This is a genomic window from Pseudomonas sp. BIGb0176 (assembly GCF_024810175.1).
GTDB classification, from domain to species: Bacteria; Pseudomonadota; Gammaproteobacteria; order Pseudomonadales; family Pseudomonadaceae; genus Aquipseudomonas; species Aquipseudomonas protegens.
In genome coordinates, this window is record NZ_JANUEC010000006.1 from 280,309 (window position 1) to 335,825 (window position 55,517).

Here is a 55,517-nt window from a genome sequence, read left to right on the forward strand (position 1 = left end):
CGCTATCAGTTGGGAGATATCGTCAATTCGCCGCTGGTGCTGGCAACTGCCGGGCAGCGCAGTGCTGTCGATGGGGCTGCCGGGGGCGACTACAGCCGCTACCTGGCACAGAAAGCCACGGCCATGGCGACGCGCTTGTTGGTGAACAGCAATGACGGGTTGTTCAATGTGCTGGACCCGGCCAGCGGTGAGCGCCTCTATGGCTACATGCCCTCCAGCGCGTTGGGCGCCCTGGCGCAGGTCGCCGATCCCGGTTATCGGCGGGGCGAGCGCCATCGCTATCTGGTGGATGGTCCCCTGGCGGTGTTCGATGGGCAGCGGGGCGGTGCCTGGCAAACCCTGGCCCTGGGGGGCGTCGGGGCGGGCGGCAAGAGTTTCTTTGCGGTGCGTCTGTTCGACGCCGTGCACGGCAATACGCCTGGCGCCTTGTGGGAAATCGGCGCTCCTCCCGAGCCGGACCGCAATCATCCTTTCAATGACCTGGGGTATGCCTATGCCCGCCCACAGGTAGCGCGCTTGGCCGATGGTCGCTGGGCGGCCTTCATCGGCAATGGCTACGGCAGCCATTCCGGGGTGGCAGCGCTGTATGTGGTGGACCTGAATGATGGCTCGCTGATTCGCGAGATCGCCATTGACGACCAGCCTGACAATGGCCTGTCGTCCGTCACCCTCAAGGTCAATGCACGCAATGAAGTGCAGGCGGCCTATGCGGGCGACCTCAAGGGGCGACTGTGGAAATTCGAGCTGTCCGGCAACGATAGCGCCAGCTGGCATCTGGCATTTGCCGGGCAGCCCTTGTTCCGCACCGCGGGAGGCGCCAGCCAGCCGATCAGCGCACCGCCGCGCCTGCTCGATCATCCCCGTGGTGGCCAATTGGTGCTGTTCGGTACGGGCAAGCTCAACGAGACCCGGGACAAGCAAAGCCGGGCGCGCCAGGGATTCTATGGCGTGTGGGACGCCGAGGGCGGTCCTGGGGGCATTGGCGAAAGTCAGTTGCAGGTGCAGCACCTTGAGGCCGGGTTCAGCGCGGCGGCCGGCAGTTTCCTGCGCAGCACCCTCAACGAGGTGCGTTATCCGGCGCAGCGCGGCTGGTACCTGCCCCTGGTACAAGGTGGCCTGGCAGCCGGCGAGCGGGTGCTCAACGAGGCTACCCTGGTGGCCGGCAGGGTGGTGTTCAGCACCCTGCAACTGGAGCCCGACGACCCTTGTTCGAGTGCCGGCAGTGGGAAATTGATCGAGCTGGAGGCGTTCAGCGGTAAGATGCTCGACGCTGCGGTGCTCGACACCAATGGCGACGGGGTCGTGGATGACCAGGACCAGCCCTCCAGCGGCGTGCGCTATGTCGGCACCGTGCCCAGCCTTGGCGGAGTTGCCAGCAATGGCGCCCGCAAGATCATCAGTGACTCCAGGGGTGGCATCAGCACCCTGGTGGAAAGGCCCGGCGGTGGCAGCCGGCGCATCCTGTGGCGACAAATCCAGTAAGCGAGATTCTTGACCATGCGCAGATCCAACCAAGGTTTTACCCTGATCGAAATCATGATCGTGATTGCGATCATCGGTCTGGTCCTTACGTTGAGCCTTCCCAGCATCACCGAATACGTGAAAAAACCGCACCGCAGCGAAATCGCGGTACTGCTTACCGAGCAGGCGCAGCAGCTTGAACGGCATTTCTCCAAGGCTGGGGTCTACAGCAACGCCCCGGACCTGAGCGCCGGCAATGAGTACTACAGCATTGCCGCAACCCTGACCGACACCGGCTTCTCCCTGACCGCGACCCCGAAGGACGATGGGCTGATGGCGGCGGATAAATGCGGCAGTTTCAGCATCGACCAGACCGGCGCGACCCGCATCAGCGGCCAGGCCGAAGGGCTGACCGCCAAGGATTGCTGGGGGCGCTGAGCACCTGATTCGGGCCGCGGCGCCCACTGTCTTTCTCATGATTGGATCGGACTATGGCTAAGCAACAGCAAGTGCTGGTGGTGGGCGGCGGGGTGATCGGCCTGCTCACCGCCTTCAATCTGGCGTCCCAGGGCCAGCAGGTACGGCTTCTGGAACGTTCGGACCTGGGGCGTGAATCGTCCTGGGCCGGTGGTGGGATCGTCTCGCCGCTTTACCCCTGGCGCTACAGCCCGGCGGTCACAGCCCTGGCGCACTGGTCGCAGGATTTCTACCCACAACTGGCCCAGCAACTGTTCAATGCCACCGGTGTCGACCCGCAAGTGCATGTCACCGGCCTCTACTGGCTGGACCTGGAGGATGAAGCCCAGGCCCTGGAGTGGGCCAAGCGTGAAGGCCGGCCGCTGAGTGCTGTGGATATCTCGGCGGTGTATGACGCGGTGCCGGTGCTGGGCAATGGTTATCAACAGGCGATCTACATGGCCGATGTGGCCAACGTGCGCAACCCGCGCCTGGTCAAATCCCTGAAGGCGGCGTTACAGGCGTTGCCTAATGTGCAAATCGATGAGCAATGCACCGTCAGTGGTTTTATCCGCGAAGGCCAGCAAGTGGTGGGGGTCGATAGCTCGCTGGGCGAGGTTCGCGCTGATCAGGTGGTGCTCTGCGCGGGGGCCTGGAGTGGCGAACTGCTGGGCAGCCTGGGCCTGGAACTGCCGGTGGAGCCGGTGAAGGGGCAGATGATCCTCTACAAGTGTGCTGCCGACTTTCTGTCCTGCATGGTCCTGGCCAAGGGGCGCTATGCCATCCCGCGGCGCGATGGCCACATTCTGGTGGGCAGCACCCTGGAGCATGAAGGCTTCGACAAGACCCCGACCGTTTCGGCCCTGGAGAGCCTCAAGGCCTCCGCGGTCGAGCTGATTCCCGCCCTCGCCGAGGCCGAGGTGGTCGGGCACTGGGCCGGGCTGCGCCCGGGCTCTCCGGAAGGCATTCCCTACGTGGGGCCGGTTCCGGGCTTTGCTGGCCTGTGGCTCAACTGCGGGCACTACCGCAATGGCCTGGTGTTGGCGCCGGCCTCCTGCCAGCTGTTCTGCGACCTGCTGCTGGGGAACCCGCCGATCATCGACCCGGCGCCTTATGCGCCTGAAGGTCGGATCTAGTCCAGCCCGAGCTTCTTCATGCGGTAACGCATCGAACGAAACGACAGGCTCAGCCGCCGGGCCGCCGCCGTGCGGTTCCAGCGGGTTTCCTCCAGGGCCTGGAGCAGCAGCTGGCGCTCCACCTGTTGCAGGTGCAGCGCCAGGTCTAGCTGGGTGGCCGCCGCCGATGATCGGGCTTCAAGGCTGTCGGCTCTGGGCAACTGCAGGTCGTCTGTTTCTATCCAGCGTCCTTCGCATAGGGTCTGCGCCCGTTCCAGCAGGTTTTCCAGCTCTCGCACGTTGCCCGGAAAGTCATAGCGCTCCAGGGCTTGCAGGGCTTCGGGACGTAGCTGGACGGCAGGCTGTCCGCTGTCCCTGGCCAGGCGCTGCAGGACGTGCCCGGCCAGTGCGGGGATGTCGCCACGGCGCTCGCGCAACGCAGGGACTCGCAACTCGATGACGTTCAGGCGGTAGTAGAGGTCCTGGCGAAAGCGTCCGGTCTCTACCTCGTTTTTCAGGTCCTTGTGGGTGGCACAGAGAATCCGCACGTCGACGGTTTTTTCCTGTTGGCTGCCTACAGGGCGCACGGATTTTTCCTGCAAGGCTCGCAGCAGTTTTACTTGCATGGCCAGGGGCAGGTCGGCGACCTCATCAAGAAACAGGGTGCCGCCGTGGGCGGCTAGAAATAACCCGGGCTGATCGCTGACGGCGCCACTGAAGCTGCCTTTGCAATGGCCGAAGAGTTCACTCTCCATCAATTCGGAAGGAATCGCCCCGCAGTTGACCGGGACGAACGGGTATCGGGCCCTGGGGCCAAGCTGGTGGAGCAGGCGGGCGACCCGTTCCTTGCCACTGCCGGATTCACCGCTGATATAGACCGCCGCCAGGCTGTGGGCCAGCTTGTCGATGTGGCGACGCAGGGCATTCATGGGCGCCGAGTCTCCCAGCAATTGCCGGGCTGGGTCATCCGTTGCGCAGTCCGTGGCCTGCTTCAGGCTGGCACCTACCCAAGCGCGCAGTTGCTTGAGGTCCAGAGGCTTGTGCAGCAACTGGCAGGCTCCGGCCTGCAGGGCGCCCGCGCTGGCCTGTGCACAGGCGCCGTTGCTTAGCAGCGCCACAGGAAGGTTGGGGTGGGACTGGCGGATGTGCCGCAGCAGCTCCAGCCCGCTGCCGTCCGGTAGCTGCAGGTCGGTCAGGCACAGGTCAAAGCGCTCCCGGGCCAGGCGGCCACGGGCTTCCTGCAGGGTGCGCGCACTTTGGGTGTGCAAGCGCATTCGGCCCAGAGTGATCTCCACAAGGGCGCGGGTTTCCGTGGCGTCATCGACCACCAGCACCGATTGCCGTGGGTTCATGGCGGCTGCAGTTTTCATCCGTGAGTGAGGAGCGGGCGACAGTGCTCGCCCGATGGGCGTGAACTCAAGTCTAGGCCCGACGGGGTAGCGGCGCAGGGGATGGGCCACTGGTCATCCTGCCGGGCATCCTGAAGGTGCGCGTCGTCGGGACGTTGTGGTGCCCATGGATGGGGGGCTACAGCGCTCTGCCCGAGAGCGAAACGGCGAGTGGGCGCCAACAGGCTATTTTGTCGCCAATTGTTCGGCCGGGGTTGGCACTTGGGCCTTCCCGTTCCTGGGTAGAGGTTCGAAGCCTGGGAGAGGCGAGGGAGGAAGGGGGCGACGAGCCGGTTCATGCGCTGACCAAGGCCTGGAATAGTCCGTGTCAGACGCCATTTTTCGCCCCCGAGTTCCTTGCCTCGGGTATCCGCAGTGGGCCTGGGGGCTCAGCGGTCCTGGTTTCCCGGCCCTTGTTGCAGGTGTGCCTGGCTGCAGTACCACTGTTGCGACTGGCTCAGGGCCCGGTCCTGGGGCAGGTGCACGCCGCAATGGGCGCAACGCACCATGGGCGTAGTGGCCGGTTCATTGGGGGAGCGAGGGGCGGCGACAGGACGCTTGAACTTGCGCCAGAACCATACCGCGGCGGCAATCAGAGCGATCCAGAACAGTAGACGAACCATGGCAACCAGCTTTTTGAAGGGGGAGGGGGCAGTTTAGCCAAGCGCCCGACGGGCGCACAGGCCCATCAGTGTGCGGGCATAAAAAAGGGAGACTTCAAGTCTCCCTTTCCGGCCTGCGGGGTGATCAGTCGAACACGCCGAAGGTCATGTAGCTGAACCAGGAGCGGTCGCTATTGTTGTTGCCGGCAGCCTCGTGCTCTTCTTCCTCGACCACGTCGCCGTTGCTGTCTTTAGGCTTGAGCTCGGACGGAATGGCGTCCTTGGCATCCTGGTACTGCTTCATCACGTCCTGGTTGGCGCGGGTTTCTCCCGGCGGCAGCGGAGGACGGGACTCGATCAGGCCCAGGGTGGCCTTGCTCAGCCACGAACGGTTGTCGGCTTCAGCCACGCGTGGCACGAACTGACCGTCCACCAGGCTAGGGTGGTTGGGGTAGTTGAGCTTGAGAGTTTCCAGGCTGGTGGCAGCCAGTTCATCCAGGTGCAGGCGCTGGTAGGCCTCGGTCATCACCGCCAGGCCGTCGCCGACCGATGGGGTTTCCTGGAAGTTCTCCACTACGTAGCGGCCACGGTTGGCGGCGGCGACATAGGCCTGGCGGGTCAGGTAATAGTCGGCTACGTGGATCTCGTAGGCAGCCAGCAGGTTGCGCAGGTAGATCATGCGCTGCTTGGCGTCCGGCGCGTAGCGGCTGTTGGGGAAGCGGCTGGTCAGCTGGGCGAACTCGTTGTAGGAGTCGCGGGCGGCACCCGGGTCACGCTTGGTCATGTCCAGCGGCAGGAAGCGCGCCAGCAGGCCGACGTCCTGGTCGAACGAGGTCAGGCCCTTGAGGTAGTAGGCGTAGTCCACGTTCGGGTGCTGGGGGTGCAGGCGAATGAAGCGCTCGGCGGCGGACTTGGCGGCCTCCGGCTCGGCATTCTTGTAGTTGGCGTAGATCAGCTCGAGCTGTGCCTGATCGGCGTAGCGACCAAAGGGATAGCGCGATTCCAGGGCCTTGAGCTTGGCGGTGGCGCTGGTATAGCTGTGGTTGTCCAGGTCGGTCTGCGCCTGCTGGTACAACTCGACTTCGCTCAGGTTTTCGTCAACGACTTCCTTCGATGAGCAAGCAGCGGTCAGTGCGAGGATGGCGATCAGCAGCAGGTGTTTCACTTGCATGGCGGCTTGCGTCCCTATGACGGCCGCTGTCTTGGGCGGGGCCGTCCTGTTATGATGAGCGCCCCGTTGAAAGCCTCGGGGCAAAAGACGCCGTATTTAACCACAAGCGCGCAGCCGAAACCAAAGGCTGTGCCGACGCCCAGTCCGAGCATGTCCGATAAAATTGAACTTCGCGCAGAGGTGCCGTCCGAACTGGGCGGTCAACGCCTCGATCAAGTCGCCGCCCAACTATTCGCTGAGCATTCGCGCTCGCGCCTTTCCGCCTGGATCAAGGACGGCCGCCTGACTGTGGACGGAGCGGTCATCCGCCCGCGGGACATCGTGCACGGCGGCTCCATTCTTGAGCTGACTGCCGAGCAGGAGGCCCAGGGCGAGTGGATCGCCCAGGATATCGAGCTGGACATCGTCTATGAAGATGACGACATCCTGGTGATCAACAAGCCTGCGGGCCTGGTGGTGCACCCGGCTGCCGGCCATGCCGACGGCACCCTGCTCAATGCCCTGCTGCATCACATCCCGGACATTATCAATGTGCCGCGGGCCGGTATCGTCCACCGCCTGGACAAGGACACCACAGGACTGATGGTGGTGGCCAAGACCATCCAGGCGCAGACCCAACTGGTGGCCCAGCTGCAAAGCCGCAGTGTCAGCCGCATCTATGAATGCATCGTGATCGGCGTGGTAACCGCCGGGGGCAAGATCAACGCTCCGATCGGCCGTCATGGCCAGCAGCGCCAGCGCATGGCGGTGATGGAAGGCGGCAAGCAGGCCGTCAGCCACTACCGGGTCCTGGAACGTTTCCGTTCCCACACCCATGTGCGGGTCAAGCTGGAAACCGGTCGTACCCACCAGATCCGGGTGCACATGGCCCACATCAACTTCCCGCTGGTGGGGGATCCAGCCTACGGCGGCCGCTTCCGCATTCCGCCGGCGGCGAGCCAGACCATGGTCGACTCGCTGAAGAACTTCCCGCGCCAGGCCCTGCATGCACGCTTCCTGGAGCTGGATCATCCGACCACCGGTATCCGCATGAGCTGGGAATCGCCGCTGCCGGACGATTTCGTCTGGCTGCTGTCGCTGCTCAAGCAGGACCGTGAGGCGTTCATCGGATGAATGACTGGCTGATTCCCGACTGGCCCGCGCCGGCCGGAGTCAAAGCCTGTACTACCACCCGCGCTGGCGGCGTCAGCCTGACGCCGTTCGACAGCCTCAACCTGGGCGACCATGTCGACGATCAGCCGCAAGCAGTGGCCGAGAATCGCCGTCGCCTGAGCGAACACTTCGGCATCGCCCCGGCCTGGCTGCAACAGGTGCACGGGGTGGCCGTGGCCCACGCCGACCCTTCCATGGTCGCGACCGCGGACGCCAGTTGGTCCGCCACCCCGGGCGTTGCCTGTGCGGTGATGACGGCCGACTGCCTGCCGGCACTGTTCTGCAACCATGCCGGAACCCGAGTCGCCGCGGCCCATGCCGGCTGGCGCGGGTTGGCGGCGGGCGTGCTGGAAGCCACCCTCGACAGCCTGCATACGCCCTGCGCCGAGGTGCTGGTGTGGCTGGGGCCGGCCATTGGCCCGCAGCGCTTTGAAGTGGGGCCCGAGGTGCGTGAAGCCTTCGTCGCCCAGTTGCCGGCAGCCGAGCAGGCCTTTGTGCCGAGCGCCAATGCCGGGCGCTTCATGGCCGATATCTATCAGCTGGCGCGCCTGCGACTGGCTGCCTGTGGTGTGACTGCCGTGTACGGTGGCGGCTATTGCACCGTCAGCGATCCCCGCTTCTTTTCCTACCGGCGCAGCCCGCGCACCGGGCGTTTTGCCTCCCTTATCTGGCTTGAGCGCTAGACTAATCTGACTTGTGTCAAGCTGCTGACGCTTGAATCTCCCAGAATCGACCGCATCTAGTGAAACATCTGGCAGGTTTCTCTATTTAGGTGTGTCCATCGCTCCGGCCTGCTCAAAAGGAAGGTGACTAATGCGTATAGACCGATTAACCAGCAAATTGCAGCTGGCCTTATCCGATTCTCAATCTCTGGCGGTTGGCCTCGATCATCCGGCCATTGAACCGGCGCACCTGATGCAGGCGCTGCTGGAACAGCAGGGCGGCTCGATCAAGCCTCTGCTGATGCAGGTGGGCTTCGACGTCAACAGCCTGCGCAAGGAACTGAGCAAAGAGCTCGACCAGCTGCCGAAAATCCAGAACCCCACTGGCGACGTCAACATGTCCCAGGATCTGGCGCGCCTGCTCAACCAGGCCGACCGCCTGGCGCAGCAGAAAGGCGACCAGTTCATCTCCAGCGAGCTGGTGCTGCTGGCCGCCATGGATGAGAACAGCAAACTCGGCAAATTGTTGCTGGGCCAGGGCGTGAGCAAGAAAGCCCTGGAGAACGCCATCAACAACCTGCGTGGCGGTGAGGCGGTGAATGACGCCAACGTCGAAGAGTCGCGCCAGGCCCTGGACAAGTACACCGTCGACCTGACCAAGCGCGCCGAAGACGGCAAGCTTGATCCGGTAATCGGCCGTGACGACGAAATTCGCCGGACCATCCAGGTGCTGCAACGCCGGACCAAGAACAACCCGGTGTTGATTGGTGAACCAGGCGTGGGTAAGACCGCCATCGCCGAAGGCCTGGCCCAGCGGATCATCAACGGCGAAGTGCCCGATGGCCTCAAAGGCAAGCGCTTGCTGTCCCTGGACATGGGCGCCTTGATCGCCGGTGCCAAATACCGTGGCGAGTTCGAAGAACGCCTGAAGTCTTTGCTTAATGAACTGTCGAAGCAGGAAGGGCAGATCATCCTGTTCATCGATGAGCTGCACACCATGGTCGGCGCTGGTAAAGGCGAAGGCTCGATGGATGCGGGCAATATGCTCAAGCCGGCCCTGGCCCGTGGCGAGCTGCACTGCGTGGGCGCCACCACGCTCAACGAATACCGCCAATATATAGAGAAGGACGCAGCCCTCGAGCGGCGCTTCCAGAAAGTGTTGGTGGATGAGCCGAGCGAGGAAGACACCATTGCTATCCTGCGCGGCCTGAAAGAGCGCTATGAGGTGCACCACAAGGTGGCGATCACCGACGGCGCGATCATTGCCGCGGCCAAGCTCAGCCATCGTTACATCACTGACCGGCAACTGCCGGACAAGGCCATCGACCTGATCGACGAGGCCGCCAGCCGCATCCGCATGGAGATCGACTCCAAGCCGGAAGTGCTGGACCGTCTGGAGCGGCGCCTGATTCAGCTCAAGGTTGAATCCCAGGCCCTGAAGAAAGAAGACGACGAGGCCGCGATCAAGCGCCTGGAAAAACTCCAGGAAGAGATTGTCCGCCTGGAGCGTGAATACGCTGACCTGGAAGAAGTCTGGACCTCGGAGAAAGCCGAAGTACAGGGTTCTGCGCAGATCCAGCAGAAGATCGAGCAGTCGCGCCAGGAACTGGAAGCGGCGCGTCGTAAAGGCGATCTCAATCGCATGGCCGAGCTGCAGTACGGGGTGATTCCGGACCTGGAGCGCAGCCTGCAGATGGTCGATCAGCACGGCCACAGCGAGAACCAGTTGCTGCGCAGCAAGGTTACCGAGGAAGAGATTGCCGAAGTGGTGTCCAAGTGGACCGGCATTCCAGTGTCGAAAATGCTTGAAGGCGAGCGCGACAAGCTGCTGAAGATGGAAAGCCTGCTGCACGAGCGGGTGATTGGCCAGAACGAAGCCGTGGTGGCGGTGGCCAACGCTGTGCGCCGTTCCCGAGCCGGGTTGTCCGACCCGAACCGGCCCAGCGGTTCGTTCATGTTCCTCGGCCCGACCGGCGTGGGTAAGACCGAGTTGTGCAAGGCCCTGGCGGAATTCCTCTTCGATACCGAAGAGGCCATGGTGCGGATCGACATGTCCGAGTTCATGGAGAAACATTCCGTGGCTCGCCTGATCGGTGCGCCACCAGGCTATGTCGGTTATGAAGAGGGCGGTTACCTGACCGAAGCCGTGCGTCGCAAGCCGTACTCGGTGATTCTTCTGGACGAAGTCGAGAAGGCGCACCCGGATGTGTTCAACATCCTGCTGCAGGTCCTGGAAGATGGCCGTCTGACGGACAGCCACGGGCGTACCGTGGATTTTCGCAATACGGTGATCGTCATGACCTCCAACCTGGGGTCGGCGCAGATCCAGGAGCTGGTAGGGGATCGCGAGGCACAACGTGCGGCGGTGATGGACGCGGTGTCCACCCACTTCCGGCCGGAGTTCATCAACCGGGTCGACGAAGTGGTGATCTTCGAGCCTCTGGCACGGGATCAGATCGCCGGCATCACGCAGATCCAGTTGGGTCGCCTGCGCAGTCGCCTGGCGGAGCGCGAGCTGAGCCTGGAACTGAGCGACGAGGCCTTGGACAAGCTGATCGCTGTGGGTTACGACCCGGTGTATGGCGCACGGCCGCTGAAACGGGCCATCCAGCGCTGGATCGAGAACCCGTTGGCGCAGTTGATCCTCTCCGGCGGTTTCCTGCCGGGAGCCACGGTTACCGCCTCGGTGCAGGACGACGAAATCGTCTTCGCCTGATCGCTGATCGGTGGGTTTATAGAGGAGGCCTCGCATTGCGAGGCCTTTTTTTTCACTAGGGCGTTGAACTGTAAGGAAAAGGCTTGTAAAGTGCGCCCCGCAGTCAGTCACCCCCGAGGTTTTTTCTGATCAAGAAGAAACCGGCAATGAAGTCGCAAATCATTGTCTTAAAAGCAATTTAAGGGGTTGACAGGGGTTTTTAAGATTGTAAAATAGCGCGCCTCAGAGACATGAACGTAGCGATGCGAACAAGTCGAAGAGGATGAAGTAAAAAGTTGTAACTTGAAATATGTAGTTCCGTGATAGCTCAGTCGGTAGAGCAAATGACTGTTAATCATTGGGTCCCAGGTTCGAGTCCTGGTCACGGAGCCAATTTCAAACCGGGGTATAGCGCAGTCCGGTAGCGCGCCTGCTTTGGGAGCAGGATGTCAGGAGTTCGAATCCCCTTACCCCGACCATTTTTGGGTCGTTAGCTCAGTTGGTAGAGCAGTTGGCTTTTAACCAATTGGTCGTAGGTTCGAATCCCACACGACCCACCATTTTTGAAACCAGTTAGCGCTGGAATCGAATCTTAAGAACAGAGGCCAAAAGCGCTGTTCGAAGAAGGCGCCTCTAGAAGGTGCCTTTTTTTTACCGGGGTATAGCGCAGTCCGGTAGCGCGCCTGCTTTGGGAGCAGGATGTCAGGAGTTCGAATCCCCTTACCCCGACCATATTCACGAAAAAGGGCACCTCAATGAGGTGCCCTTTTTTGTATGCCTGTGGAAAAGTTCGCAGGCCCGCTGGCGTCGAGCCTGGGCAGGGTACCTACGGCCCTTGATGCCTCGATTGTGCTTGTGCTGAATGTTCTCCGTCACAGTATTTGGCTGATGACTCAAGTCATGGTTGAAGCGGCGAGCCTTCTCTGTGGGGGAGGGCGTTTTCCAGACAGTTGAGTCAACTGCCAATGATGTTGTACCGCGGCCCGTACGGCAGCCCGGTGATATTGCACGCGCCGTGCTCGTCGACGATCAGGATGTCGTGTTCCCGATAACCGCCGGCTCCGGGCAGGCCTTCGGGCAGCCTGATCATCGGTTCGATGGACACCACCATGCCGGGCTCAAGAATGGTCTCCACATCCTCACGAAACTCCAGCCCGGTCTCGCGCCCATAGTAGTGGTTGAGGATGCCGAACGAATGGCCATAGCCGAAGGTACGGTATTGCAGCAGGTCGTGTTCCAGGTAGAGGGCGTTCAGTTGTCGAGCGATATCGCTGCAGCGTGCGCCGGGCTTGACCAGTTGCAGCCCAGCTTCATGCACCTGGACGTTGATCTCCCACAATCGCAGGCAGGCGTCGGGGCAATGGCCGAGGAACAGCGTGCGCTCCAGGGCGGTGTAGTAGCCGGCGATCATCGGGAAGCAGTTGAGGCTCAGCACTTCTCCTGGGCTGACCCGTCTCGAGGTCAGTGGATTGTGGGCGCCATCGGTATTGAGCCCGGACTGAAACCAGGTCCAGGTATCCATCAGTTCGGCCCCCGGAAACGCCTCGGCAATCGCCCGCACCATGGCCTGGGTGGCGTGTCCGGCCACTTCGTATTCCGGTACCTGGTCGTGCAGGGCTTCGATGGCGGCGGCCCCGCCGATGTCTGCAATCCGCGCACCCTGGCGGATCAGCGCTTGCTCTTCGGCGGACTTGAGCATGCGCAGGTTCATGCAGGGCGCGGCGATGTCCAGTAACTGTGCCTGGGGATAGAGCTCGGCAAAGGCCCGGTGATTGGGCAGGGTCAGATGATCGAACTCCAGCCCCAGGCGCGAAGCGCGGGGCAGGGCCTGCTTGACCGCGACGAAGAAATTGCCCCGCTGCCAGTCGGTGTAGATCACCTGGGCATCGCAGGTCGCCCGCCGTCCCGGTTGGCCGCCGTCGATATTGGCGCTGATCAGCACGCTGTGTTCCTGGGTCACCACGAGGGCGTACTGGCGGCCGAAGGAGCAATACAGGAAGCCGGCGTAGTAGTTGATGTTGTGGTACGAGGTGAACAGCGCGGCGTCAATGTCCTGTTGCGCCATGTAGGCCCGCAGGGCGCCCAGGCGTCGAGCGTATTCTTTGGGGGAGAAGGTGGCAGGGGCTTTGTCACCGTTGTGCAACTCAAGCGTCTGGGGCATCTGCATGGCCTGGGTCCTTGTCTGCTATGAGCGATGCATGGCGCCACACGGGGTGGGCCGTGACACTGCATTGCAGCAGATAGGGCGGGGGCAGGCATGTGCGGTACCGACCTTGAGCTGGTTGTCAGCGCTGTTTTGCGGGTCATGGCCATGGGCGCCGATGACGCCGGGGCAAGCGCTGGTTGTACCGCAAACCTGGTATTTCTTATAGGTTTTGCCTGGCCCGTTGTTGCCGGGCGTGGCATTCTGGCCCTTCGCTGTTAAGGATCAACAGTAAGGGAGCGGCAAGGATGCAGAGCAGGCTCGCGGAATTTGATACCCATCTTTTGTCCGGAAACTCGCTGCATGAGCGAATGACGGGAACCATGACACTGGCCTCGGAACTGGGTTTCGATGCCCTGGTTTATGACTACAGCCCGGTGCCTTTCGATCAGGCAGGCGAGCTGATCATCCCCAGTGCCATGGTCTGCAATACCCCCAGGGACTGGCTGGAGCTCTGGTGCGATCAGGGTTACTACCATATCGACCCGGTCCAGCAGGTTGCTCTGGACAGTTCCTCGCCCTTTATCTGGTCCTACAAGCCCGAGGCGGAAACCGTCCTGCGTCAGGCCCTCGGGCAGCAGCACGCTCCGGTATCCAGTTACCTGCACCATCATCAAATGGCCCACGGCATGACCGTGCCCATCCATTTACCCAGGGGCGGTTTCGCCAGCCTCACCGGTTTGCGCTCCGGCAATGCCACGGTGGCATTACAGGACTTGCAACAGGTTCAGGGCCACTTCACCCTGCTTGCTCATGCGTTGCAGGAGCATCTCTATCCACAGCTCAGCAAATGCGTTCGCAGTTATCCGGTTGATCTGACCCGGCGTGAACGCGAGTGCCTGAAATGGGCTGCAGAGGGCATGACTTCCGGCGAGATTGCCGAGCGCCTGCAGCGTTCGCAGGCCACGATCAACCTGCACCTGACCTCGGCGATGCACAAGCTGGGCGCCAGGAATCGGGTTCAGGCGGTGGTTCGCGCGATTCACTATCGCCTGCTGGGTAACTGAGGCGAGTAGCACAGGCTCTGCCGCACTGGAGGCGTTGGAGCGCGGAACGGAAGATTGAACGACACAGGCTGATTGTCATCAGGGAGCGATGCGCAATGAATGCAAGCAAACCACCACTGGAAGGCTATGCCTCCTTTGGCGTCCATCAGACGTGGTATCGGGTCACCGGGGATCTGCACAGCGGACTTACGCCCCTGGTGATTCTGCACGGCGGTCCGGGCTGCACCCATGACACCCTGGACGCCTTCAGGGATGTGGCCGCCAGTGGTCGGGCGATCGTTCAATTCGATCACCTGGGAAGTGGCCTCTCCACTCGTCTGGATGGCAAGCCGCCGTCGTTCTGGAGCCTTGAACTCTACCTGGAGCAGCTGGACAACCTCCTGGACCACCTGCGCATCAGCCAGGACTACGCCCTGCTGGGTCACTCCTGGGGAGCTGCGCTGGCCAGCGAGCACGGGGTGCGCGCGCCGGCCGGCTTGCGTGCGCTGATCCTGGCCAATGCGCCAGCCGACATGCGCACCTGGGAAGCCGAGACCCTGAAACTGCGCACAGCCCTGCCTGAGGAAGCGTTGCAGGTGCTGGCCTGGCATGAGCAGCCGGGCTCCCCTCGTGGCGCCGAATATGTGCAGGCCTGGCAGTTGTACTTTGAACGGCATGTATGTCGGCTGCGCCCGTGGCCTGAAGAGGTGGCGCGGATGTTTGCCCAGGGCCGTGGTACCGATGGCGCGGAGCGGGGGGGAGGTTTTCCGCTGATGGACAACCTGCGGGACTGGAGCATCGTCGAGCGCCTGGAACGCATCGAGGTGCCGACGCTTTTGATCTGTGGCCGCTACGATGAAGCCACGCCCGTTGTGGTCAGACCCTACCTGGAGAAGATTCCCGGCATTCGCCTGGCGTTGTTCGAACACTCCAGCCACATGCCCCACGTCGAGGAGCGGGTCGCCTGCATGGGCACCGTCGTGAGTTTTCTCGATGAATGCCTGTAACCGCACGCCAGCAGCCCCCGCTACGTTACGTAGCGGGGGGCGTGGTTTTTCAGGGGCCTAGTGCAGCTTCAGGCGTGGATCGGTACCGCGGCCGATTCGGCTGCCAAGCATCAGCATCGCGGTGCGGAAGACTCCGTACAGCGCCATCTGGTGCATGCGATACAGCGAGATGTAGAACATCCGCGCCAGCCAGCCTTCGAGCATCACGCTGCCAGTGAGGTTGCCCATCAAGTTGCCCACCGCCGAGAAGCGCGACAGCGAGATCAGTGAGCCGTAGTCGGTGTACTTGTAGGTCGGCAGGTCCTTGCCTTCGATGCTCAGCTTCAGCGACTTGGCCAGCAACGAGGCTTGCTGGTGCGCGGCCTGGGCCCGTGGCGGCACATTACGGTCGCTGCCTGGTTGCGGGCAGGCGGCGCAGTCGCCGAAGGCAAAGATGTTCTCGTCGCGAGTGGTCTGCAGGGTCGGTAGTACCTGCAGTTGGTTGATGCGGTTGGTCTCCAGGCCGTCGATGTCCTTGAGGAAGCCTGGCGCGCGAATGCCCGCGGCCCAGACCTTGAGGCTGGCGGGAATGGTCTGGCCGTCGGCGGTGATCAGGCTGTCGGCGGTCACTTCGCTGACCGAGGCGTTGGTCAGCACCTTGACCCCGAGTTTCTCCAGGGTCTTGTGCACCGGGCCGCTGATGCGTTCGGGCAGGGCAGGCAGCACCCGTGGCCCGGCCTCGATCAGGGTGATGTGCATGTTTTCCGGGAGAATCCGGTCCAGCCCGTAGGCCGCCAGTTCATGGGCCGCGTTGTGCAGTTCTGCCGCCAGTTCCACGCCAGTGGCGCCGGCGCCGACGATGGCCACGCTGATCTGCTCCACGGCATCGGTCTGCCCGGCATGGGCTCGCAAGTAGTGGTTGAGCAGTTGCTGGTGGAAACGCTCGGCCTGCTTGCGGGTGTCGAGGAACAGGCAATGCTGGGCCGCGCCCTGGGTGCCAAAGTCGTTGGTGGTGCTGCCCACGGCGATCACCAGGGTGTCGTAGCCCAGCTCCCGGGCCGGCAACAGCTCCACACCTTCTTCGTCGTAGGTGGCGGCCAGTTGGATTTTCTTGCGCTGCCGATCGAGCCCGCTCATGCGGCCCAGCTGGAACTCGAAGTGGTTCCATTTTGCTTGGGCGACGTAGTTGAGTTCGTCTTCGGAGGAGTTCAGCGAACCGGCAGCCACTTCGTGGAGCAGCGGTTTCCAGATGTGGGTCAGGTTGGCGTCCACCAGCATCACACTGGCGGTGCCGCGCTTGCCCAGAGTCTTACCCAGGCGGGTCGCCAACTCCAGGCCGCCGGCGCCGCCGCCAACGATGACAATACGATGAGTCATGGGGATATCTCGCAAGGCTAAAAGAAATCGGTGCAGTCAACCGAGCGAGCGCGAAGCAGCTCATAGCGTCAGGTAACTGATGAAACGGCTCAACAGGCCCAGGGCGACAGTCACCGTAATCACCACCACGAGGAGCATCCACGGCCGGAAGGGCCGGCGCTCGACTCGATGCTGGGGCAGTTGCAGGTATTCTTCGACATGGCGTTGGTCGTCGGGGTTCAGGCGGCTGCTCATAAAAGACCTCGTCAGATAGACGTCGCAACGTTGAGGAATGTTACAGCGCGGTGTTATCCGGCATGAACGGAGCATAGCCGCTGCCGCGTGAGGGCTCGCTGGCACGGGCCCGGCGTTGGCAGGCAAGTGTGCTTTTTTACCATTGCCGGGCGGATTGCGCCATGGCTACACAGGCCGCATTGACCGGCGTTACAAACTGATGCCGACGTCGAAGAGGATGCTGCGGCCCAGGTTGCTGCGCAGGAACTCCGGCGCATCCGGGTGGGCGAACAGCACGCGGGCGAACGTCGGCCCCACCAGGGACAGCGAGCGCCAGCCCTGGCGCAGGTATTCGGTGGGTGGCGGGAAGTGGCTGTTGAGGTCCAGGACTTCGCGTTTCAGGGCGGCGAAGGCAATGATGTCCAGCTCGCCGAGGTTCATTCCGCGCTCCTGATAGTTGTGGGCCTTCTTGCGCAAGGTCGGTGCCAGGCGCAGCAACAGTTCGTTGGCCGGGATGCGCTTGGGCTTGGCTTCGCGGCGCACCAGCTGGCTCAGGGAGAACGCGCTGCGCCGGCGCTGCAGTTCGTCGCGCCATTCATCGTTGAGCCTGCGGCCTTCGTCGAGGACGAAGAACACTTCGAAGCTGGCCTCGCGAAACAGCACATCGGGGGGCTCTTGCCCGGCGGCGGTGAACTCGTCGTTGCGGTAGGGAATGTTCAGGCCTTGCAGCAGGCGCTGGCAGACCCAACGCTCACGCTCCCATTTGCGGGCATTGGACAGGAACGCGTTGGCTTGTTCGGCCTGGATGGTAAGCAGGCGCAAAAAATCTGAGTCATCCATACCCCCAAGCTTAGCGCTCAAATATGACCTTAAAAACCACGGCCGTGCAAAAACCTCCGCAGGCGTTGCCGGCAACCTCGCTGGAGCCTGCCCAAGGGCGGTGTAGACTGTTTGCCGTCCAACCATTCGATAAGGAGTGCGCAGTGAAGCGCTGGTCAATGCTGTTGCTGGCCCTGTTGCCGTTGTGGGCCCAGGCCCTGGAAATAGGAGAGCGCCTGGCGCCCTGGACCCTGCTGGATCAATTCGACCAGCCCTACAGCCTCGATTCCCAGGCGCGGATCCTGTTGGTGGCACGCAGCATGGACGCCGCCAAAGTGGTGAACGCGGCGCTCAAGGACAAACCCAAGGGCTACCTGCAGGAGCGCCACGGGGTGTTTGTCGCCGATATCCAGCGCATGCCGACAGTGATCGCCAAACTGTTTGCGGTGCCGGCCATGAAGGATTACCCCTACCGAGTGATGCTCGATCGCGATGGGCGCGTGGCACCACGCTATCCCGCCGCCGAGGATCAGGTGCTGTGGCTGCAGCTGCAGGATAGGCAACTGGTCGCCCGGCAGGCGTTCGCCACGGCCGCGCAATTGGCTGCGGCGTTGGAGCGGGCCCAGCCATGATCAGCGCGGCGCTGCTGTCGCCGCAAAGCCTGATTGGCGGCTGGCTGCTGTATGTGCCAGTACTGATCTGGGCGGTACTGCGGGCGCCCTGGGTCGAGCTGTTTACCGACAGCCGGCGCCAACACTTGCTGTTTGGCACGGTGTTCGCCTTGTTTCTGCTGTGGCTGGTGCGCCGGGATTTCGACACGGGGGTCTCCTACCACTTCATCGGCATGACCGCAGTAACCCTGCTGCTGGACTGGCCGCTGGCGATAGTTGGCGGCTTGATCGCACAGTTGGGCCTGCTGGCCCTGGGCCGGCAGGACCTGGCGGCGCTGGGGGTCAATGGAACCTTGCTGATCCTGCTGCCGGTGGCGGTCACCGAGGCCTGCGCCTGCCTGGTGGAACGGGCCCAGCCGCGCAATCCCTTCGTCTATATCTTCTGCTCGGGGTTCTTTGCCGCGGCACTCTCGGCATTGTTATGCCTGCTCTGCGGCCTGGGCCTGCTGTGGTTCGACGAACGCTTTGCCATGCCCGAATGGCTGGAAGATTTTGTCGGCTACCTGTGGCTGATCATCTTCCCGGAAGCCTTTATCAACGGCATGGTGATCAGCGCCCTGGTGGTGTTCTGCCCGGAATGGCTGGAAACCTTCAACCGTACCCGCTACCTGTCGGCGCCCTGGAAAGACGAGGATCCGCGCCCTTGATCCATATCAATCCACGGTGTTTTGCCGGGCTGCATGCTCGGCAAAAATCTCAGGAGTGCGGTCATGAGTGTCTACCAGTGGGCCCGGCAGGAAGTGCGCGACAGTCTGCACAATGCTCAGCAGGAAGGTTTTGAACCGGGGTTGAGCCTGCGCGCCCTGCTCAGTGCGGTGGTGCAGCAAAGCAAGAGTGTGCGCAGCATCGAGGACCTGGCAGACGAGCTGCAGTTTCTAGCGGAGAACCTCGACGACGATCAGGACTATAGCTTCATGCGGCCCTGACCGGCGCCGGGGTGAGCACTCAGTGAGCGCGAGGGGGCAGTTCTTCGGAGAACAGCTCGTCCTCGGCATCCGGGCTCACCGGAATCTTGTGCTCCTCGGCAGCCCAGGCGCCCAGGTCGATCAGCTTGCAGCGATCGGAACAGAAGGGCCGGTTGATGTTGGCCGCGGTCCATTCCACAGGGGCGCCACAGGTTGGGCATTCGACGGTCAGGGGTTGGCTCATGACTGGCCTCCACGCAAAGTTAGGTAAAAGTGATGCAGGCGCTCGACCTCGCTGCGCAACCAGGCGTGGTCGCGGTCGTTGACCAGCACGTCATCGGCATGGCGCAGGCGTTCCTCACGGCTGGCCTGGGCCTGGAGAATCGCCTGGACCTGCTGTTCGCTGATCTGGTCGCGCTGCAGGGTACGCTCGATCTGCAGTTGCTGGGGCACGTCGATCACCAGAATCCGCTGGGTCATCCGCGACTGGCCGGATTCGATCAGCAGCGGCGACACCAGGATTGCGTAGGGCGATTCGGCGCGGGCCAGGTGGCTGACAATTTCCTCGGCGATCAGCGGGTGCAGCAGGGCTTCCAGCCAGCGACGCTGTTCGGGCACCTCGAAGATCAGCTTGCGCAGAGCCGCGCGATCCAGTTGGCCGTCGGCCTGCAGCACGCCTAGGCCAAAGTGCCGGGCAATCTGTTCCAGGGCCGGGCGGCCGGGCTCCACCACCCAGCGGGCGGCATGATCGGCATCGATCACATGCACCCCCAGGTCGATGAAGTGCTGGGCGGCGGCACTTTTGCCGCTGCCGATGCCGCCGGTCAGGCCGAGGGTCCAGGGTGTGTTAACGGAGCGAGTCATTGGAAACCGACAAACTGCAGATAGAAGTCGGTTATTTGACCACCCCAGAGCAAGGCAATCCAGCCGGCAATGGCCAGAAAGGGTCCAAAGGGGATTGGCGTCGAGGTCTTTTCCCGGCGCAGGCGCAGCAGGATCGTGCCGAGAATCGCCCCCAACAGGGATGACAGCAGCAGGGTCAGCGGCAGGATCTGCCAGCCGCCCCAGGCCCCGAACAGGGCCAGCAGCTTGAAATCACCGTGGCCCATGCCCTCCTTGCCGGTCAGCAGCTTGAACAGCCAGAACACCGACCACAGGAACAGGTAGCCGATCACCGTCCCCCACAGCGCATCCTCCAGGCTGATCAGCAGGCCGAAGCTGTTGGCGATCAGCCCCAGCCACAACAGTGGCAGCACCAGCACATCCGGCAGCAGCTGGTGATCGGCGTCGATCAGGCTCATTGCCAGCAGCCCCCAACTGAGGATCAGCATCAGCCCGGCCGCCCAGCCGAAGCCGAAGTGCCAGGCGATAAAACCCGAGATCAGCCCGCAGGCCAGTTCGGTCAACGGGTAGCGCGGGCTGATGAAGCTGTTGCAGTGGGCGCAGCGGCCACGCAGCCACAGGTAACTGAGCAGCGGAATGTTTTCCCAGGGGCGGATCGCCTGCGCACAGTGCGGGCACTGGGAGTGCGGCAGCATCAGGTTATAGGGCGCAGCCACAGGTTCCGGCTCCAGCCCCAGCACGTCGCGGGCCTGGGCTCGCCAGTCGCGTTCGAGCATTTTCGGCAGGCGCCACACCAGCACGTTGAGAAAGCTGCCGACGATCAGGCCCAATACCAGGGCCGCAGCCACGAAGGCCATGGGGTAGAGAGTGAGGGCGTCAGTCAGGGGCATGTTCAGATCGCTGTACCGAGTTGGAAGATAGGCAGGTACATGGCAACCACCAGGGCGCCGACGATACCCCCCAGGACCACCATGATCAACGGCTCCATGAGGCTGGTCAGGCTGTCCACCAGGTTGTCCACCTCGACCTCGTAATGGATCGCGACTTTTTCCAGCAGATGATCCAGGGTTCCGGACTCTTCGCCGATGGCGGTCATCTGGATCGCCATGGTCGGGAAGACGCCGCTGGCGCGCATGGCAAAGTTCAATTGCATGCCGGCGGCGACCTGCTGGCGGATCCGTTGCACCGCTTGCCTGAAGACAGGGTTGCCGCTGGCTCCGGCCACTGAATCCAGGGCCTGCACCAAGGGAACGCCGGCGGCGAAGGTGGTGGCCAGGGTCCGTGCGTAGCGGGCCACCGCGGATTTGTGCAGCAGTGGCCCGGCCAGGGGCATGTGCAAAAGGCCGACATCCAGGCGGTCACGCAAGCTCGGGGAGCGCTGATAGGCCAGGCGCGCCGCAAGCCCGCCCAGCACACCGGCGGCCAGCAGCAGCGCCCCCTGCTGCTGGATGAAATGTGACAGAGCGATGACCCACTGGGTGAGCAGTGGCAGCTCGGCATTGAAACCGGCGAACAGGCTCTGGAACTGGGGTACCACCTTGAGCAGCAGGATGCTGCTGACCACGACCGCCACGCCGATCACCGCCAAGGGATAGACCATGGCCTTCTTCAGCCGCGCCTTCAGGTTCTCGCTCTTTTCCTTGTAGGTGGCGACTCTCTCCAGCAGGGTATCCAGGGCGCCGGCCTGCTCGCCGGCGTCCACCAGATTGCAGTACAGCGGGTCGAAGTGGCGCGGCTGTCTGCGCAATGCCGTGGCCAGGCTGGAGCCGGCCTCGATGTCGCGCTTGAGGCTGGCCAGCAGTTGACGCATCTGCGGATGCTCGAAACTTTCGGCAATGATGTCGAAGGATTGCAGCAGCGGCACCCCGGCCTGCATCAGCGTGGCCAACTGCCGGGTGAGCAGGGCAATGTCCCGTGCCCCTACTCGCTGATGCAGGCGCAGCCAGCCCTTGGGTTTGCGTCGGACTCGGGTTGGGGTGATGCCCTGTCTGCGCAATTGCGCCCTGATCAGGGCCGGGGTCGCGGCGCTGAGTTCTCCGGTGAGGGGGCGGCCCTGGCTGTCGGTGCCGTGCCAGAGATAGACACTGGTCGCGGGTGCTTTTACCGCCATGGTTCGATCCTTGGTGCAAGGGTGGATAGGGAGGCGCAAGCGCCCTGCTGTGTTCGAACGGGTGATAGATCACCCTGACCCCCGGACGTTCCTTGGTGGGGGCGCGAGCCGACTGTCGGGTCGCCATGCACCTGTCCAAGCCTAGCTGGCGAGGCGCTGCCCGAGAGGGGCAGGGGCTGACGAAATTTGTCAGTTTGTGCGACTCCTTGCGCTCAAGGCCATGGGCTATCGCGCCTGCAGGCCACGTAATCCGTGGGTTATCCCCTGGCACAGGCTGTGCTTCACGCCTTTGTGCTCATGCAACATTCGTCCATGCCAGGAGGCAACCCATGAAACATCAATCCGGTTTTACCCTGATCGAATTGCTGGTGGTGGTAGCCATCATCGGCATCCTCGCCACCGTGGCGATGCCGATGTATGCCAAGTACCAGGCGCGGGCCAAGGTGATTGCCGCCCTGGCCGAGGCGTCGGCCCTGAAGGTCAACGTCGAGGATCTGCTGAACCAGGGGACCGATCCGACCCTGGCCCTGGCCGGGGGCACGGCCCAGACCGCCAACTGCCGGATGAGTGCCGGCGGGACGGCGGCCACCGGTGAAGGCAGCATTGGCTGCACCCTGCTCAATGCGCCGGGGCCGGTGCTGAACAAGACCCTGACCCTGACCCGTTCGGCGACTTCAGGATGGACATGCACCACCACTGTGGAGGCCGACTATGCGCCCAAAGGCTGTGGTGCGGAGGGGGCTTGAGGAGGCTTTTCACGATTGGCTAGGCCGCGCTGAAAAAGCCGCAACTTGCATGCAGATTGGCGGGCAGTCATGCATTTTGCATGATGCCGAATTATTTGTGATTTTATAACTTATTGATTTTTATGAATATTTATAGGCTCCCAGACTTGGCACAGCACCTGCAACATCCCTCATAACCCTGTTGCCAGGACACGGCGCAGGCTTTCTTAAAGAACAGGAGTTACTCGTATGAAGAAGTTCGCTATCGCTGCCGCAACTGCTACCGCTCTGACCCTGACCATGGCTAACGCAGCATTTGCGCAGACCACTCAAAACACCCAGTCGCCCATGGTGGTGGCTGCCGGTGAAGTGACCAAGGCCAAAGAGGCCACCTCCGATACCTGGATCACCACCAAAGTGAAAAGCGATCTGGTAACCGAGAAAGGCATTCCTGGCACCGACATCAAGGTTGAAACCAACAAGGGCGTTGTTTCGCTGTCGTCCACTGTTGCGGTAACCGAGGCTCAGAAAGCTACCGCCGTGGCCATCACCAAGAAAATCAAAGGCGTCAAGGCAGTTTCCGCTGACGGCCTGAAAGCCGAGTAACACTCACGCTTCTCGCCTGGACAGGGAGAGGGTGCGGTAGACGAGCCGAGTGATACGTCTGCCGCTTCTCAAAAGGGTTCATGCGGAAGATCACAAGGACGTGATCATTACAGGCCCCGGCACTGAGTGTCGGGGCCTGTTCTATTGTGGGCGCCAGGCAGGCGCTGCAGGAGAGACCGGCCGGGCTGGGTGGAGCCCGGCGCGAGAGGTTTATTCGCTGTCCAGGTGCAGCGGGGTGACGACCCGGCCATCGCTTTCGGCCTGGCCCAGGTTGGCATCGATGAAGTAGACCCGGTCGTCGGCCAGTTGGCCCTTGTCCACCAGGAAGTCCTTGATGCTGCTGGCGCGCTCCTGACCCAGTTGTCGCAACAGCACGTCGCTGCTGCTCCAGAACTTGATCAGACCTTCACGCAGCTTGGCGCTGCGTTCGTCGCGGCTGAGCTGGGCCCATTCCGCCGGCGGCTGCTGTTTCAGGCGGGTGCGGTAGATGCCTTCCAGCAGAGGGGCCTTTTCGCCCTCGGGAACCTGCAGCAGGGACGCCTGGGCGGGGACCTTGTCACCGCGGCGCTGGAGGATCTTGTAATAGTTGTACTGGTATTCGCGCTCCAGCCGCTGTTCGGCGATCAGCGGGCCGTCACTGCTCTGGGCGCTGGTACCTTCGATTTCCAGGCGCAGGGTCGGACGCTCCTTGAGCGCCTTGGCCAGGGTGGTCAGGGCCGACTCGGATTCCTTGCTCAGGTCGCTGGAGCCTGGAGCGAAGGACACGTTGCTCAGGTCTTCCGAGCCACCACCGCTGACCAGCCCGCCAATGAACTTGAAGGGGGCCTGGGCGGCGCGCAGCACCAGATTGCGCAGGGTCTGCCAGACAATCGGCATCACGCTGAACTGCGGGTTGTTCAAATCACCGGAGATAGGCAGCTCGATGGAGATCTTGCCATCCGTATCTTTCAGCAAGGCCACTGCCAGGCGGATCGGCAGATCCACGGCGTCCGGGCTGTCGACCTTTTCCCCCAGTTGCAACTGCTCGACCACCAGTTTGTTCTCGGCCTTGAGCTGGCCCTTGGTGATCATGTAGTGCAGGTCGAGGTTGAGCCGACCCTTGCGGATGCGGAAACCGGCGAATTTCCCGGAGTAGGGGGTCAGGGTGGTCAGTTCAACTCGTTTGAAGCTGGTGGCGATATCCAGGGCGGCCATCGGATCGAACGGGTTGACGCTGCCCTTGATGGTCACCGGCGCATAGCGGTCGACCTTGCCCTTGACGTCCACGTCTGCCGGCTTGGCCTGGCGGCTGTCGATGGTGCCGACATGGCCGTTGAGCTGCTGGATGGCGGTAGCGAAGTTAGGCGTCAGGCTCAGGTCGGCGAAGTTCGCCGAACCGTCGTTGATGGCGATTTCACCGATGTGGATGCCCAGGGGCTTGCTTGAGCTGGGCTCGGCCTTCGTCGAGGATTTGCCACCACTGCTGGGTGGTTGTGGAATCAGCAGGTCGTCGATATTGGTGGTGCGGTCATCGTTGATGATGAAGCGTGCATAGGGCTGCATCAGGTTGACCCGGCTGATGGTCAAGCTGTCACCGTGCTGATAGTTCAGGCCTTCGACCACCACTTGTTTCCATTTCACGAAGTCGCGGGTCTTGAGGGTGTCCAGGGTGTGCAGCTGGTCCACATTGGCCCGGCCGGTGACGCTGAAAGTCAGGGGTTCGACTTTCTTCAGGTCCACTGCCAGGTCACTGCCGAGCATGCCGCTGCGCAGTTCCAGGCGGATGAACGGGCTGATATAGGACTGGGCGACGCGCAGGTCGATGTCCCGGGTCTGCACCTTGAGTTTGGCGCTGACGGGGTTGAGGTTGACCTCGCCGGAGGCGTTGACCTTGCCTTGTTTGCCCAGGCCGGTATCGAGCTTGAGGGTGAAGGGCGACTGGTTGAGGCTGTCGAAGTTCTGCAGGTCCAGGTTCAGCGGCCCCAGCTCCAGGGCTACGGCGGGCTTGGCCTTGCGATCGGCCAGGTGCACCTGGTAGTTGCGCAGTTGCACGTCCTTGAGCAGCACCTGCCAGGGTTTACCTGGTACTGCCGGTTCCTTGGGGGCGTCGGCGGCGGCCGGCTCGGGTTTTGGCGCCGGTTTGGCCGGCTGACTGGCGAAGAGCTTTTGCCAGTCCAACTGGCCATCGGCTTCAAGGGCGGCCCAGGTTTCGAGCTTTTGGCTGCGGACCTTGCCGACAATCACGTGCTGCTTGGCCAGGTCGACTGTGGTTTCGCTGACGTCCAGGCGCTCCAGGCGCGCCAGTGGGCGACCGTCCGGGGCCTTGATGGCAAAGGGCGCGACGCTGATGGAGGTGTTGTCCAGCAGCAGCTCGGTTTCCTTGGTCAGGCTGAATTTGTAGTGGGTACTGAGGTTGACCACGCCGTCTTCCAGCACCAGCGGCACCGCATCGCGCACATAGGGCCACCAGGCTTTCATCTTGCCGTCGGTGACTTTCAAGGTGCCTTCGGAGGTCAGCGGCGTCACGCTGAAGTTGCCGCTCCAGTCGATCTGCCCGCCCTCGGGGCCGGTGGCGACCAGCGTCATGTCGGCGCTGTCGTCCGGCAGGGTACTGAGGTTCTTCAACTCAAAATCGAGCTTGTTGTAGAGGAATTCGATGGGTTCGCTGGGGCGCAGATCCTTGAAATGCAGGTAGCCGCCGGCCAGCTTGATGCGTTCGATGCGTACCGGGAAGGGTTTGGCGTTGGGGTCGCTTGGGGTCGGTTCGCTGGCCGGCAGCTTGAACAGGGCCAGGAGATTGAGCTTGCCTTCCTTGTCGAAGAGGATTTCGGTCTTGGGCTGGTCCAGCTCGACATCCGCCAGGTGCAGCGCGCGTTTCCACAGGCTGTCCAATTGCAGATTGGCGTAGAGGCGATCGAAGGCGATCTGCTCCTTGCCCGGTTCACCGATGCTCAGGCCCCAGAGGGTCAGCTCCAGGCTGAAGGGGTTGAGCTCGATGCGCTGGATATGGGCTGGGGTGGTGGCGTAGTTGGCCAATTGCTGGTTGGCCACCCGCAAGGCAATGCCCGGCAGAATCAGAAAGCCCAGCAGACTGTAAAGGGCGAGAGCGGTCAACAAGGCGCAAAGAGCGCGAATCAATCCTTTGGTCATGCGAGGCTTCATCTATCTGAATCGGAAGTGCCTTGGAGTATGGCACGCGTTTACGGTTCCGAAACCACTCCAGTCTTCAGGATTGTTCAGATTTCCTGCCCTTGGTCAAAGTTGCAGGATCAAGGTTTTCAGTGGGGGTTGCCCGTCTTGGGAGGGGAAGTCCGCGGCGGGTACCAGGACCTGGCAGTCGCGAACCGGACGCCCGGCCTTCTCGGCGCAGCGCAATACTTGTTCACGCCAGTCCGGCATCGAGACCTTGGCCAGGTTGTTGCAGCAGATCAGCACGCCGTCTTCGGCGGTGGCCAGCAGTGCCGGCTTGAGCAGGCTCTGGTAATCACGCAGCAGGTCGACCGTACCGAAGGCGCTTTTGGCCCAGGCTGGCGGGTCCAGCAGTACCAGGTCGTACTGGCGCTGTTCAAGGCGCGGATAGCTGGGCAGTTTCTGCCCGCGGCGCTGGCTGATGGGCAGGCCCGCCAGTTGGCGAATGGCCGGGAAATAGTCCGACTGTACGAACTGCATCTGTGGCAGTTGCGGGTTGAGCTGGCCGTTCTCCCGTCCGACGGCCAGGTTGCCCTCGGCGAAGTCCAGGTTGCACACCTCGCGCGCGCCGCCAGCTGCGGCGCTGAGGCCTACGCCACAGGTGTAGGCGAAGAGGTTGAGCACGCTTTTACCCGCGCTGTGTTGCTTGACCCAGCCACGGGCGTTGCGCAGGTCGAGAAACAATAGCGGGTCCTGCCCGGCGTGGCGTCCACGCACGCGGTAATTCAGGCCCCATTCGTGGCCAACCAGGTCCTCCAGGGCAGCCTCTTCGGCGCGGTACACCGAGTCTTCGCGGTCGATCCGCGAGTTGCCCCGGGAGCGGTCGTTGTAGACCAGCAGGGTCGACAGGTTCAGATGCTGATTGATGCTGTCGTGCAGTTGCAGCAGGGCGTCGCGTTCCAGCGTCTGGTGAAAGCTCTGTACCAGCAATTGCGGGCCATAGCGGTCGATGGTCAGGCCGCCGGCACCCTCCTGGCTGCCGTGGAACAGGCGATAGCAGTCGGTGCCTTGCTGATGCAGCTCGGCGAGCAGGTCCTGGCGGTGATCGAGAGCGGCGCGCAGCGCCTGATTCAAGGAGGACATGCGGAGCGCCTTGGAGCTGAGGAGTGAGGCGCGGCAGTTTACCAGCGTCCCGTCCGTTGTAGGAGCCAGCTTGCTGGCAAAGACGATCATGCGCACGTCTTCCCCGTAGGAGCCAGCTTGCTGGCGAAAGCGCTCTCACGGGCACCTTCGCTGGCAAGCCAGCTCCTACAAGGAGGGCGGTTTTGCGCGGAGGTTAGCGCTCGATCGCCAGGGCCACGCCCTGGCCGCCGCCGATGCACAGGGTCGCCAGGCCCTTTTTGGCATCACGCTTGATCATTTCATGCAGCAGGGTCACCAGCACCCGGCAGCCCGATGCACCAATCGGGTGGCCGATGGCGATCGCACCGCCGTTGACGTTGACCTTGCTGGCGTCCCATTCCAGTTCCTGGGCCACCGACAGCGACTGCGCGGCGAAGGCTTCGTTGGCTTCGATCAGGTCCAGCTGGTCCAGGGTCCAGCCGGCCTTGTCCAGGCAGCGGCGGGTGGCCGAGACCGGGCCGATGCCCATGATCGCCGGGTCGACGCCGGCGTTGGCGTAGGCGGCAATTTTTGCCAGCACCGGCAGGCCCAGGGCCCGGGCCTTGCTGGCGCTCATCAGCATCACCGCGGCGGCGCCGTCGTTCAGCGCCGAGGCGTTGCCGGCGGTGACGCTGCCGTCTTTCTTGAACGCCGGCTTGAGCTTGGCCAGGGCTTCGGCGGTGGTGCCGGGGCGTGGCTGCTCGTCGGTGGCGAAGGTCAGTGGCTCGCCCTTGCGCTGGGGAATCTGGATCGGGGTGATCTCGTCGACAAAGCGCCCGGCCTCGATGGCCGCTGCGGCTTTCTGTTGGGAAGCGGCGGCGAAGGCGTCCTGGGCTTCACGGCTGATGCCGTATTTCTCCACCAGGTTCTCGGCGGTGATGCCCATGTGGTAGTCGTTGAAGGCATCCCACAGGCCGTCGCTGATCATGGAGTCGAGCATCTGGCTGTGGCCCATGCGCAGGCCGGTGCGGGCGCCGGGCAGCACGTAGTTGGACAGGCTCATGTTTTCCTGGCCGCCGGCGATGATCACCTCGGCATCGCCGCAGCGGATGGCCTGGGCGCCCAGGTGCAGGGCCTTGAGGCCGGAGCCGCAGACCTTGTTCAGGGTCATGGCGGGTACCGCGTGGGGCAGGCCGGCCTTGATCGCGGCCTGGCGGGCGGGGTTCTGCCCGGCGCCGGCGGTGAGCACCTGGCCCATGAGCACTTCGTCGACCTGGGCCGGGTCGATGCCGGTCTGGGCTAGCAATTGGCGGATGACCGCGGCGCCCAGGTCAACGGCGGGAATGTTCGCCAGGGAGCCCTGGAAACTGCCCACGGCGGTGCGGGTGGCGGCAACGATTACGACGTCTTGCATGATCGGGTCCTTGTGTTCGGTGGCAGGGACCTGTGGCGTGGTGCGGGTGTTGGCCGGGCGGCACAGGCACTGGAAATTGGCGAAATCATGGTTGCACACAACCCCGGGAGCCGGCCAATCGCGAACCGGCCGGTCGGGTTGTGCTTGAACGGTCGGTTTTTACAGGCCCATGCGTCGTTTCGCCCGGTGCACGGAACTGTCCCGTACCGCCCAGCGCAGCATCGGCGTGCTGCGCTTGACGCTGGCACGAATCAGTTGGCGTTGCAGCGGGTTCTGATTGACCTCGAGCATGGCGCTGGCCCAGTCCGGCAGCAGGTCGATGCCGGCCTGCATCATCAATGAACCGAAGGGTTTGGCCAGGCGGCTGGGGGCTGGGGCAGCCAGCAGCAGGCGCAGGACCTCCCGGCTGCGCTGGTCGCAGAGCAGTTGGGGGCGCATGGCCTGCAGGTAGTCGGCCACGGCGCGCCGCGAGCGCGGCACGTCCCGGGCTCCCAGGCGTTCGGCGATCAGGGCGATCTCGTCGTAGTAGCGATCCTGGTCAGCCCCGGAAAGATGAGGGTTGAGGTAACGCAAGTGCGCGGCAAGAAAGCTGCTGACCTCAGCCACGTGAACCCAGGTCAGCAGATCGGGGTCGCTGGCGGCATAGGGGCGGCCATCGGGGGCGGTGCCGACTATGTGCAAGTGAATGCTGCGTACCTTGTCGATCAGCCATTCGGCGTCCTGGCGGGAGCCGAAGGTGGTGCCGGAGATGAACTGCCCGGTGCGGCGCAGGCGGCCGATCATGTCCTGGCGAAAGTTCGAGTGATCCCAGACGCCGGCCAAGGCCAGAGGATGCAGGGCCTGCATCAACAGGGCGCTGATGCCGCCGATCAGCATGCTGCTGAAGTCGGCGTGCACCTGCCAACTGACGGACCCCGGCCCGAACAGGCCGGGGTCACCTTTGGGATGTTCCAGGTCGAGTTGGCCCAGAGACAGGCCGGACAGGCTCATGACCTGGCTCTCGATGCGGCTGCGAATGAATTCCATGACAGCTCGGTGTGGCTATTTAAAAAAGAAGCGCGGCGGATGCCGCGCCGGTTTCAAACGTTCAGGCGTTTGTCGATCAGGCCGTCCACCACGCTGGGGTCCGCCAGGGTCGAAGTGTCACCCAGGGTATCCAGTTCGTTGCAGGCGATCTTGCGCAGGATACGCCGCATGATCTTGCCCGAGCGAGTTTTCGGCAGGGCCGGAGCCCACTGGATCAGCTCCGGCTTGGCGAAACTGCCGATCTCGCGGCTGACCAGGGCCAGCAGTTCCTTCTTCAGTGCCTCGTCGGGCTCGATGCCCTGCATCGGTGTGACGAAGGCATAGATTCCCTGGCCCTTGAGATCATGGGGGTAACCGACCACCGCCGCTTCGGCGATGCTGTCGTGCAGCACCAGGGCGCTTTCCACTTCGGCGGTGCCGATGCGGTGCCCGGAAACGTTGATCACGTCGTCGATGCGCCCGGTGATCCAGTAGCTGCCATCCTCGTCGCGCCGGGCACCATCACCGGTGAAGTAATAGCCGGGGTAGGGAGCGAAATAGGTTTCGACCATGCGCTTGGGATCGCCATAGACGCTACGGATCTGCGCCGGCCAACTGGCCTTGATTGCCAGGATGCCGCTGCCTGCCCCATGGATTTCCTTGCCCTGGTCGTCCAGCAGCACCGGTTGTACGCCGAACATCGGGGTCGAGGCGCATCCGGGCTTGATCTGCCGGGCGCTGACCAGGGGGCTGAGCATGATGCCGCCGGTTTCGGTCTGCCACCAGGTATCGACAATCGGGCAGCGTTGTTCGCCGACCACGTTGAAATACCACTCCCAGGCTTCCGGGTTGATCGGCTCGCCGACGCTGCCGAGCAAGCGCAGGCTGGCGCGGGAGGTGTTCTGTAGCGGGGCGCTGCCTTCGCGCATCAGGGCACGCAGAGCGGTGGGCGCGGTGTAGAAGATGTTCACCTGATGCTTGTCCACCACCTCCCAGAAACGCGAGGTGCTGGGGTAGTTGGGCACGCCTTCGAAGATCAGCGTGGTCGCGCCGTTGGCCAGGGGGCCGTAGAGGATGTAGCTGTGGCCGGTGACCCAGCCGACGTCGGCGGTGCACCAGAAGACCTCACCGTCGCGGTAGTCCAGCACGTACTTGAAGGTCATGGCGGCCTGTAGCAGGTAGCCGCCGGTGGTGTGCAGCACGCCCTTGGGTTTGCCGGTGCTGCCGGAGGTGTAGAGGATGAACAGCGGGTCTTCGGCGTCCATCGGCTCGGGGGCGCATTGGTTGCTGGCGCCAGCCACGGCCTGTTCATAGGAAATGTCGCGATCTGGCACCCAGTTCACCGGGTTGCGGGTGCGTTCGACCACTAGCACGCTGCTGACATCCGGGCAACTGAGCAGGGCCTTGTCGACGTTGCTCTTCAGCGGAATCAGTTTGCCGCCGCGCACGCCTTCATCGGCGGTGATCACGGTGCGGCAGTCGGCGTTGAGAATGCGGTCGCGCAGGGCCTCCGGCGAAAAACCGCCGAACACCACCGAATGCACCGCGCCGATTCGGGTGCAGGCGAGCATGGCGTAAGCCACTTCGGGAATCATCGGCATGTAGATGCACACCCGGTCGCCCTTTTTCACGCCACGGCTTTTCAGCACGTTGGCCAGGCGGCAGACCCGGTCGTGGAGTTCCTGGTAGGTGATGCGCTGGGAGTCTGCCGGGTTGTCACCTTCCCAGATGATCGCCGCCTGATTGCCGCGTTTTTCCAGATGACGGTCGATGCAGTTGTAGCTGACGTTGAGTTGGCCACCGCGAAACCAGTTGGCCTCGCCGGTGCGCATGTCGTGGCTGTGGACGCTGTCCCAGGGGCTGCTCCAGTGCAGGAAGCGCCTGGCCTGCTCGGCCCAGAACTGGTCCGGTTGCTCAATGGACTGGCGGTAGAGGTGGTGGTAGTCGTCCTGGCTCATTTGTGCCGCCCGGCGGACGGCATCGGCTTTCGGAAAAGTGCTGATATCGAACATGACGGTTCCTTATTCTTGTTTTGCGACAAGTCATAAGGGTGCGCACAAGTGCCGGGAAGGTTCAAGTGGGGAAGGGCCGGGGCCCGGACAGGAGCCGGTGTGGCCGGCTCCTGGGGTGACAGGGTCGATCAGCCGCGGTGACGGCCGCGGAAGTAGTTGATCAGGCCTTGGGTCGATGCGTCGTCGGCCAGGGTTTCGTCGCTGCCGACCAGGCGGTTGTAGACGCCTTTGCCCAGCTCCTTGCCCAGCTCCACGCCCCACTGGTCGAAGGCGTTGATGCCCCAGACCACGCTTTGCACGAAGACCTTGTGTTCATACAGCGCCACCAGTGCGCCAAGGCGCCGCGGGCTGATGCGCTCCACCACCAGGGTGTTGCTCGGACGGTTGCCGGGAATCACCTTGTGCGGTGCCAGTTTCGCGATTTCGGCTTCGCTCAGGCCTTTCTCGCGCAGTTCGCTCTCGGCTTCGGCGCGGGTCTTGCCCAGCATCAGTGCCTGGCTCTGGGACAGGCAGTTGGCGTACAGCCACTGATGGTGGTCGGCCACCGGGTTGAAGCTGACGATCGGCACGATGAAGTCGGCCGGAATCAACTGGGTGCCCTGGTGCAACAACTGGTGGTAGGCATGCTGGCCGTTGCAGCCCACGCCGCCCCAGATCACCGGGCCGGTATCGGTGGCCACCGGAGTACCGTCCTGGCGCACGCTCTTGCCGTTGGATTCCATGTCCAATTGTTGCAAGTGCTTGGTGATGTTGCGCAGGTAGTGGTCGTACGGCAGGATCGCGTGGCTCTGCGCGCCCCAGAAATTGCCGTACCACACGCCCAGCAGCGCCAGCAGCACCGGCATGTTCTGTTCGAATGGGGCGCTCTGGAAATGCTGGTCCATGGTGTAGGCACCGGACAGCAGCTCCTTGAAGTTGGACATGCCGATGGCCAGGGCGATCGGCAGGCCGATGGCGGACCACAGCGAGTAGCGCCCGCCGACCCAGTCCCACATCGGGAAGATGTTCTCTTCGCGAATGCCGAAGGCCACTGCCGCCGCATTGTTGCTCGACACGGCGATGAAGTGGCGGTGCAGTTCGGCCTCCGAGCCGCCCTGGGCCAGGTACCAGGCCCGTGCTGCCTGGGCGTTCTTCAGGGTTTCGAGGGTATTGAAAGACTTGGAGGAAACGATGAATAGCGTAGTTTCTGCACGGATTTTCGCAGAAAGCTCATGGAACTCGCTGCCATCGATGTTCGCCAGGTAATGGCAGCGCACGCCTTTCTGGGCGTAGGACAACAGCGCTTCGGAAACCAGCTCCGGGCCGAGGAAGGAGCCGCCGATGCCGATGTTCACCACGTCGGTGATGGGCTTCTCGGTGTAGCCGCGCCACAGGCCGTCGTGGATGCGGCCCACCAGCTCGGTGATCTGGTTCAGTACCTTGTGCACTTCGGGCATCACGTTGACACCGTTCACCGACAGCTTGTCGCCCACCGGGCGGCGCAGTGCGGTGTGCAAGGCCGGGCGGCCTTCGGAAGCGTTGACCAGTTCGCCGGTGATCATGGACTTGATGGCGTCTGAGAGGCCGACTTCCTTGGCCAGGTTCACCAGCAGGTCGCGGGTTTCGCTGGTGATCAGGTTCTTCGAATAGTCGAGAAACAGCCCGCAGCTGCTCAGGGTGAATTGGCTGAAGCGCTGCGGATCGGCATTGAACGCCTCGCGCATGCTGAAATCCTGCATGGCTTGGCGGTGGTCTTTCAACGCTTGCCAGGCGGGCAGAGCGGTAACGTCATGAGGAGTGCGGTAGTACGCCATCGCTGCGGTTTTCCTTTTGCTTGAACTGCCTTTTGGACACTGAAAAGCCCGGAACGTCCTGCGCGGTCTCAAGGACCCGTTGGGCCGGCCCTGTGCTGATACGTTTAATCACTCGGGGGGATAACAGTAACCCCGGCGTGCTGTTCTGTCTTGGCTTTGTCCGACTGGTGGCCAGTACTATTTTGTACTCAGCGGGCCTGCCTGGTCTGGATTCGGGCTTTCAATGGGTAGAAATAGGGGGAAGCGTCAGGCGAGCTGATCCGAAATCGCAGGGCTGGTAAGGCTCTGCTCATTGCCAGGAGCCATGTGCAGCATGCGCGGCTTGAAACCGAGCAGTTCGGCTTCACTGCAGGGAGCATAGGTACAGAGGGTCGCTCGATCACCGACCTTGGCCTTGAACATGATGGTGTACATGGGGTGTTCCCTGGGGCGGATCCTTGAACGGGGCCCGCAGTCATGGGCTGCAGGCCCCAGCCGGCGGCAGTTTGCCCGAAGGTTGGAGTTCGGGCAATCGGGCGTTCATGCCGGTGTGTCGAGGTCCAGGTGCAGGTTGTCGATCAACCGTGTCGCGCCCAGATAGGCTGCCACAAGAATCACCAGTTCACGGTCTTGCGCGGTGGCTGGACGCAGGTTCTGTGCCTGGCGGATTTCCAGGTAGTCACGGCGCAGACCGGCGGCTTCAAGCTGCTGCTGTTGTTCGGCCACAAGCTTGGGATAGTCGCGTTCGCCGTTCCTGATGGCCTGGGCAATCTGGCTCAGGCTGCGGTACAGCACCGGGGCGATAGCGCGCTGCTCTTCGCTCAGGTAGCCGTTGCGCGACGACAGGGCGAGGCCGTCGGCGGCACGTACCGTTGGCTCACCGATGATCTGGATCGGCATGTTCAGGTCGTGCACCAGGGCCCGAATCACTGCCAACTGCTGGTAGTCCTTCTGGCCAAACACCGCGAGATCGGGCTGGACCATGTTGAACAGCTTGCTGACCACTGTAGCCACGCCTTCGAAATGCCCGGGACGGCTGGCGCCGCACAGGCCTTCGGATAGCTGGGGAACGCTGACCCGGGTCTGCCCGGCCATGCCGTCGGGGTACATTTCTTCGACGCTGGGGGCAAACAGCAGGTGGCAACCGGCTTCCAGCAATTTTTCCTGGTCGGCGGCGAGGGTGCGTGGGTACTTGTCCAGGTCTTCGCCGGCACCGAACTGCAGTGGGTTGACGAAGATGCTGGCGACCACGAAGTCCACCCGCTGGGCGGCTTTGGCCACCAGGGCGGCGTGGCCACTGTGCAGGTTGCCCATGGTGGGCACGAAGCCGATCCGCTTGCCCTCACTGCGCGCGCGGGCGACCGCGGCGCGCAATTCGCGCACGGTTTTGACTGTATTCATGCAGAGAACCCGTGTTCGGCGCCAGGGAAGGTGACGGCTTTGACTTCTTCGACATAGGCGCTCAAGGCGGCCTGGATACTGTCCTTGCCTGCCATGAAGTTCTTCACGAACTTCGGCGAGCGGCCGCTGAGGGACAGCCCCAGCATGTCGTGGAGCACCAGGACCTGGCCGTCGGTAGCACTGCCGGCACCGATACCTATTACCGGGATCTTCACCGCCTGGGTGATTTCCGCCGCCAGCTCGCTGGGCACGCACTCCAGCAGCAGCATTGCCGCGCCGGCCTGCTCCAGGGCGATGGCATCGGCACGCATCTGCCGCGCCTGGCTTTCATTGCGGCCCTGCACCTTGTAGCCGCCCAGAACGTTCACGGTCTGTGGCGTCAGCCCCATGTGCACGCAGACCGGCACTCCACGCTCGTTCAGCAGGCGCACCGGCTCGGCCAGCCAGGCTGCGCCTTCGATCTTGAGCATATGGGCGCCGGCCTGCATCAGCTGGGCCGAACTGCTCAGGGCCTGTTCAGTGGTGGCGTAGGACATGAATGGCAGGTCGGCCAGGATCAGTGCCCCGTTGTTGCCGCGCTTGACCGCCGCGACGTGATAGGCCATGTCAGCGGTGCTGACGGGCAGGGTGCTGTCGTGTCCTTGCAGCACCATGCCCAGGGAGTCGCCTACCAGCAGGACTTCGACGCCTGCCTCGCAGCAGGTGTGGGCGAAGGTGGCGTCGTAGCAGGTCAGCATGGTGATTTTCTCACCTTTCTGCTTGAGGCTTTGCAGGGTGGTCAGAGTGATATCTGGCATGAAAGGGGTCCTCATTTCAGGCGCTTTGGAAACTACTGCGAGTAACGCGCGTGATTCTTCGTTATTCAGGCGCACGGTCTTTTGTCGTGCTTATACAGCCTGGTTCCAAGCGATTTGAACGGGCTTGCGGGAGTCGCGCCTGTGGCGTCGGGCCCATCATTCTGTGCCCAGAAGAGGTGCCATGCCAGCGGGTGCCACCGCCGTTGCACAACTGCCCCTGCCTGGCGTTTCCCGGGCTCGCCGCGAACCGGCCTCACTTGAATTGCGCCCTTTAGCGCCGTGATGGCGGCAACGGGACGCCTATAGTCGTGAGGAGAACTCGGGAAGTCAATTAGATGTGTTACCGCATTGTTACGCTGCCAGTGTTACCGCCGTTACTGATGCGTTTCAGCGGTCAGGCCAGGCGTTCCAGGCCGACAAATGGGCAGGCAGCGAGCAGTTCGTGCAGGGTGCGGCCGTCAGCCAGTTGCAGGTCGGCAGGGGCCAGTTCCGCCAACGGGTAGAGCACGAAGGGGCGCGCCTGCATGTGGTAATGGGGGACTTTGAGGCGGGGTTCGTCGATCAGTCGATCGCCGAACAACAGGATGTCCAGATCCAGGGTACGTGGGCCCCAGCGCTCATTTCGCTCGCGGCCTTGCTGGTTTTCGATGGCCTGCAAGGCGTCCAGCAGGGCTAGCGGCGCCAGCGCGCTGTCCAGCGCCGCGACGGCGTTGGTATAGCGTGGTTGGCCTGGGAGCAATGAGTCGCTCTGGTAGAAGGCCGATACGCCGTGCAGGCGGCTTTCGGGCAACTGCGCGAGGGCCTCGGTGGCACTGCGCAGTTGTGCTTCAGGGGCTGCCAGATTGCTGCCCATGCCGATGTAGATGCGTTCCATCTATTACTCGCCCGATGCGCCGCTGCTGCGCTTGCGCTTGGCACCGCTGCTGCGCCGGCGCTTGCGTGGCGCGCCACTGGCGTCTTCCTTGCCGCTGAGGTCGCGGATCATGTCGCGGCGTTCGGCGTCATTGGCGTCCTGATAGTCGGTCCACCATTCTCCCAGGCCATCGGTCTGCTCGCCGGCGCTTTCGCGCAGCAGCAGGAAGTCGTAGCCGGCGCGGAAGCGCGGATTGTCCAGCAACTGGTCGGCGCGCTTGCCGCTGCGCCGTGGCAGGCGTTCCTGCATATCCCAGATTTCGCGGATCGGCATGGTGAAACGCTTGGGAATAGCGATGCGCTGGCACTGTTCGGCGATCAGCTCGTGGGCGGCTTCCTGCATGGCCGGAATCGGCGGCATGCCACGCTCCTGCAGGCGCAGCACCCGGGCCGGCAGGGCTGGCCAGAGCAGGGCGGCGAACAGGAAGGCTGGGGTCACCGGCTTGTTCTGCTTGATCCGCAGGTCGGTGTTGACCAAGGCTTCGCTGATCAGCGTATGGGTGTAGGTCGGGTTGTACTCCAGGGCTTCGGCGCTGGCCGGGAACAACGGGTCGAACAGTTGCAGGTCCACCAGCATTTCGAAGGTGTCCGCCGCGTAGCCGGAGAGGAACAGCTTGAGCACTTCTTCGAACAGGCGCGCCGAGGGGATTTCCCGCAGCATCGGTGCCAGTTCGCGAATGGGCGCGGCGGTGTGTTTCTCGATGCCGAAGTTCAGTTTCGCTGCAAAGCGTACTGCTCGAAGCATACGTACCGGGTCTTCCTGATAACGCTGGCGAGGATCGCCGATCAGGCGGATCAGGTTGTTGCGAATGTCGTGTACGCCATTGGCGTAATCGAGAATGCGTTCGCTGACCGGATCGTAGTACAGGGCATTGATGGTGAAGTCGCGACGTTGCGCGTCCTCTTCCAGGGTGCCATAGACGTTGTCCCGCAGGATCCGCCCGCTTTCGTTGCGCGATGACTGGTTACTGTCCTCGTCGTCTTCGTTTTGCGGGTGATTGGCGCGGAAAGTCGCAACTTCGATGATTTCGCGACCGAAGTGGATGTGCACCAGCTTGAAACGCCGACCAATGATGCGCGCGTTACGGAACTCGGCCTTGACCTGTTCCGGCGTGGCGCTGGTGGCGACGTCGAAGTCCTTGGGGGTGATATTGAGCAGCATGTCGCGCACGCAGCCACCCACCAGGTAGGCCTGGTAGCCGGCGTTCTGCAGGCGTTCGACGATATTCACCGCATACCGGCTGAACTGGGCACGTTGCAGCGAATGCTGGCTGCTATTGAGCACTTCAGGCGTGCTGCGTTTATGTTGCGTACGACGCAAGGGAGAACGGAATGACTGGAACAGCTTCTTCAGCATGGGATGCACTGTTTGAAGGAATATTCGGCCAAAACGAAGAGTGGCCGCATGATGGGCGGGGATTCTAGCATTTAGTCGAAGGATGGTGTAGGAAGCTGCCGCGACTTGTACAGGCTGGCGCTGAGCTGCGGTTTGGCGAGGTTGGATGGGGGGCGGGGGAGTGAAAACACGAATTCCGGAAACCACAAGGGGAGCCGAAGCTCCCCCAGAATAGTTGCGTGCTCTATTTTTATTATTGGTTTCGGGCTTCTTATTTTTGTTAAACGCCCTTGTCATCTGGTTTACCCAGGATGACCCTCCCAATCGGGAGCCAAGAGCAAACGGATTGCTTTGATCGCTGAGTTGCAATGACCTTTCGATCCAACCAGTTCAGGCTCTGCCTTAGGGCAGTTTTTGTTGTTCTCGGCCTGGTTGTGGGGCAAGCCCCAAATACAACGCCTCTCCAAAAGAATCAGTTAGCTGCGCCTCCGCCGTGTTGTTTTTATTATGCGTGAGTCGATTCGTCTTATTTTTATTGTCTTGTGCATTGCTTGTTATTGTTCTTGTACCAAACATATAGCAGGTGCCGTGCCAACTTTTGCGATCCCCAGTAAAACAAGGGGTTAGGCGTGCCGTTGGGTGTTTTTCAGGGCAAAAAAAACCGGGGCTTCGTTACCTTTAGCCCCGGTTCCTGTTACGTGCGATGGAGCAGGTAACAGTTTTTTTCACAAAAGCGAGTGTTACCCGCGATTTCGTCAGCCGTAGTTCAGCTTTCGCTGGCGACTCCACTCTTGCGCCGTGGGATGCCCAGGCGCTGACGACGTTCCCACAGGCACTTGCGGCTGACGCCCAGTTTGCGTGCCAGCTCGGTCTCGGTCATGTGGTCCTGGTGTTCGAGGACGAAGTGCTGGAAGTAGTCCTCCAGAGACAGGTCTTCGGTCGGTTCGTGGCTGGTGTTACCCGCTTGTGGGGGCAGGCCGACGAAGTCGTCGTCTTCCAGGTCGCTCAGTTCGATGTCGATGCCCAGCAGGTCGGCCGAGATTTCCGGGCTTTCGCACAGAATGACCGCACGCTCGACAGCGTTCTCCAGTTCGCGCACGTTCCCCGGCCAGGAGTAATGGCGGATGGCCTGTTCTGCATCGGCGGCGAACTTAAGGTCCGTGCGGCCGACGCGTGCGCTCTGGCGGGCCAGAAAGGCATTGGCAATTTCATTGACGTCTGCACCGCGCTCACGCAGGGCCGGCAGTTTCAGGGCAATCACGTGCAGGCGGTAGTACAGGTCTTCACGGAACTGGCCTATTTTCGACAGGCTTTTCAGGTCGCGGTGAGTGGCTGCAATCAGGCGCACATCGACTTTCTGTGACTGTACCGAGCCGACACGGCGGATCTCGCCTTCCTGCAGTACTCGCAGCAATCGCGCCTGCGCCTCCAGCGGTAGCTCGCCAATCTCGTCGAGGAACAGGGTGCCGCCGTCCGCAGCTTCTACCAGGCCGGCACGGCCGGCGCTGGCCCCGGTGAACGCGCCTTTCTCGTGGCCGAACAGTTCGGACTCGATCAGGGTTTCCGGAATGGCTGCGCAGTTCACCGAAATCATCGGTGCCTTGGCACGCTTGGACAGGTTGTGCAGGGCCCGGGCTACCAGTTCCTTGCCGGTACCGGATTCACCCTGAATCAGTACATTGGAGTCAGTGGGCGCCACTTTGCGGATCTTGCTGTACAGATCCTGCATGGGAGCGCAGGAGCCGATGATGCCGATTTCGCCATTGTTGTTGCCCGCACCGGCCCGCTCCGCAGTGGCGCCAGCCTTGGCGGCCGGACGGTCTGGCGGGGCATTTTCGGCGCTTTGCCGATCCCGCAGGATCCGCGCCACGGCCTGGAGCATTTCATCGTGATCGAACGGCTTGGCGATGTAGTCCACCGCGCCCATTTTCATCGAGTCCACGGCTGAGCGCAGGCTGGCGTAGCTGGTCATGATCAGCACCGGAGTGCCCTGGCCGAGCTTGATCAATTCGGTGCCCGGGGCGCCTGGCAGGCGCAAGTCACTGACGATCAGATCGAAAGTGGGAATGCTGAAGCGTTCCTGTGCCTCCTGCACTGAGCCGGCTTCGCTGACCTGGTACTGGTTGCGTTCCAGCAGGCGGCGCAGGGCGGAGCGGATAATGGTTTCGTCTTCGACGATCAGAATATGCGGCATTGATTCAATTCTCTCGACGGTCTCAGTTCACAGCGGACGTCGCTTCGACATGACGCGGTAAAGTCACCCGGATACGGGTGCCGCGTTGGCTTTGAGGATCGGCCGGGCTGTCGATGGTGATTTGTCCATAATGCTCTTCAACGATGGAATAGACCAGTGCAAGGCCCAGACCGGTGCCTTCCCCAGGGTCCTTGGTGGTGAAAAACGGTTCGAACAATCGGTCCATGATGTTCTTCGGAATGCCGCTGCCTTCGTCCTCCACGATCAGGTCGACCGTGTGCTCGAAAGCCTCGCTCTTGACGCGTACCGCGCTGCCAGGAGGGGAGGCGTCGCGGGCGTTGGAAAGGAGGTTGATCAGTACCTGGGCAAGGCGCTGGGGATCACCGTCGACCCAGTGGTCGGGATCGCACAGGTTGAAGAACTGCACCTCGAAATTGCGCCGGTTCAACGCCAGCAGGCCAATGGCGTCCTGGGCCACTTCGGCCAGGCACACCGCCTCGTCGTTGTGCTGATGGCTGCCGGCGTGGGCGAAGCTCATCAGCGACTGGACGATACGCGAGATGCGTTTGGTCTGTTCGAGGATCTGCTCGCTGATTTCCGTCAGTTCGCCGTCCTCTTCCCGTTCTTCGCGCAGGTTCTGCGCCAGGCAGGCGATGCCGGTAATCGGGTTGCCGATCTCATGGGCCACCCCGGCCGCCAGGCGCCCGATGCTGGCCAGGCGTTCGGAGTGCACCAGCTTGTCTTCCAGGGTCTGGGTTTCGGTCAGGTCTTCCACCAGCAGTACCAGGCCGCTGTTGCCCGGGGCCAGAGGCTCATCGATGGCGGCCTTGTGCAGGTTCAGCCAGCGGGTCTGGCCATCGAGGGCCAGGTGCTGTTTGTGCAAGTGTTCGTCCGGCAGGTTGATAAAGCCCTGCAGCAGGTCCTTCCACGGGTTGGTAATGGTGCTCAGGCGTGAGCCCACCACGTGCTGGGCTGGTATGCCTGTGAGCTCCTCCATGGCCTTGTTCCACATGAGGATCTCCTGGTCCTTGGCCAGGGAGCAGACTCCCATCGGCAGCTCTTGCAGGGTTTGCCGGTGATAGCGGCGCAGGGCATCGAGCTCGGCGGCCAGGCCGGTGAGGCGTGAGTGGTAGTCCTCCAGCCGGCTTTCGATGAAGTGGATGTCCTCGGTGACGTAGTTTTCTCCACCGGCCTTGTAGGGCAGGAAGGTTTCCACCATGTCCTGGGCGACGCTGGGGCCCATCAACCCGGACAGGTTGGCTTCGATGCGGTCGCGCAGGCGCCGCAGGGCGTAAGGTCGGCGTTCGTCAAAGGGCAGATACAGATCACGCAGGGCCTGCTCCACTTCCTTCTGGGCTGCCTTGGCCCCCAGCGGCTTGGCCAGTTGGGTGGCGAACTCCTGGGGCGAGGCGGCGTGCAGTTCCCGGCGCTGCGGACGGCGCACGTTGTCCACGGCACAGGCTTCGGCGGCGCTGGCCTCCTCGGTGCTGGCATTGGTGAACAGCGAGATCAGGGTGAACATCAGGACGTTGGCCGCCAGCGAGGCGATGGCCGCCATATGCCAACTGGTGTCGTCCAGGACGTAGATCATGTTCAGCAGCGGGATGTAGAAACCCTGCAGGTTGCCGATCAACGGCAGCAGCATGGTCACCAGCCACACCAGGATCCCCGCCAGCAGGCCGGCGATGAAGCCCCGGCGGTTGGCGGTCGGCCAGTACAGTACCGACAGCACGCCCGGAAGAAATTGCAGGGTGGCGACGAAGGCCACGATCCCCAGGTTGGCCAGGTCCTGCTCGGCGCCCAGCAGCAGGTAGAAGGCGTAGCCGGCCATGATAATGGCGACGATCAGGGCGCGGCGGGTCCACTTCAGCCAGCGGTAGATGTTGCCCTCCGCCGGCGGCTGGTAGAGCGGCAGCACCAGGTGGTTCAGGGCCATCCCCGAGAGCGCCAGGGTGGTGACGATGATCAGGCCGCTGGCGGCCGACAGCCCGCCCACATAGGCCAGCAGAGCCAGGGCCGGGCTGTTGGCGGCGATGCCGATGCCCAGGGTGAAGTATTCCGGGTTGGTGGTAGCGCCGAGCTTGAGGCCGGCCCAGAGAATCAGCGGCACTGCCAGGCTCATCAGCAGCAGGAACAGCGGCAGCCCCCAACTGGCGCTGACCAGGGCGCGAGGGTTGAGGTTCTCGGTAAAGGTCATGTGGTACATGTGCGGCATGACGATCGCCGAGGCGAAGAACACCAGTAGCAGGGTGCGCCACGGGCCTTCCTGAAGGGGTGTATGCAGTGCGGCAAGGGCAGTCTGGTTCTGCAGCAGCCAGAGTTCCAGTTGTTGCGGGCCGTCGAATACCCCGTACAGCGCGTACAAGCCGACACCGCCAATGGCGATCAGCTTGATCACCGATTCGAAGGCAATGGCGAACACCAGGCCTTCATGTTTTTCCCGGGTGGCGATATGCCGCGAGCCGAAGAAGATCGTGAACAAGGTGATCAGCGCGCAAAAGCTCAGCGCCACCCGATGTTGCACTGGCTCGTGGGTGAGAATGCCAATGGAGTCGGCCACGGCCTGGATCTGCAGCGCCAGTAATGGCAGCACGCCGATCAGCATGAAGATCGTGGTCAGCGCACCGGCCCAGGTACTGCGAAAACGGAAGGCGAACAGGTCGGCCAGGGATGACAGCTGGTAGGTGCGGGTGATTTTCAGGATCGGGTAGAGCAGTACCGGTGCCAGCAGGAAGGCCCCGGAAACCCCCAGGTAGCTGGACAGGAAGCCATAGCCGTACTGGTAGGCCAGGCCGACCGTGCCGTAGAACGCCCAGGCACTGGCATAGACCCCGAGTGACAGGGTGTAGGTCAGCGGGTGGCGAATGATCGAGCGGGGGATCATCCCGCGCTCACTGATCCAGGCAACGCCGAACAGCACCGCCAGGTAGGCGGCGCTGATCAGGATCATCTGGGTCAGGCTAAAGCTCATCGGCATCTTTTTGGCTCTGCAGGATGAAGGTCACGACGATCAGAATCAGCCAGAGCAGATACGGGCGATACCAGGCGCCAGTAGCATCGATCCACCAATCCATGATGGCGGGGGAGAACAGATAGATCCCCACTACCAGGAGCAGGACCAAGCGATAGATGTACATCTCGGCCTCTCTTTATTGTGTGCGTGCCCGAAAACGTGCGGCGATGGTAACGGATGGGCGCCAAGCTGCAAGTGGCGTCAGCTTAATTGCGCTTCCGGCACGCTCAGTGTGCGTGGAATCAGGGCGGCATCCCAGTGGGCCATGCCCCAGGCCATTATCTGCGCGACGCTGGCGCCATCGAGGTCGGCCGGTGGCTTCTGGCCCAGTGCCCGCAGGGCGCGCAGCAGCAGGGGCGGGGCCTGATCCTCGGTCAGCGGGGGCGAGCGGTAGGACTTGCCCAGTTTGTGCCCGTCCGGCTGGGTGATCAGCGGTACATGCAAGTAGCGGGGCTGGGAAAGGCCCAGCAGTTCCTGCAGGTACAGCTGGCGCGGTGTGGAATCCAGCAGGTCGGCGCCGCGCACGATATCAGTGATGCCTTGCCAGGCATCGTCGAGCACCACGGCCAATTGGTAAGCGTAGAGACCATCGCGGCGGCGGATCACGAAGTCCCCCACTTCCCGGCCCAGGTGCTGGCGGTATTCGCCCTGGACCCGGTCGACGAAGCGATACTCCAGTTCGGGTACCCGCAGGCGGATCGCGGCGTCGTCCTGGGCGTGGCCGAGGTTGCGGCACAGTCCCGGGTAAATGCCATGGTAGGGCTCCAGCTGTTTGCGCGAACAGGTGCAGGCATAGGCCAGGCCCTGCTGGAACAGGCGATTGAGGACTTCGCCATAGGCGTCGTGGCGATCGCTCTGGCGGATCATCTGCCCGTCCCATTCGAAGCCGTAGCTTTCCAGAGCCTTGAGAATGGCCGCCTGGGCACCGGGCTCTTCCCGGGGCGGGTCAAGGTCCTCCATGCGCAGCAGCCAGCGGCCGCCGACGGCGCGGGCATCAAGATAGGAGGCAAGCGCGGCAACCAGAGAGCCGAAATGCAGATAGCCGCTGGGAGTGGGGGCGAAGCGCCCGATGTACGAGGAAGAGGTGGAGGCAGTCATGGAGCGGATGTTACTTCGTCTGGCCCCGGGGTGACGATGGTGCCGGGGGATCGCTTTGGCGAGCGGGCTTGCTATTGCAGGGAAGGCAGAAACGAAAACGGAGCGTGGGTACGCTCCGTTTCAGGTTCCAGCCGGCGATTATTTGCCGACCTGTTTTTCCTTGATTTCCGCCAGTGTCTTGCAGTCGACGCACATGTCGGCGGTTGGGCGGGCTTCCAGCCGGCGGATGCCGATCTCGACGCCGCAGGATTCGCACCAGCCGTATTCTTCGTCTTCGATCAGTTGCAGGGTCTTGTCGATCTTCTTGATCAACTTGCGCTCGCGATCGCGGGCCCGCAGTTCGAGGCTGAACTCTTCTTCCTGGCTGGCACGGTCAGCCGGGTCGGGGAAGTTGGCCGCTTCGTCTTTCATGTGATCAACAGTGCGGTCGACTTCCTGCATCAAGTCCTGTTTCCACTTGTTCAGGATCTTGGTGAAGTGCTCGCGCATGGGCTTGCCCATGTACTCTTCGCCCGCAGTTTCAACGTAAGGTTCAAAACCGCTGATCGATTGAATCTGTTGCTTTGCTTGGGTGGGCATGAATGGACCGCCTCTACTCTTGTAATCCATTGCGCAGGATTGCTCCATCTCCGACACTTGCCGGCCCTGCGGCTGCAAGCGGGCGAACTTACCAGATCAAACCAGAGCGCGCTACTCCCGGTTGTCGAGCCTATGTCCTGCTTCGTCCATGGATATGGGAAAAGCCTGACATGGCTTGCTGATCGGTTCGTTCAATCATTGATTTTAGTCAAGTCTGCGGGTTGTGTTGGCGCCAGTTGGCGCAAGCAACAGACCGCTCGGATCTGCCTGGGTTCTCCCGGGCTTGATCAGATGGGTAGAATCGGTCCTTTGCTCCCCCCTCGAATCAATGAAGGAAGGCTAATGGCTCAGCCCTACAGTGCGCGTAGTCGCGCTATCGAACCTTTCCATGTCATGGCCTTGCTGGCCCGCGCCAATGAGCTGCAAGCCGCCGGGCATGATGTGATTCACCTGGAAATCGGCGAACCGGACTTCACCACCGCCGAGCCAATCATCAAGGCCGGGCAGGCCGCGCTGAGCGCCGGCAAGACGCGCTACACCGCAGCCCGCGGAATTCCCGAGCTGCGAGGGGCGATTTCCGGCTTTTATCAGCAGCGTTACGGCCTGGACATCGATCCCGAGCGGATCATGATCACCCCCGGTGGTTCCGGTGCCCTGCTGTTGACCAGCAGCCTGTTGGTGGACCCGGGCAAGCACTGGCTGCTGGCGGACCCGGGTTATCCGTGCAACCGGCATTTTCTGCGTCTGGTGGAAGGGGCTGCGCAGTTGGTCCCGGTGGGGCCGGATGTGCGTTACCAACTGACGCCGGACCTGGTGGAGCGCTATTGGGATCAGGACAGCGTGGGCGCCCTGGTGGCCTCGCCGGCGAACCCCACCGGCACGGTCCTGAGCCGGGACGAGTTGGCGGGGTTGTCCACCGCGATCAAGGCTCGCAACGGGCATCTGGTGGTGGACGAGATCTACCATGGCCTGACCTATGGCACCGATGCCGCCAGCGTTCTGGAAGTGGATGACAGCGCTTTCGTCCTGAATAGTTTCTCCAAATATTTCGGCATGACCGGCTGGCGCCTGGGCTGGCTGGTAGCTCCGCCGGCAGCCGTGGGTGAACTGGAAAAGCTGGCACAGAACCTTTATATCAGTGCGCCGAGCATGGCCCAGTATGCTGCGCTGGCTTGCTTCGAGCCGCAGACCCTGGAGATCCTCGAGGAGCGCCGCGCCGAGTTCGGGCGCCGCCGGGATTTCCTGCTGCCAGCCTTGCGTGAGTTGGGCTTCGGCATCGCTGTGGAACCTGAAGGGGCGTTCTACTTGTACGCGGACATCAGCGCCTTCGGCGGTGATGCCTTCGCATTTTGCCGGCACTTCCTGGAAACCGAGCACCTGGCCTTTACCCCTGGCCTGGACTTCGGCCGGCATCAGGCTGGCCATCATGTGCGCTTTGCCTATACCCAGAGCCTGGAACGCCTGCAGGAGGCGGTTGAGCGTATCGCCCGTGGCCTGCAGAGCTGGCACGCCTGATGCGCTTCGATCCTCCCCTGGAAGAGGGGCGTCTGCTGCGTCGTTACAAGCGCTTCCTGGCGGACATCGAAACCACCACCGGCGAGCTGTTGACCATCCATTGCCCCAATACCGGCTCGATGCTCAATTGCATGGTCGAGGGCGGGCAGGTGTGGTTCAGCCGCTCCAATGACCCCAAGCGCAAGTTGCCGGGCACCTGGGAAATCAGCGAAACCCCTCAAGGCCGCCTGGCCTGCGTCAACACCGGGCGGGCCAACGGGCTGGTGGAAGAAGCCTTGCGGGCGGGGCTTATCAGCGAGTTGAACGGCTTCACCGGGCTCAAGCGCGAGGTGCCTTACGGGCAAGAGAACAGCCGTATCGATTTTCGCCTGGATTACCCGGACGGTCCGGCGTACGTCGAGGTCAAAAGCGTCACCCTGGGCTTCGATGGCACGCCGGTGGCAGCGTTTCCCGATGCCGTGACCCAGCGCGGCGCCAAGCATCTGCGGGAACTGGCGAGCCTGGCCCGGGAGGGCGTGCGGGCGGTTCAGCTGTATTGCGTCAATCTTTCGGGCATCGACGCGGTGCGGCCGGCGCAGGAGATCGATCCGGGTTACGCCGCTGCCCTGCGCGAAGCCCGAGCGGCGGGGGTTGAGGTGCTGGCCTATGGTGTGTGCCTGACGGCCGAGCAAGTGTGCATCGACCGGCGTCTTGAAGTGTTGCTCGGGGATTAGAGGTCCACCCAGATCCCCTGGCTGTCTTCATGGCAGCCGATGCTCTCCAGGAACTGGCCGGCGCAAGGTCCGGCCACGCACTCTCCGCTCTCGATCAGAAACAGGGCGCCATGGGTGGCGCACTGGATCAGGCTGGCGCTGGGGTCGAGGAACTGGTCAGCCTGCCACTCCAGCGCCACTCCCCGGTGCGGGCAGCGATTGGCATAGACATAGGCCCGCTGCTCGCGCCGCACGGCGAACAGCTTCAGCCCGGAGAGCTGGAAGCCCCGGCTGCCGGCTTCGGGCAGATCGTTGCCGGCGCAAAGAAATTTCATGGCTATCCTCTTGGTCCGAAGGCTCTGCGTCCAGGCTGTCACAGTTTCTTTCCGGCTGCAGGATGAAACATGTCGGCGCTTGACGGCTAAATGAAAACAATTATCAAATGGCCGCCCCGCCCGTTACGGGGCGCTTGTTCCTTTCGATGCCCGGCCTGTCCGGCATGTCACATGGACAGCAGCTGCGCGGGCCCCCACTTTAATGAAGGAAATGTTCTTATGCGCCTGAGTGCCTGCGCCATTGCGTTCTGTGCCGGATTGCTGGTGAGCCAGTGGGCCACCGCTGATGAGTTGCCGCAGCGTTGGGTCAGTGCCGGTGGGGCCTTGTCCGAGTGGATAACGGCTCTGGGGGCCGAGTCCAAGCTGGTGGGCGTCGATACCACCAGCCAGCACCCGGAGTCGCTCAAGGCGCTGCCGAGCATCGGCTATCAGCGTCAGTTGTCGGCCGAAGGCATTCTCAGCCTGCGGCCGCAGATTCTGGTGGGTACCGAGGAGATGGGGCCGCCGCCAGTGCTTTCGCAGATCCGCATTGCCGGGGTCAAGGTCGAACTGTTTTCCGCCCAGGCCGACTTGCCGACCTTGCAAGCTACCCTGCAGCACTTGGGGCTATTGCTGGGCCGAGAAGAGCAGGCCGGGCAACTGTTCCAGGGCTATCAGCAACAACTTGGGCAGCAGCAGGCGTGGGTCGCCCAGGCTCAAGCGCAGCACGCGGCGCCCGGGGTGCTGTTGTTGCTCGGGCATGCCGGCGGCAAACCCCTGATCGCCGGCAAGGACACCGCCGCGAATTGGCTATTGCAACAGGCCGGTGGGCGCAACCTGGCGACTCATACCGGCTATAAGCCATTCTCGGTCGAATCCCTGGCGGGGTTGAATCCGGATGTGCTGGTGTTCTCCGATCGCAGCCTGACCGGCGATGCCGCTCGTGCCGCACTGTTCAAGGAGAACCCGGTGCTGGCATCCACACCGGCGGCCAAGGCCGGGCGGGTGGTGGAACTGGACCCGACCTTGCTGGTGGGAGGCCTGGGCCCTCGCTTGCCTGATAGCCTGAAACGCCTGTCCAGCGCCTTTTATCCCCAGGCCAAGCCGGCCCAATGAGTCGTCTGGTCAAGCCTCGAACACTGTTTATCGGGCTGGGTGTCCTGTGCCTTGTGGCGATCTGGCTGTCCCTGGCCCTGGGCCCTGTCAGCCTGCCCTTGTTTGATACCTTGCGTGCCGCCTTGCGCCTGCTTGGATTGCCGATCGACGGGCAGGGGCTGGAGCAGGCGGAACTGATCCTGGGACAGATTCGCTTGCCCCGGACTCTGCTCGGTCTTGCGGTGGGCGGAGTTCTGGCGCTGTCCGGGGTCGCCATGCAGGGGCTGTTTCGCAACCCCCTGGCAGACCCGGGGCTGGTGGGGGTTTCCAGTGGTGCAGCATTGGGGGCGGCCATCGCCATTGTTGGCGGCTCGATGTTCGGCGGCCTGCCAGAGGCTGTCGGCCCTTATTTGCTCTCCCTGTGTGCCTTCCTTGGCGGCCTGGGGGTGACGGCGCTGGTGTATCGCCTGGGGCGGCGCAACGGGCAGACCCATGTGGCAACCATGCTGCTGGCGGGGATTGCCCTGACGGCGCTGGCCAGTTCGGCGGTGGGGTTGTTCACCTATCTGGCGGACGACGCCACGTTGCGCACTCTGACTTTCTGGAACCTGGGCAGCCTGAATGGTGCCAGTTACCAGCGCTTGTGGCCCTTGCTGCTGGTGACCGCCGCGGTTGCGCTGTGGCTGCCGCGCCGGGCCAAGGCGTTGAATGCACTGCTGTTGGGCGAGTCCGAGGCCAAGCACCTTGGCATCGATGTCGAAGGTCTCAAGCGCGAGCTGGTGTTCTGCACCGCGCTGGGTGTGGGCGCTGCCGTGGCGGCGGCGGGAATGATCGGTTTTGTCGGCCTGGTGGTGCCGCATCTGGTGCGCCTGTTGTCCGGTCCGGATCACCGAACCTTGCTCCCGGCCTCGATCCTGGCCGGAGCCAGCCTGCTGCTGTTGGCTGACCTGGTGGCGCGCCTGGCGCTGGCGCCTGCCGAGTTGCCCATCGGTATCGTCACGGCCTTTATCGGTGCGCCATTCTTTCTGTACCTGTTGTTGCGAGGGCGTGCCTGATGCTGCGAGTCGAGAACCTGCATGTGCGGCGCGGCGGCAAAGACGTCCTGGCTGGCATCGACCTGCAGTTGCTGCCGGGCGAGGTGCTGGGAGTCCTCGGCCCTAATGGTGCAGGTAAAAGCAGCCTCTTGGGGGGCTTGAGTGGTGAACTGGCGGCTCATCAGGGGCAGGTGCTGCTGGATGATCAGGAACTGGCTCATTGGTCGGGCGCCGAGCGTGCGCAGCGCCTGGCAGTGCTGCCCCAGGCTTCGAGCCTGGATTTCGCCTTTCGTGTGGAGGAGGTGGTGGCGCTGGGGCGTTTGCCCCATCAGACCGGGCGCGTGCGTGACGAGGAAATCGTCAACGCTGCTTTGAATGCTGCCGATGTGGCGCACCTGTCGGGGCGCAGCTATCTCGCGCTGTCCGGCGGCGAGCGCCAGCGGGTGCATCTGGCGCGGGTCCTGGCGCAACTGTGGCCGGGCCAGCCAGGGCACAACCTGCTGCTGGATGAGCCGACTTCTGCACTCGACCCCTTGCACCAGCACGTCACCTTGCAGGCCATTCGAGCCTTTGCCGACCGCGGCGCGGCGGTGCTGGTCATCCTGCATGACCTGAATCTGGCTGCGCGTTATTGTGACCGGGTCTTGTTGCTCGAAGGCGGCCGCCCGCATTCATTGGGAACACCGACCGCGGTACTGCGGCCCGAGCCCCTGAAGGCGGTGTTCGGCCTGGAAGTTCTGGTGCAGGAGCATCCCGAACGCGGGCACCCGTTGATCATCGCCCGCTGAGGCGAAGCCCGGAGAGACCTGATGCGCGTATTGCCGTTGTTGCTGGCCATGCTGCTGGCCGCCTGTCACAGCATGCCGGGGATCCTGCCGCCGCCGGTGGCTTCGGCGCCCGGCAGTATCATTGAGCTGCGCAGTGCCAAGGCGCTGACCCCTGTCGAACTGGTAGGGCGCCTGGCACGGTCCCCTCGAGTGATCATTGGTGAGCAGCATGACAATCCCGATCATCATGCCTTGCAACTCTGGCTCTTGCGCTCCATGGCCCGGGAGCGGCCACAGGGCAGTCTGTTGCTGGAAATGCTCAACCCGGATCAGCAGCCAGAAGTCGATGGGGTAAAACGCTCCATTGATGGGGGGCGTTTGCCTGATGACCTACCTGGCAGGTTGGCCTGGCAATCAGGCTGGGACTGGAGCCTCTACGGCCCGCTGGTGGGTTTTGCCCTGCGTCAGCCCTATCCCTTGCTCGCTGCCAATCTGGATCGCCAGGAGGTGCGTGCCATTTATGCACGGGCGCCCGTCCTGACCGGCACACGGAGCAACGCACCGTCGGTGATCGAGGCATTGGCCGGGCAAATCCGCGAATCGCACTGTGGCTTGCTGCCGGAGAGCCAGGTGCCGGCAATGCGGGCGGTGCAGCAGCAACGGGACCGGCGCATGGCTGAACAACTGCTGGCGGCTCCGGCTCCGGCCCTGTTGCTGGCCGGGGCGTTTCGCGGTCGCAAGGATCTTGGTGTGCCCCTGCATCTTGCCGATCTGGACCGAAGCCAGGAGGTGGTGGTGTTGATTCTGGCGGAGCTGGGGCAACAGGTTGCCGCGGCATCGGCCGACTACGTCTGGTATACGCCGCCCCAGCCCGCCAAGGACTATTGCGCGCAACTGAGGCCCTGATCGGAGGGCTTTTCTGCGGGCAAAAAAAGACCCGGCAAGAGCCGGGTCAAATAACCGTGATTAGCCTGATGAGGAGATAATCTGAGAGTCCGAACCACTGGTCTTCCAGGTTATCGACTGATCTCGCGACCAGTTGTGATAATCATAACGATTCTCATTTCGAAGTCAACAAGGCTTTTCAGATTTCTGCATATTTTGCCAAACGTCCGTTTGGATCTGCCTGGAATCCGGGTTCAGTTCGGGTTGTTCAAGGTCATGAGCCGGGTCACTTCCTTGTTTAGCAGGTCGATGCGGCGCGCCATGCTTTCGATCAGGCTGTGGGCAATACGCGGATTGCTCTGGGTCAGGCTGAGAAACTGGTCCTTGGGAATCAGCATGATTGTGCTGGGTTCGCTGGCGATCACGCTGGCGCTGCGTTTTTCTCCGGTGAACACTGCCATGGCGCCGAAAATCTCGTCCTTGGGGACGTCGCCGACCTTGTGCCCGTCGACGAAGGCCTGTGCATGGCCTTCGAGTATTACAAACACGTGATCTGCCTCATCCCCCTGGGTAATCAGCCTTTCGCCCGCCTCCACGCGCTTGAAGCCGTTGCTGCTGCGCAACTCTGGCGGCTTGAGACGGGCAATGGCATCGGACAGCAGGGCGGTCTGGCCGATCAGGTACTGTACGAGCAGTTCCGAGCGTTGTACGTCGGCCTGGATGTGCCGAAACACTTCAGTCCTCAGATAGGGAATCAGTTGCAGCGGCGTATCGCAGTGCAGTTGCCACTGCGGGAGTTCGATGCCGCGCCGCAGCCCCACCAGGTCGCCTTCATGCAGGTAGAACAGTGGCCGCTCTTCGACACTGGCCTGGATCACGCCACTTGCCAGCAGGAACAACTGGTCGCCGGGCAATACGCTGGACAGCTCAGCGATGGGGCCAAGCTCCAACGTCGGGCCGCTGGGCGCAAGCCCGTCCAGCAATTGCGGCGGAATGCTCTGCAGTCTGTTGATCAAGGCGTCGGCGTAAGCCGGCTGCTCCCCCATTAGATACATTTGGCTCTGCCAGTCAGTTTTTGTGACGAGAGGAAATGGCGTCCAGTTGCTTGTTCAACGCCTCTTTGCGTTCGGCGGGAAGGTCGTTCCAGTGCATGTCCATCAGGGCGCCCTCGATGGCATAGAGCAAGACTTTCGACGCACGAAAACCACGGGTCCGCACGGCCCGGTAGGCGTCCACCGCACCCAGGCGGCGCAAGTCGGAAGCGCTATGGATGCCCACTGCATGCAGCCATTGTGCCGATGTCTTGCCAAGGTTCTTCAGGTGTTGCAGTTCATCATTCATTAAGCCTCCTGGCGATGGCCGAATGGTGAGTGGGCAGCCTCAGAGGAGTGTAGCGCTCAGTAGAAAACGCGCTGTTCTTTGGTCGGGTTTGGCGCAAATGCTTCTAAGGGCGCAGCGGTGAAGCTCGAAGGGAGGGGGGGGGGCAGGCCATGCGAAGGGCGGGGTGCAGGCGAGAAAGCGGACCAGGTCCGGCGCTGAACAGAACGCCGGACAGAGACGGGCGGCGGGGGTCAGCGAGTGCGGTAACGCAGGCGGGTGCCGAAATTGACCGACATGAGAATCTCGTCGGCACTCAGTTCCACCGGAAAGTAGGCGCCGGAAATCTGTGCATGGGCGAGGCTAGCGCCTTCCATGGACGAGTTTCTCAAGTCCAGCCCCCGCAGATCCGCGGAGCGAAAGTAGGCGTCAGTGAAATCGATGCCTTGTGCGTTCAGTTCCCGCAGGTCGAGGCCGCGGAAATCCCCGCCGCGCATGTCGATGGGTTGATCTTTCGGGCGTTCGCGGTTGAAGCCGACGATGTCGTCTTTATGCAGCAGGGCGTAAAGCGGAGTGTCGAGAAGTTTCGGTTGGCTCATGGCGACGTCACCAGTGTTGGATTTATGACGCCAGTATAGTGCCACTATTTTTCAGCCGTGAAGTCTTTGCCACTTCACGGCTGAAATGACCGTTTACAGGCCTGGGAGGCGTTGGCGAATGTTGGCAACCAGGGCGTCCAGGCTGCCGCTTTCGTTGGTTTCTATGCGCTTGCTGCGCAGCAGCTCTTCGTCGGTCAGCGCTTCACGAGTGGCTTGCTGGTTGGCAATCACTTCCAAAGTGGCGTCGGATGGATCGTTCTGATCGGCCTGGCGCTGGGCCAGCCAGCTGGCAACCACTGCCTCAGGAGCGTTGCAGTCGATGATCAGGCAGGGCGTACCAGTGGCCTCGGCCACTTTGGCCGCGGCATCGCGCTGGGCACGTTTGAGGTAGGTCGCGTCGATCACTACCGGGAAGCCGGCACGCAGGATGGTTTCGGCGATTTCATGCAGGCGCGCGTAGGTGGCGCTGCTGGCTTCGCTGCTATAGATGCCAGCGTGTGGGTCGTTGGGCACCTGTTGCTCGCCGAACAGGCGCTTGCGCTCTACGTCGGAGCGCAGGCGAACGGCGCCCAGTGCCTCTACCAGGCGCATGGCCACGCGGCTCTTGCCGACCGCCGAAATGCCTGAGGTGATGGCCAGGAAACGCGATGGAATGGTGCTGTAGCTTTCCGCCAGATTGGCGTAGTTGCGGTACTGGCGCAGGGTGGTGGCGCGCTGCACCGGCGTGGCTTCGGCAGGCATGCTGAACAGACTGACCTTGGCGCGTACCAGGGCACGGTAGGCCTTGTAGAAATTGAGCAACTCCAGGCCCTGGTAGTCGCCGGTCAGCTCCAGGTACTGGCTGATGAAGCGTCGCGCCAGGCTCTTCAGACCGCGGTCTTCCAGGTCCATGGCAAGGAAGCCGGTATCGGCGTAGACGTCGGTGAAACGAAACGGTTCGTTGAATTCGATGCAGTCGAAAATCACCACCTTGCCGTCGATCAGAGTGGCGTTGCCCAGGTGAATATCGCCATGGCATTCACGGATGAAACCTTCGCTCTTGCGTTGGGCCAGCAGAGGCTTGAGGCGTTCGAAGCTGGTTTCGGCCCAGGCCTCCAGGGCTTCAAGTTGTTGCAGGTCGGCCTTGTCGCTGAGGAACGGGCGGATTTGTTCGAAGTTCTGACGCACCGGAGCCATCACGCTCTCCGGGGTGCCGGCTTCATGCTCAGCTGGAACCTTGGGCGCGCTGAGGTGGAAGTGGGCGATCTGCCTGGCCATCTCATCGATGTGCGCAGTGGTCAGCTCGCTGTTGGCCTGCAGGGTGCTGAGCAACTGGCTTTGCGGGAACTGACGCATTTTCAGTACGTATTCGATAGCCGGACCATCGCCGCCCAGTACCGGGGCTTCGGCGCTACCGGTGATCGGCAGGACTTCCAGGTACAGGTCCTCGGTCAGGCGCTGGTTCAGGCGCAGCTCTTCGCCGCAGAAGTGTTCGCGGGCGTCCAGGCTGGTGAAGTCGAGGAAGCCGAAATTGACCGGCTTCTTCACTTTATAGGCAAAGGGGCCGGTGAGCAGAACCCAGGAGATGTGGGTTTCGATGACCTGAAACCCTTCTACGGGATGGGGAAACAAGGCGGGGTTTTGCAGGGCAGCGATCAGTGACTGGCTCACAGGCGATCCTTCAGAGTCGGGAAAATCGAGGGCGTCATTATGGCCGCTGAACGCACTAAGGCAAACCTCGGGTGGCGCATGTTGACGATGAATAAAGTGCGTATAATCCGCCGCCATGACTCGTACCCGATCCCCTCGTTCTGCTAAAAAAACGCCGTCTGGTGGCCTGCGCCCCTGGCTGGGCTGGGCCCTCAAGCTCAGTCTGGTCGGTCTGGTGGTGCTCGCCGGCTTTGCGGTTTACCTCGATGCCGTGGTCCAGGAAAAGTTCTCCGGCAAGCGCTGGACCATTCCGGCCAAGGTCTACGCCCGCCCGCTTGAGCTGTTCGTCGGACAAAAGCTCAGTAAGGACGATTTCCTTACGGAACTCGACGCTCTGGGTTATCGCCGCGAAAGTGTCGCCAACGGCCCGGGCGCAGCCTCGGTCAATGGCAATACCGTGGACCTGAACACACGCGGCTTCCAGTTCTATGAAGGGCTGGAGCAGGCTCAGCCGGTGCGCGTGCGCTTCTCCGGCGATTACGTGGCGGAACTGTCCGGCAGCAAGGGGGCCAAGCTCGCGGTGGTGCGCCTGGAGCCATTGCTGATCGGCGGCCTGTACCCGAAGAACCTCGAAGACCGGATCCTGATCAAGATCGATCAGGTTCCGCCGTATCTGCTGGAAACTCTGGTGGCGGTGGAAGACCGCGACTTCTATTCACACCACGGGGTGTCGCCCAAGTCGATTGCCCGTGCGATCTGGGTCAACACTTCGTCCGGCCAGA

At 62.6% G+C, this 55,517-nt stretch carries 51 protein-coding genes, 4 tRNA genes and 1 pseudogene (2 of these 56 only partly in view); 24 read left to right on the plus strand and 32 right to left on the minus strand.

The window, feature by feature from the left end:
* The 3 genes in view from M2395_RS29845 to thiO are tightly spaced (at most 53 nt apart) and all read left to right on the plus strand, a layout consistent with a single transcriptional unit that may run on beyond the window.
* A protein-coding gene (locus tag M2395_RS29845) for a pilus assembly protein (RefSeq protein WP_123431483.1) crosses the window boundary here: on the plus strand, positions 1-1,482 show its 3' end. Its footprint begins 1,581 nt before the window's first position; 1,482 of the gene's 3,063 nt are visible here — the last part of the coding sequence; its start codon lies off the left edge, out of view; its stop codon occupies positions 1,480-1,482.
* A gap of 15 nt (positions 1,483-1,497) precedes the next feature.
* Complete coding sequence (locus M2395_RS29850; protein ID WP_015637084.1) at positions 1,498-1,899, plus strand: type IV pilin protein; 402 nt, start codon at positions 1,498-1,500, stop codon at positions 1,897-1,899.
* Positions 1,900-1,952: 53 nt separating this feature from the next.
* Positions 1,953-3,053 (plus strand): glycine oxidase ThiO, encoded by a 1,101-nt coding sequence (thiO, locus tag M2395_RS29855; RefSeq protein ID WP_053160097.1) that lies wholly within the window; start codon positions 1,953-1,955, stop codon positions 3,051-3,053.
* On the opposite strand, the gene M2395_RS29860 is transcribed toward thiO, so the two are convergent.
* The 3 genes from M2395_RS29860 to M2395_RS29870 all read right to left on the minus strand — a co-directional run bounded on the left by M2395_RS29860 (position 3,050) and on the right by M2395_RS29870 (position 6,193).
* Positions 3,050-4,384: a sigma-54 dependent transcriptional regulator gene (locus tag M2395_RS29860; RefSeq protein WP_041752595.1), complete on the minus strand. Its 1,335-nt coding sequence runs from the start codon at positions 4,382-4,384 to the stop codon at positions 3,050-3,052. The genes thiO and M2395_RS29860 overlap by 4 nt on opposite strands.
* Positions 4,385-4,809: 425 nt before the next feature.
* Positions 4,810-5,043, minus strand: coding sequence for a PP0621 family protein (locus tag M2395_RS29865; protein ID WP_015637081.1), 234 nt, complete (start codon positions 5,041-5,043; stop codon positions 4,810-4,812).
* A gap of 124 nt (positions 5,044-5,167) precedes the next feature.
* A complete protein-coding gene (locus M2395_RS29870; protein WP_011063536.1) occupies positions 5,168-6,193 on the minus strand; it encodes an outer membrane protein assembly factor BamD in 1,026 nt (341 codons plus the stop codon).
* Positions 6,194-6,343: 150 nt separating this feature from the next.
* Between M2395_RS29870 and rluD the strand changes: the two genes are divergently transcribed.
* The 7 genes from rluD to M2395_RS29905 all read left to right on the plus strand — a co-directional run bounded on the left by rluD (position 6,344) and on the right by M2395_RS29905 (position 11,434).
* A complete protein-coding gene (rluD, locus tag M2395_RS29875) occupies positions 6,344-7,306 on the plus strand; it encodes a 23S rRNA pseudouridine(1911/1915/1917) synthase RluD (protein WP_011063535.1) in 963 nt (320 codons plus the stop codon).
* Positions 7,303-8,028: a peptidoglycan editing factor PgeF gene (pgeF, locus tag M2395_RS29880; RefSeq protein ID WP_015637079.1), complete on the plus strand. Its 726-nt coding sequence runs from the start codon at positions 7,303-7,305 to the stop codon at positions 8,026-8,028. The genes rluD and pgeF overlap by 4 nt, the downstream gene beginning before the upstream one ends.
* A gap of 130 nt (positions 8,029-8,158) precedes the next feature.
* A complete protein-coding gene (clpB, locus tag M2395_RS29885) occupies positions 8,159-10,723 on the plus strand; it encodes an ATP-dependent chaperone ClpB (protein WP_011063533.1) in 2,565 nt (854 codons plus the stop codon).
* Between the two features lie 296 nt (positions 10,724-11,019).
* Positions 11,020-11,095 (plus strand) — tRNA-Asn (locus M2395_RS29890).
* Between the two features lie 9 nt (positions 11,096-11,104).
* A tRNA-Pro gene (locus M2395_RS29895) sits at positions 11,105-11,181 on the plus strand.
* A gap of 5 nt (positions 11,182-11,186) precedes the next feature.
* Positions 11,187-11,262, plus strand: a tRNA-Lys gene (locus tag M2395_RS29900).
* A gap of 95 nt (positions 11,263-11,357) precedes the next feature.
* Positions 11,358-11,434 (plus strand) — tRNA-Pro (locus M2395_RS29905).
* Between the two features lie 223 nt (positions 11,435-11,657).
* On the opposite strand, the gene M2395_RS29910 is transcribed toward M2395_RS29905, so the two are convergent.
* The gene (locus tag M2395_RS29910) at positions 11,658-12,869 is read right to left on the minus strand and encodes an aminopeptidase P family protein (protein ID WP_015637078.1); all 1,212 of its coding nucleotides are present in this window, start codon (positions 12,867-12,869) and stop codon (positions 11,658-11,660) included.
* 284 nt (positions 12,870-13,153) lie between these two features.
* Here M2395_RS29910 and M2395_RS29915 point away from each other — a divergent pair, with 284 nt between their 5' ends.
* Positions 13,154-13,912 (plus strand): LuxR family transcriptional regulator, encoded by a 759-nt coding sequence (locus M2395_RS29915; RefSeq protein ID WP_015637076.1) that lies wholly within the window; start codon positions 13,154-13,156, stop codon positions 13,910-13,912.
* Positions 13,913-14,007: 95 nt separating this feature from the next.
* A complete protein-coding gene (locus M2395_RS29920; RefSeq protein WP_015637075.1) occupies positions 14,008-14,898 on the plus strand; it encodes a proline iminopeptidase-family hydrolase in 891 nt (296 codons plus the stop codon).
* Between the two features lie 57 nt (positions 14,899-14,955).
* On the opposite strand, the gene M2395_RS29925 is transcribed toward M2395_RS29920, so the two are convergent.
* The 3 genes from M2395_RS29925 to M2395_RS29935 all read right to left on the minus strand — a co-directional run bounded on the left by M2395_RS29925 (position 14,956) and on the right by M2395_RS29935 (position 17,307).
* Positions 14,956-16,254 carry an NAD(P)/FAD-dependent oxidoreductase gene (locus M2395_RS29925; protein WP_123431484.1) on the minus strand — a complete coding sequence of 433 codons (1,299 nt, stop codon included), beginning with the start codon at positions 16,252-16,254 and terminating at the stop codon, positions 14,956-14,958.
* Between the two features lie 60 nt (positions 16,255-16,314).
* Positions 16,315-16,488, minus strand: a complete 174-nt coding sequence (locus M2395_RS29930) for a DUF3094 family protein (RefSeq protein WP_053153937.1) — start codon at positions 16,486-16,488, stop codon at positions 16,315-16,317.
* Positions 16,489-16,677: 189 nt separating this feature from the next.
* Complete coding sequence (locus M2395_RS29935; RefSeq protein WP_123431485.1) at positions 16,678-17,307, minus strand: DUF1780 domain-containing protein; 630 nt, start codon at positions 17,305-17,307, stop codon at positions 16,678-16,680.
* A 143-nt stretch (positions 17,308-17,450) separates the two neighbouring features.
* Between M2395_RS29935 and M2395_RS29940 the strand changes: the two genes are divergently transcribed.
* From M2395_RS29940 to M2395_RS29950, 3 genes are all read left to right on the plus strand, one after another.
* Positions 17,451-17,918: a hypothetical protein gene (locus tag M2395_RS29940; RefSeq protein ID WP_185057812.1), complete on the plus strand. Its 468-nt coding sequence runs from the start codon at positions 17,451-17,453 to the stop codon at positions 17,916-17,918.
* Positions 17,915-18,604, plus strand: a complete 690-nt coding sequence (locus tag M2395_RS29945) for an energy-coupling factor ABC transporter permease (protein ID WP_053153931.1) — start codon at positions 17,915-17,917, stop codon at positions 18,602-18,604. Before M2395_RS29940 ends, M2395_RS29945 begins: the two co-directional genes overlap by 4 nt.
* 63 nt (positions 18,605-18,667) lie before the next feature.
* Positions 18,668-18,883, plus strand: a complete 216-nt coding sequence (locus tag M2395_RS29950; RefSeq protein WP_011063525.1) for a hypothetical protein — start codon at positions 18,668-18,670, stop codon at positions 18,881-18,883.
* Positions 18,884-18,902: 19 nt separating this feature from the next.
* Here M2395_RS29950 and yacG read toward each other — a convergent pair whose 3' ends face one another.
* The 4 genes from yacG to M2395_RS29970 are packed head-to-tail and all read right to left on the minus strand — an operon-like array spanning position 18,903 to position 21,815.
* Complete coding sequence (yacG, locus tag M2395_RS29955) at positions 18,903-19,106, minus strand: DNA gyrase inhibitor YacG (protein WP_011063524.1); 204 nt, start codon at positions 19,104-19,106, stop codon at positions 18,903-18,905.
* Complete coding sequence (gene coaE / locus M2395_RS29960) at positions 19,103-19,726, minus strand: dephospho-CoA kinase (protein WP_123431487.1); 624 nt, start codon at positions 19,724-19,726, stop codon at positions 19,103-19,105. The genes yacG and coaE overlap by 4 nt, the downstream gene beginning before the upstream one ends.
* Positions 19,723-20,595 carry an A24 family peptidase gene (locus tag M2395_RS29965; RefSeq protein ID WP_053153928.1) on the minus strand — a complete coding sequence of 291 codons (873 nt, stop codon included), beginning with the start codon at positions 20,593-20,595 and terminating at the stop codon, positions 19,723-19,725. The genes coaE and M2395_RS29965 overlap by 4 nt, the downstream gene beginning before the upstream one ends.
* 2 nt (positions 20,596-20,597) lie before the next feature.
* Positions 20,598-21,815: a type II secretion system F family protein gene (locus M2395_RS29970; protein ID WP_015637067.1), complete on the minus strand. Its 1,218-nt coding sequence runs from the start codon at positions 21,813-21,815 to the stop codon at positions 20,598-20,600.
* Positions 21,816-22,144: 329 nt separating this feature from the next.
* Between M2395_RS29970 and M2395_RS29975 the strand changes: the two genes are divergently transcribed.
* Both M2395_RS29975 and M2395_RS29980 read left to right on the plus strand, forming a co-directional pair.
* The gene (locus M2395_RS29975; RefSeq protein WP_011063520.1) at positions 22,145-22,561 is read left to right on the plus strand and encodes a pilin; all 417 of its coding nucleotides are present in this window, start codon (positions 22,145-22,147) and stop codon (positions 22,559-22,561) included.
* 228 nt (positions 22,562-22,789) lie between these two features.
* Complete coding sequence (locus tag M2395_RS29980) at positions 22,790-23,146, plus strand: BON domain-containing protein (RefSeq protein WP_011063519.1); 357 nt, start codon at positions 22,790-22,792, stop codon at positions 23,144-23,146.
* Between the two features lie 210 nt (positions 23,147-23,356).
* Here M2395_RS29980 and M2395_RS29985 read toward each other — a convergent pair whose 3' ends face one another.
* The 16 genes and pseudogenes from M2395_RS29985 to dksA form a co-directional block, all read right to left on the minus strand.
* The gene (locus tag M2395_RS29985; RefSeq protein WP_123431488.1) at positions 23,357-26,275 is read right to left on the minus strand and encodes a DUF748 domain-containing protein; all 2,919 of its coding nucleotides are present in this window, start codon (positions 26,273-26,275) and stop codon (positions 23,357-23,359) included.
* A gap of 105 nt (positions 26,276-26,380) precedes the next feature.
* The gene (locus M2395_RS29990; RefSeq protein WP_011063517.1) at positions 26,381-27,397 is read right to left on the minus strand and encodes a class I SAM-dependent rRNA methyltransferase; all 1,017 of its coding nucleotides are present in this window, start codon (positions 27,395-27,397) and stop codon (positions 26,381-26,383) included.
* A gap of 193 nt (positions 27,398-27,590) precedes the next feature.
* The gene (locus tag M2395_RS29995; RefSeq protein ID WP_123472549.1) at positions 27,591-28,769 is read right to left on the minus strand and encodes an acetyl-CoA C-acetyltransferase; all 1,179 of its coding nucleotides are present in this window, start codon (positions 28,767-28,769) and stop codon (positions 27,591-27,593) included.
* Positions 28,770-28,928: 159 nt separating this feature from the next.
* Entirely contained in the window at positions 28,929-29,795 is an 867-nt protein-coding gene (locus tag M2395_RS30000; RefSeq protein WP_011063515.1) for an oxygenase MpaB family protein, read from the minus strand.
* 53 nt (positions 29,796-29,848) lie between these two features.
* On the minus strand, positions 29,849-31,786 hold the full coding sequence (gene acs, locus M2395_RS30005; protein WP_123430024.1) for an acetate--CoA ligase: 1,938 nt from the start codon (positions 31,784-31,786) through the stop codon (positions 29,849-29,851).
* Positions 31,787-31,914: 128 nt separating this feature from the next.
* A complete protein-coding gene (gene pgi / locus M2395_RS30010; protein WP_011063513.1) occupies positions 31,915-33,579 on the minus strand; it encodes a glucose-6-phosphate isomerase in 1,665 nt (554 codons plus the stop codon).
* Positions 33,580-33,825: 246 nt separating this feature from the next.
* Positions 33,826-33,975 (minus strand): annotated as a pseudogene (locus M2395_RS30015) (aspartate 1-decarboxylase); the annotation flags it as partial.
* Between the two features lie 123 nt (positions 33,976-34,098).
* On the minus strand, positions 34,099-34,959 hold the full coding sequence (panC, locus tag M2395_RS30020; RefSeq protein WP_041119923.1) for a pantoate--beta-alanine ligase: 861 nt from the start codon (positions 34,957-34,959) through the stop codon (positions 34,099-34,101).
* Positions 34,956-35,756 (minus strand): 3-methyl-2-oxobutanoate hydroxymethyltransferase, encoded by an 801-nt coding sequence (gene panB / locus M2395_RS30025; protein WP_015637061.1) that lies wholly within the window; start codon positions 35,754-35,756, stop codon positions 34,956-34,958. The genes panC and panB overlap by 4 nt, the downstream gene beginning before the upstream one ends.
* Before the next feature lie 394 nt (positions 35,757-36,150).
* Positions 36,151-36,630 (minus strand): 2-amino-4-hydroxy-6-hydroxymethyldihydropteridine diphosphokinase, encoded by a 480-nt coding sequence (gene folK, locus M2395_RS30030; RefSeq protein ID WP_015637060.1) that lies wholly within the window; start codon positions 36,628-36,630, stop codon positions 36,151-36,153.
* 3 nt (positions 36,631-36,633) lie between these two features.
* A complete protein-coding gene (locus M2395_RS30035; protein ID WP_011063509.1) occupies positions 36,634-38,025 on the minus strand; it encodes a polynucleotide adenylyltransferase PcnB in 1,392 nt (463 codons plus the stop codon).
* A gap of 745 nt (positions 38,026-38,770) precedes the next feature.
* Complete coding sequence (locus M2395_RS30040) at positions 38,771-40,198, minus strand: sigma-54 dependent transcriptional regulator (RefSeq protein ID WP_011063508.1); 1,428 nt, start codon at positions 40,196-40,198, stop codon at positions 38,771-38,773.
* Positions 40,199-40,220: 22 nt separating this feature from the next.
* Positions 40,221-43,175, minus strand: coding sequence for a sensor histidine kinase (locus M2395_RS30045; RefSeq protein WP_011063507.1), 2,955 nt, complete (start codon positions 43,173-43,175; stop codon positions 40,221-40,223).
* Positions 43,159-43,335, minus strand: coding sequence for a hypothetical protein (locus M2395_RS30050; RefSeq protein ID WP_003176118.1), 177 nt, complete (start codon positions 43,333-43,335; stop codon positions 43,159-43,161). Before M2395_RS30050 ends, M2395_RS30045 begins: the two co-directional genes overlap by 17 nt.
* 77 nt (positions 43,336-43,412) lie before the next feature.
* Positions 43,413-44,309: a tRNA glutamyl-Q(34) synthetase GluQRS gene (gene gluQRS / locus M2395_RS30055; protein WP_011063505.1), complete on the minus strand. Its 897-nt coding sequence runs from the start codon at positions 44,307-44,309 to the stop codon at positions 43,413-43,415.
* 138 nt (positions 44,310-44,447) lie between these two features.
* Complete coding sequence (dksA, locus tag M2395_RS30060; protein WP_011063504.1) at positions 44,448-44,888, minus strand: RNA polymerase-binding protein DksA; 441 nt, start codon at positions 44,886-44,888, stop codon at positions 44,448-44,450.
* 342 nt (positions 44,889-45,230) lie between these two features.
* Between dksA and M2395_RS30065 the strand changes: the two genes are divergently transcribed.
* Entirely contained in the window at positions 45,231-46,403 is a 1,173-nt protein-coding gene (locus M2395_RS30065) for a pyridoxal phosphate-dependent aminotransferase (protein ID WP_011063503.1), read from the plus strand.
* A complete protein-coding gene (sfsA, locus tag M2395_RS30070; RefSeq protein WP_015637057.1) occupies positions 46,403-47,116 on the plus strand; it encodes a DNA/RNA nuclease SfsA in 714 nt (237 codons plus the stop codon). Before M2395_RS30065 ends, sfsA begins: the two co-directional genes overlap by 1 nt.
* Here sfsA and M2395_RS30075 read toward each other — a convergent pair.
* Complete coding sequence (locus M2395_RS30075; protein WP_065363678.1) at positions 47,113-47,430, minus strand: Rieske 2Fe-2S domain-containing protein; 318 nt, start codon at positions 47,428-47,430, stop codon at positions 47,113-47,115. The genes sfsA and M2395_RS30075 overlap by 4 nt on opposite strands.
* 219 nt (positions 47,431-47,649) lie before the next feature.
* On the opposite strand from M2395_RS30075, the gene M2395_RS30080 reads away from it, so the two are divergent.
* The 4 genes from M2395_RS30080 to M2395_RS30095 are packed head-to-tail and all read left to right on the plus strand — an operon-like array spanning position 47,650 to position 51,211.
* A complete protein-coding gene (locus tag M2395_RS30080; protein WP_077934784.1) occupies positions 47,650-48,525 on the plus strand; it encodes a hemin ABC transporter substrate-binding protein in 876 nt (291 codons plus the stop codon).
* On the plus strand, positions 48,522-49,559 hold the full coding sequence (locus M2395_RS30085) for an iron ABC transporter permease (RefSeq protein WP_011063499.1): 1,038 nt from the start codon (positions 48,522-48,524) through the stop codon (positions 49,557-49,559). Before M2395_RS30080 ends, M2395_RS30085 begins: the two co-directional genes overlap by 4 nt.
* Entirely contained in the window at positions 49,559-50,326 is a 768-nt protein-coding gene (locus M2395_RS30090) for a heme ABC transporter ATP-binding protein (RefSeq protein ID WP_011063498.1), read from the plus strand. Before M2395_RS30085 ends, M2395_RS30090 begins: the two co-directional genes overlap by 1 nt.
* A 21-nt stretch (positions 50,327-50,347) precedes the next feature.
* A complete protein-coding gene (locus tag M2395_RS30095; RefSeq protein ID WP_123430022.1) occupies positions 50,348-51,211 on the plus strand; it encodes a ChaN family lipoprotein in 864 nt (287 codons plus the stop codon).
* A 233-nt stretch (positions 51,212-51,444) separates the two neighbouring features.
* Here the strand turns inward: M2395_RS30095 and M2395_RS30100 are convergent, their stop codons facing one another.
* The 4 genes from M2395_RS30100 to M2395_RS30115 all read right to left on the minus strand — a co-directional run bounded on the left by M2395_RS30100 (position 51,445) and on the right by M2395_RS30115 (position 54,756).
* Positions 51,445-52,245, minus strand: a complete 801-nt coding sequence (locus M2395_RS30100) for a Crp/Fnr family transcriptional regulator (RefSeq protein WP_011063496.1) — start codon at positions 52,243-52,245, stop codon at positions 51,445-51,447.
* Between the two features lie 13 nt (positions 52,246-52,258).
* The gene (locus tag M2395_RS30105; protein WP_011063495.1) at positions 52,259-52,531 is read right to left on the minus strand and encodes a TfoX/Sxy family protein; all 273 of its coding nucleotides are present in this window, start codon (positions 52,529-52,531) and stop codon (positions 52,259-52,261) included.
* A 230-nt stretch (positions 52,532-52,761) separates the two neighbouring features.
* Positions 52,762-53,106: a pentapeptide repeat-containing protein gene (locus M2395_RS30110; protein ID WP_011063494.1), complete on the minus strand. Its 345-nt coding sequence runs from the start codon at positions 53,104-53,106 to the stop codon at positions 52,762-52,764.
* A gap of 93 nt (positions 53,107-53,199) precedes the next feature.
* Positions 53,200-54,756, minus strand: a complete 1,557-nt coding sequence (locus tag M2395_RS30115) for an AAA family ATPase (protein WP_077934781.1) — start codon at positions 54,754-54,756, stop codon at positions 53,200-53,202.
* Between the two features lie 115 nt (positions 54,757-54,871).
* On the opposite strand from M2395_RS30115, the gene mrcB reads away from it, so the two are divergent.
* Positions 54,872-55,517 carry the beginning of a penicillin-binding protein 1B gene (mrcB, locus tag M2395_RS30120; protein ID WP_011063492.1) on the plus strand. Its footprint extends 1,679 nt past the window's final position, so 646 of the gene's 2,325 nt are visible here — the first part of the coding sequence; the start codon lies at positions 54,872-54,874; its stop codon lies beyond the right edge, outside the window.

Bases quoted from the DNA above. Each gene is read 5' to 3' on its own strand.
- coaE (WP_123431487.1), bottom strand. From the start codon at position 19,726: ATGACTCGCTCCGTTAACACACCCTGGACCCTCGGCCTGACCGGCGGC.
- folK (WP_015637060.1), bottom strand. From the start codon at position 36,630: ATGGAACGCATCTACATCGGCATGGGCAGCAATCTGGCAGCCCCTGAA.
- M2395_RS29910 (WP_015637078.1), bottom strand. From the start codon at position 12,869: ATGCAGATGCCCCAGACGCTTGAGTTGCACAACGGTGACAAAGCCCCT.
- rluD (WP_011063535.1), top strand. From the start codon at position 6,344: ATGTCCGATAAAATTGAACTTCGCGCAGAGGTGCCGTCCGAACTGGGC.
- M2395_RS29990 (WP_011063517.1), bottom strand. From the start codon at position 27,397: ATGTCCTCCTTGAATCAGGCGCTGCGCGCCGCTCTCGATCACCGCCAG.
- M2395_RS29870 (WP_011063536.1), bottom strand. From the start codon at position 6,193: ATGCAAGTGAAACACCTGCTGCTGATCGCCATCCTCGCACTGACCGCT.
- thiO (WP_053160097.1), top strand. From the start codon at position 1,953: ATGGCTAAGCAACAGCAAGTGCTGGTGGTGGGCGGCGGGGTGATCGGC.
- M2395_RS29925 (WP_123431484.1), bottom strand. From the start codon at position 16,254: ATGACTCATCGTATTGTCATCGTTGGCGGCGGCGCCGGCGGCCTGGAG.
- M2395_RS30095 (WP_123430022.1), top strand. From the start codon at position 50,348: ATGCGCGTATTGCCGTTGTTGCTGGCCATGCTGCTGGCCGCCTGTCAC.
- panC (WP_041119923.1), bottom strand. From the start codon at position 34,959: ATGAATACAGTCAAAACCGTGCGCGAATTGCGCGCCGCGGTCGCCCGC.
- M2395_RS30050 (WP_003176118.1), bottom strand. From the start codon at position 43,335: ATGTACATCTATCGCTTGGTCCTGCTCCTGGTAGTGGGGATCTATCTG.
- M2395_RS29980 (WP_011063519.1), top strand. From the start codon at position 22,790: ATGAAGAAGTTCGCTATCGCTGCCGCAACTGCTACCGCTCTGACCCTG.
- M2395_RS30075 (WP_065363678.1), bottom strand. From the start codon at position 47,430: ATGAAATTTCTTTGCGCCGGCAACGATCTGCCCGAAGCCGGCAGCCGG.
- M2395_RS30100 (WP_011063496.1), bottom strand. From the start codon at position 52,245: ATGTATCTAATGGGGGAGCAGCCGGCTTACGCCGACGCCTTGATCAAC.
- sfsA (WP_015637057.1), top strand. From the start codon at position 46,403: ATGCGCTTCGATCCTCCCCTGGAAGAGGGGCGTCTGCTGCGTCGTTAC.
- M2395_RS29920 (WP_015637075.1), top strand. From the start codon at position 14,008: ATGAATGCAAGCAAACCACCACTGGAAGGCTATGCCTCCTTTGGCGTC.
- M2395_RS29860 (WP_041752595.1), bottom strand. From the start codon at position 4,384: ATGAACCCACGGCAATCGGTGCTGGTGGTCGATGACGCCACGGAAACC.
- M2395_RS29915 (WP_015637076.1), top strand. From the start codon at position 13,154: ATGCAGAGCAGGCTCGCGGAATTTGATACCCATCTTTTGTCCGGAAAC.
- M2395_RS29850 (WP_015637084.1), top strand. From the start codon at position 1,498: ATGCGCAGATCCAACCAAGGTTTTACCCTGATCGAAATCATGATCGTG.
- clpB (WP_011063533.1), top strand. From the start codon at position 8,159: ATGCGTATAGACCGATTAACCAGCAAATTGCAGCTGGCCTTATCCGAT.
- dksA (WP_011063504.1), bottom strand. From the start codon at position 44,888: ATGCCCACCCAAGCAAAGCAACAGATTCAATCGATCAGCGGTTTTGAA.
- M2395_RS30090 (WP_011063498.1), top strand. From the start codon at position 49,559: ATGCTGCGAGTCGAGAACCTGCATGTGCGGCGCGGCGGCAAAGACGTC.
- M2395_RS30000 (WP_011063515.1), bottom strand. From the start codon at position 29,795: ATGGAATTCATTCGCAGCCGCATCGAGAGCCAGGTCATGAGCCTGTCC.
- M2395_RS30110 (WP_011063494.1), bottom strand. From the start codon at position 53,106: ATGAGCCAACCGAAACTTCTCGACACTCCGCTTTACGCCCTGCTGCAT.
- acs (WP_123430024.1), bottom strand. From the start codon at position 31,786: ATGTTCGATATCAGCACTTTTCCGAAAGCCGATGCCGTCCGCCGGGCG.
- M2395_RS30085 (WP_011063499.1), top strand. From the start codon at position 48,522: ATGAGTCGTCTGGTCAAGCCTCGAACACTGTTTATCGGGCTGGGTGTC.
- pgi (WP_011063513.1), bottom strand. From the start codon at position 33,579: ATGGCGTACTACCGCACTCCTCATGACGTTACCGCTCTGCCCGCCTGG.
- M2395_RS29995 (WP_123472549.1), bottom strand. From the start codon at position 28,769: ATGCAAGACGTCGTAATCGTTGCCGCCACCCGCACCGCCGTGGGCAGT.
- M2395_RS29935 (WP_123431485.1), bottom strand. From the start codon at position 17,307: ATGGATGACTCAGATTTTTTGCGCCTGCTTACCATCCAGGCCGAACAA.
- M2395_RS29945 (WP_053153931.1), top strand. From the start codon at position 17,915: ATGATCAGCGCGGCGCTGCTGTCGCCGCAAAGCCTGATTGGCGGCTGG.
- M2395_RS30080 (WP_077934784.1), top strand. From the start codon at position 47,650: ATGCGCCTGAGTGCCTGCGCCATTGCGTTCTGTGCCGGATTGCTGGTG.
- M2395_RS30045 (WP_011063507.1), bottom strand. From the start codon at position 43,175: ATGCCGATGAGCTTTAGCCTGACCCAGATGATCCTGATCAGCGCCGCC.
- M2395_RS29930 (WP_053153937.1), bottom strand. From the start codon at position 16,488: ATGAGCAGCCGCCTGAACCCCGACGACCAACGCCATGTCGAAGAATAC.
- M2395_RS29950 (WP_011063525.1), top strand. From the start codon at position 18,668: ATGAGTGTCTACCAGTGGGCCCGGCAGGAAGTGCGCGACAGTCTGCAC.
- M2395_RS29975 (WP_011063520.1), top strand. From the start codon at position 22,145: ATGAAACATCAATCCGGTTTTACCCTGATCGAATTGCTGGTGGTGGTA.
- M2395_RS29985 (WP_123431488.1), bottom strand. From the start codon at position 26,275: ATGACCAAAGGATTGATTCGCGCTCTTTGCGCCTTGTTGACCGCTCTC.
- M2395_RS29965 (WP_053153928.1), bottom strand. From the start codon at position 20,595: ATGCCCCTGACTGACGCCCTCACTCTCTACCCCATGGCCTTCGTGGCT.
- panB (WP_015637061.1), bottom strand. From the start codon at position 35,756: ATGCCAGATATCACTCTGACCACCCTGCAAAGCCTCAAGCAGAAAGGT.
- M2395_RS29865 (WP_015637081.1), bottom strand. From the start codon at position 5,043: ATGGTTCGTCTACTGTTCTGGATCGCTCTGATTGCCGCCGCGGTATGG.
- pgeF (WP_015637079.1), top strand. From the start codon at position 7,303: ATGAATGACTGGCTGATTCCCGACTGGCCCGCGCCGGCCGGAGTCAAA.
- M2395_RS30040 (WP_011063508.1), bottom strand. From the start codon at position 40,198: ATGCCGCATATTCTGATCGTCGAAGACGAAACCATTATCCGCTCCGCC.
- M2395_RS30065 (WP_011063503.1), top strand. From the start codon at position 45,231: ATGGCTCAGCCCTACAGTGCGCGTAGTCGCGCTATCGAACCTTTCCAT.
- M2395_RS30105 (WP_011063495.1), bottom strand. From the start codon at position 52,531: ATGAATGATGAACTGCAACACCTGAAGAACCTTGGCAAGACATCGGCA.
- M2395_RS29970 (WP_015637067.1), bottom strand. From the start codon at position 21,815: ATGGCGGTAAAAGCACCCGCGACCAGTGTCTATCTCTGGCACGGCACC.
- gluQRS (WP_011063505.1), bottom strand. From the start codon at position 44,309: ATGACTGCCTCCACCTCTTCCTCGTACATCGGGCGCTTCGCCCCCACT.
- M2395_RS30035 (WP_011063509.1), bottom strand. From the start codon at position 38,025: ATGCTGAAGAAGCTGTTCCAGTCATTCCGTTCTCCCTTGCGTCGTACG.
- yacG (WP_011063524.1), bottom strand. From the start codon at position 19,106: ATGAGCCAACCCCTGACCGTCGAATGCCCAACCTGTGGCGCCCCTGTG.